This is a genomic window from Streptomyces sp. C36 (assembly GCF_040932295.1).
Taxonomy (GTDB): Bacteria; Actinomycetota; Actinomycetes; order Streptomycetales; family Streptomycetaceae; genus Streptomyces; species Streptomyces triculaminicus.
Genome location: NZ_JBFQGI010000013.1, coordinates 55,949 through 112,308, shown reverse-complemented (window position 1 = coordinate 112,308; position 56,360 = coordinate 55,949). Strand labels below are relative to the sequence as shown.

Below are 56,360 nucleotides of genomic sequence, written 5' to 3'. Positions count from 1 at the left end.
AACCACGACGATGTCCCAGCCCGGGGCCAGGTAGCCCTTGCCGCCGAACTCGCTGCCGCCGGCCCACGAGACGAAGGCCATGACCAGCAGGTAGGCCACCATCCAGGCGCCGGCCTGCAGGTGCGGCTTCAGCTCGGCCCACGGCTTGCGCAGCTCGTACCAGGCCCAGATCGGCAGGCCGATGGCCATGATGAAGATGACCTTGCCCGTGAGCGGCCAGCGCGCCCAGTACATGACCAGCGAGCCGAAGATCATCGCGATGGGGGCGATGACCGGCATGGCCTTGAGCTTGACCGGACGCTTCATGTCCGGGGCGATGCGGCGCAGCGACATCACGGCGACGGGGCCGGTGATGTACGAGATGACCGTGGCCACACCGACGATCTCGGCGATCGAGCCCCAGCCGCGGAAGACGGCCAGGAAGATGAAGGAGATCACCAGGTTGAGCAGCAGGGCCGGCTTCGGCACACCGGTCTTGGGGTCGACCTTGCCGAAGACCTTCGGCAGGTGGCCGTTCTCCTGGACACCGTTGATCATGCGCGAGGTGGTGGCCGCGTAGATCATGCCGGTGCCGGACGGGGAGATGAAGGCGTCCGCGTAGAGCAGCAGCGCCAGCCAGTTCAGGCCCCAGGTGATGGAGAGGTCCGCCAGCGGGGACTTGTAGGCCAGGGTGTTCCAGCCGCCGGAGAGGTCCGCGGCGGGGACGGCCATCAGGAAGGCGACCTGCAGCGCGATGTAGATGACCAGCGCGATCAGGATGGAGCCGACGACGGCCTTCGGCAGCGACTTGCCGGGGTTACGGGCCTCGGCGGCCATGTTCAGCGGCGACTGGAAGCCGTTGAAGGCCCAGACGATGCCCGCGACGGCGACGGCGCTGAAGACGGCGCTCCAGCCGTTGGGGGCGAAGCCTCCGTGGGCGGAGCCGACGTTGCTGGTGTCGAAGTGCGCGAAGATCAGCGCACCCGCGGTCAGCGCCGGCACCACGACCTTGAACACGGTGATCGCGTTGTTCGTCTTGGCGAACAGCGTGATCGCGAACCAGTTCAGGAAGAAGTAGAAGACCACCAGGACGCTGGCGGCCGCGAGGCCGGTGCCGGTGAGCTCCTTGCCGTCGAAGAGCTTGCCCGCCCAGTCGAACTTCCACGAGCTCATGTACTGGATGGACGCGGTGGCCTCGCCGGGAATGACGGAGACGATCGCGATCCAGTTGGCCCAGGCGGCCATGTAACCGGCCAGCGAGCCGTGCGAGAACTGCCCGTACCGCACCATGCCGCCCGCCTTGGGGAACATCGAGCCGAGCTCGGTGTACGTCAGGGCGATGGTCAGCGCCACGACGGCGCCGATGACCCAGGCAAAGATGGCGGCCGGTCCGGCGAGCACGGCGGCGCGTTCGGCACCGAACAGCCAGCCGGAGCCGATGATCGACCCGAGGCCGACGGCGGTCAGCGCCGTCGTGCCGAGGGTCCGGCGGTAATTGGAGGTCGAACCCTGTTCGGTACTCAAGCCCCGGATCTCCTTTGCTTCTACTCCCCCACGGACAGGACACAAACCGCGCCATCGTACGAGCGATTTGGCCTGCTTGATTCCGCCAAAGGGCCTTGACCTGGGACTATGTGAGTTTTACAACAGTAAAGAATGGCTCACCAAAGCAGGGGAAACCGGGGCAAGCACGACACTTCCTACCCGCTGGTACGAACCAGCGGGCGGAGTTACGACACTGACTCCGGAGTCAGTTCATACGCGGTTCACGCCTACTTCACCGGAAGGTGGTACGCGACCCGGAACCGCTCGGCGAGCATCACCACGTCGGCCGTCTCCACCGGACAGCCGCCCGCGAAGTACGTCCGCGAGACCACCAGCACGCAGTGGCCGGGGACACCGCCCAGCGCGAGGGTCTCCTCGGCGAGCCCCGGACGGGCCCCGACCTCCTCGGTCACGTTGTCCACGACGATGTCGATGGCGGCCATCCGCTCGACCACGCCCCGCCCCGCCAGCGGCCCCTCCTCCGGCAGCATCACGGGAGTGCGCCCGGTGAGCGCCAAGGGCTCCCAGGAGGTCGAGAGCATGCTGGGCTCGCCGCCGGAGCGGAACAGATAGTCGGTGCGCATCACCCGGTCCCCGGGCCCGATCCGCAGCCGACGGGCGAGGGACGTGTCGGCCACGCCCTGCTCGCTGCGGGACTCCCACGTGCCCTTGACGCGGTCGTCCGCCTGTTCCTGCCGGAACGGCGTGGACTCCCCGACCGCCCGGTAACCCGTACGCACCACGGAACGCGGCACGGGCTGCTCACGGACGTACGTACCCGACCCGGAGCGGCCCTCGACGAGCCCCTCCGCCATCAGGACCTTGCGTGCCTCCAGGGCGACGGTGTCGGAGACGCCGTACTGCTCCCGGATGCGCGCCTGGGAGGGAAGGCGGGTGTGCGGCGGCAGCTCACCCGCGACGATTTTCTGCCGGAGATCGCCGGCGACGCGAAGGTATGCGGGCTGATCACCGAAGGCCACGTCCACTCCCAAGGGGTTGACAGTCCGCAACAGCTTGGCAACCGTGGGTTGCGGTCCGCAACTCTAGGCCAAGGAATCACCGGATGTGGTGAATTGCAGCTCAGCGGTGTGTAGGTGAGATCCCGGGGCACATGCGCAGCGCACTCACCGGCGGCAATTCCGCAACTATGCGGGGATGCCCGGACAAGGGACGACAAGCGTGCACGAGAGATAGTGCCGGGAACGCCGAAGGGCCGCACTCCCCGAGTGCGGCCCTTCGCTGTGGTCGTCAGACGTTGAAGCGGAACTCCACCACGTCGCCGTCGGCCATCACGTACTCCTTGCCCTCCATGCGCGCCTTGCCGGCGGCGCGGGCCTCGGTGACGGAGCCGGCGGCGACCAGGTCGTCGAAGGAGATGACCTCGGCCTTGATGAAGCCCTTCTGGAAGTCGGTGTGGATCACACCGGCCGCCTCGGGGGCCGTGGCGCCCTTCTTGATCGTCCAGGCGCGGGTCTCCTTGGGACCGGCGGTGAGGTAGGTCTGCAGGCCCAGGGTGTCGAAGCCGACGCGGCCCAGGGTGGCGAGACCGGGCTCCTCCTGGCCCATGGACTGCAGCAGCTCCAGCGCCTCGTCGTCGTCCAGCTCGATCAGCTCGGACTCGATCTTGGCGTTGAGGAAGATGGCCTCGGCCGGGGCGACCAGCGCGCGCTGCTCGTTCTTGAAGTCCTCGTCGACCAGCTCGTCCTCGTCCACGTTGAAGACGTAGAGGAAGGGCTTGGTGGTGAGCAGGTGCAGCTCGTGCAGGAGGTCACCGCGCTCGGTGCCCTTGGTGATGCCCGCCGAGAACAGGGTCTGGCCGGACTCGAGGATGCCCTTGGCCTCCTCGACGGCGGCGAGGACGGCGACCTTCTCCTTCTGGAGGCGCGACTCCTTGGTCAGGCGCGGGACCGCCTTCTCCACCGACTGCAGGTCGGCCAGGATCAGCTCGGTGTTGATGGTCTCGATGTCGTCCTTCGGCGAGACCTTGCCGTCGACGTGGACGACGTTCTCGTCCTTGAACGCGCGGATGACCTGGCAGATCGCGTCGGACTCGCGGATGTTCGCCAGGAACTTGTTGCCCAGGCCCTCGCCCTCGGAGGCGCCGCGCACGATGCCGGCGATGTCGACGAAGTCGACCGTGGCGGGCAGGATCCGCTGCGAGCCGAAGATCTCCGCGAGCTTGGTCAGCCGGGCGTCCGGGACGCCGACGACGCCCACGTTGGGCTCGATCGTGGCGAAGGGGTAGTTGGCCGCCAGGACGTCGTTCTTGGTCAGGGCGTTGAACAGGGTCGACTTGCCGACATTCGGCAGACCGACGATTCCGATCGTGAGCGACACGTGGCGACTTCCCGTTTGTTCCCGTAGTGCGAGGGTTCCGCGCCCCGTGACGCGCCCGGTCATCCAGTCTACGGGTCCGCGTCGCACACGGTCCCCGCACGGAGGATTCCCCGAACACACGGCCAACGAGGTGCCTCCGGCGTGTCCAACGCGGGATTCCCCGTCCGACCCCACCTAGTTTGGTCGGGTGGAGCAACCCAGCACGCGCATCCCCCAGCGCAAGGCCCGGCGCGGGTCCCCCGTGCCCCGCCCCGCCGTTCCCGTAGGACAGAGCCAGGGCGCCGCCCCCGAGCGTCCCCGGCCCCGCCGACCGGCTTCCCCGCTGGTCCGGCGCCTTCCCTCGCCCCGGCTGACGGGGCTCGGCAGCGGACTGCTCACGGCGCTGGCCATGCTGGCCGTCGGCGCCCTGGACGCGGCTCTGCTGGGCGGCTCGCCCCGGGTCTACGGCGTGTTCTTCGTGATCGCCTGCGCGGCCTGCGCGCTGTGGGTGCGCCCCGCCGACCTGATGACCGCCCCCGTGAGCGCGCCGATCGCCTACGCGGTCGGGGCGGTGGCCCTCAGCGACGGCACGGGCGGCCTGGGCGGCCGGCTGATGAGCCTGGTCACCATGCTGTCGCTGAGCGCCGGCTGGCTCTACGCGGGCACGCTGCTGGCCGCGCTGATCGCGCTGGTCCGGCGGGTCGTGCTGGTCAGGCTGCGGAAGAGGGCGCGGAAGGAGCAGCGGAAGCGGCCATCGCGGCCCCCACGATCCCCGCGTTGTTCTCCAGCTGAGCGGGCACGACCTCGGCGTTGACGCCCTCGATCAGGGGCAGGAACTTCCCCGCCTTCCGGCTCACGCCGCCGCCGATCACGAACAGCTCGGGCGAGAAGAGCATCTCCACGTGTGCCAGGTAGCGACCCACCCGCTTGGCCCAACGGCTCCAGCTGAGGTCCTCGTCCTCCTTGGCCCGGGTGGAGGCGCGGGTCTCGGCGTCGTGCCCCTGCAGCTCCAGATGGCCCAGCTCGGTGTTGGGCACCAGCCGACCGTCGATGAAGACCGCGCTGCCGATGCCGGTGCCGAAGGTGAGCACGACGACGGTGCCGGTGCGTCCGCGCCCGGCGCCGTGGGTCATCTCGGCCAGCCCGGCCGCGTCCGCGTCGTTCAGCACGGTCACCGGCGTGCCGAGCTGCTCGCCGAGCAGCCCGGCGGCGTCCCGGCCGATCCAGCTCTTGTCGACGTTGGCGGCCGTGCGGGTCGTACCGCCGACCACCACGCCGGGGAACGTCACGCCGACCTGGCCGACGGGCCGGCCGAAGTGCCTGACCACCTGCCGGACGCAGTCGGCGACCGCGTCCGGGGTGGCCGGGTGCGGGGTGAGCACCTTGAAGCGCTCCTCCGCGATCTCGCCGCGCCCCAGGTCCACCGGAGCGCCCTTGATGCCCGATCCGCCGATGTCCACGCCGAATACGTCCATGCCCAGCAGCCTAGGCGCGGACGGGGCTGATCACCCTTCGGTGGCGGCCTTGGCCTCCGCGCGCAGGTCGCGGCGCAGCTCCTTGGGCAGCGAGAAGGTGATGCTCTCCTCGGCCGCACGGACGAGCTCGACGTCCGCGTAGCCCCGCTGGGCGAGCCACTCGAGCACGCCGTCGACGAGGATCTCCGGGACCGAGGCGCCCGAGGTCACACCGACGGTGGACACGCCCTCCAGCCAGGCCTCGTCGATCTCCTCGGCGTAGTCGACCAGGTACGAGGCGCGGGCGCCGGCGCCCAGGGCCACCTCGACCAGGCGCACCGAGTTGGAGGAGTTCTTCGAGCCCACCACGATGACCAGGTCGGCGTCGGCGCCCATCTGCTTCACGGCGGTCTGGCGGTTCTGCGTGGCGTAGCAGATGTCGTCGCTGGGCGGGGAGAGCAGGTTGGGGAAGCGGCCCTTGAGGGCGTCGACGGTCTCCATCGTCTCGTCCACCGACAGCGTGGTCTGCGACAGCCACACGACCTTGTTCTCGTCGCGGACCTCGACCTTGGCCACGTCCTCCGGGCCGTCGACGATGGTGATGTGGTCGGGGGCCTCGCCGCTGGTGCCGATGACCTCCTCGTGGCCCTCGTGACCGATGAGGAGGATGTCGTAGTCCTCGTTGGCGAAGCGGACGGCTTCCTTGTGCACCTTGGTCACCAGCGGGCACGTGGCGTCGATCGTCGCCAGCTTGCCCCGCCGGGCCTCCTCGTGGACCACCGGGGCGACGCCGTGGGCGGAGAACATGACGATGTTGCCCTCGGGCACCTCCTCCGTCCTGTCGACGAAGATCGCGCCCTTCTGCTCCAGCGTCTTGACCACGTACTTGTTGTGCACGATCTCGTGCCGTACGTAGACGGGGGCACCGTACTGCTCCAGCGCCTTCTCCACGGCGATCACGGCACGGTCCACGCCCGCGCAGTAGCCACGGGGGGCGGCGAGCAGAACCTTGCGGGCGGGGGTAGCAGTCATGCGGTCCATCGTAAGGGCCCGCGCGGACCGGCGTGGCCCCGCCGCCGCCGGGCCGGAGCGCCCGAATACTGACCCCATGGCCGCACCCTCCCCCGTCGCCGGCGACGGCGCGCTGCGCCGGACCCTCTCCTTCCGCGACCTGGTCGTCTACGGCCTGCTGTTCATCGCCCCCATGGCGCCGGTGGGCGTCTTCGGCACCCTCTCGGCGAAGGCGCACGGGGCGATCGCGCTGGTGTACCTCGTGGCGACGGCGGCCATGGCCTTCACGGCGTACTCCTACGCGCAGATGGTGCGCGTGGCCCCCCGGGCGGGCTCGGTCTACACGTACGCGCGCGTGGCCCTCGGCGAGGGGCCGGGCTTCATCGCGGGCTGGATGGCGATGCTGGACTACGCCCTCATCCCGGCGGTCGCCTACCTCTTCTCCGGCATCGCCCTGCACGCGCTGGTGCCGGCCGTGCCGCAGTGGGTGTGGACGGCGATCGCGGTGGTCGTGACGACCGGGCTGAACCTCTGGGGCGTACGGGCGGCGGCGCTGGCGGGCTTCCTGGTGCTGGCCATGGAGCTCGCGGTGCTGGCCGTCTTCGTGGTGTCGGCGGCCGTCGCGCTGGCCCAGGACGGCCCCCGCCGCGGCTGGCTGTCGCCGCTGATCGGGGAAGGGGGCTTCGCGCCCGGGGCGGTGCTGGGGGCGGTGTCGGTGGCGGTCCTGTCGTACCTGGGCTTCGACGCGATCGCGGCCTTCGCCGAGGAGTCGGCGGGCGGCTCGGGGAAGGTGGCGCGCGCGGTCGTCACCTGCCTGGCCGTGGCGGGCGTGCTCTTCGCCGTGCAGAGCTACCTCGCCGCTCTGCTGGCCCCGATGTCCCCCGCCGCGCTGGCGGCGCACCCGGCCGCGCAGGGGGCCGCGTTCTACGACACGGTCGACGCGGCGACCGGCCGGTGGCTGCACGACCTGGTGGCGGCGAGCAAGGCGATCGGCGCGGCCTTCGCCGCGCTGGCGGGTCAGGCCGCGGCGGGCCGTCTGCTGTTCGCGATGGCCCGCGACCGCCGGCTGCCGTCCCTGCTGGCGAAGGTCGACCGCGGCTCGGGCGTCCCCCGCCCCGCCGTGCTGAGCGCGGCCCTGGTGACCCTGATCGCGGCGGTGTGGGCGGCCCGCCGCGACGACGGCCTGGACCGCTTGGTGTCGGTGGTCGACATCGGCGCGCTCGTGGCCTTCGGCCTGCTGCACGCGTCGGTGATCGCGTGGTTCGGGGTACGGGGGCGCGGGGAGCGGGTGGGGCTCGTACGGCATGTGGTGGTGCCGCTGCTGGGCCTGGCGGTGGTGATCGCGGTGATCGCGGAGGCCTCCCCCGCGGCCCAGCAGATCGGCGGGGTGTGGCTGGTGGCCGGCCTGGGGGTACTGGCCGTCCAGCGCGTGACGGCACCGGGGGCGCCGTAAGGGGATGGTGTCATCGACGGCACTCGACTCACGGCGGGAGGGGCCGGGGCGGGATGGGGCGGGCCCTGGAAGGGGCGTCAGGGTTATTTGCGGCCCGAGTGCGGGGCACTCAAACCCGTGGACGGTTCCGGGCCGTAAATAATCCAGCACCGGAAGGGCCCGCCCCATCCCGCCCCGGCCCCGCACCACAGCGGACCCCCACCACAGCGCGCCCGCCACAGCGACCCCCACCACAGCGCACCCCGCCACATGTCACCCCACCCCGATACGCTCGACCGCATGGCCGCGACCACCTCTCCCGACGCCCCCCTCCCCGTCGGTCAGGTCTCCCGCCTCATCGGCGGCTGGATCGACCGCCTCGGCGCCGTCTGGGTCGAGGGTCAGATCACCCAGCTCTCCCGTCGCCCCGGTGCCGGCGTGGTGTTCCTGACGCTGCGCGACCCCTCTCATGACGTCTCCCTGTCCGTCACCTGCTACCGCGCCGTCTTCGACCGAGTCGCCGACGTCGTCTCCGAGGGCGCGCGCGTCGTCGTGCACGCCCGCCCCGAGTGGTACGCGCCGCGCGGCCAGCTCTCGCTCCGCGCCGCCGAGATCCGCCCCGTCGGCGTCGGCGAGCTCCTCGCGCGCCTGGAGCAGCTGAAGAAGTCGCTGGCCGCCGAGGGCGTGTTCGCCGCCGACCGCAAGCGCGCGCTGCCGTTCCTGCCGCAGCTCATCGGCCTGGTCTGCGGCCGCGCGTCCGCCGCCGAGCGCGACGTCCTGGAGAACGCCCGGCACCGCTGGCCCGCCGTCCGCTTCGAGGTGCGCAACGTCCCCGTGCAGGGCGTGCACGCGGTCCCGAGCGTCATCGAGGCGGTCAAGGAGCTCGAGGCCCACCCCGGCGTCGACGTGATCATCGTGGCGCGCGGCGGCGGCAGCGTGGAGGACCTGCTGCCGTTCTCCGACGAGCAGCTCGTGCGGACGGTGGCGGCCTGCCGTACGCCCGTGGTGTCGGCGATCGGCCACGAGCCGGACACCCCCCTGCTCGACCTGGTCGCCGACCTGCGCGCGTCCACGCCCACCGACGCGGCGAAGCGGGTCGTGCCGGACGTGGGCGAGGAGCTCACCCGCGTACAACACCTGCGCGAGCGCGCCCTGCGCTGCGTCACCGCCCACCTGGACCGCGAGGAGCGCGGCCTGGCGGCCGCGCGGGCGCGTCCGTGCATGGAGCGGCCCCAGCGGATGGTGGACGAGCGCGCGGAGCAGATCGACGCCCTCACCGACCGCTCCCGGCGCACCCTGGGCCACCTGCTGGACCGGGCGCACTCGGAGCTGACGCACACCCACGCGCGCGTGGTCGCCCTGTCCCCGGCGGCGACGCTGCGGCGGGGCTACGCGGTCCTGCAGCACGAGGACGGGCGGGTGGTCCGCGCGGCCGACGAGGTCGGGCCGGACGAGGAGCTGCGGGCGCGGGTCGCGGAGGGCGAGTTCGCGGTACGGCCCGTTGTCGCACCCCCCGCATAGGCTGTCCGGCATGGCGACGACATCGGACGGGAACGCGACGGCCGCGACGGCGACCGCGGACGCGCTGGGCTACGAGCAGGCGCGGGACGAGCTGATCGACGTGGTGCGGCGGCTGGAGGCCGGCGGCACGACGCTCGAGGAGTCGCTGGCCCTGTGGGAGCGCGGCGAGGAGCTGGCGAAGGTGTGCCGTCGCTGGCTGGACGGAGCCCGGGCCCGGCTGGACGCGGCGCTGGCGCAGGAAGAGCGGGAAGAGCGGGAAGACGCCGCATCCGGCGCCTCCGCGACCGACGAATGATCAGGCACTAAACCGTGGGCCGACGTGACGTGCGCCACTCCGCCGCCCATTTAGTTGAAATTTCACATACCGCTTCCTATGGTGGTGTCATGACTCTCGCCCTTGACTCCGCAGCCCAGGACCTCCTCTTCCGCGAGGCCCACACCGCCAACACCTTCTCCGAGGAGCCCGTCACCGACGAGCAGGTCCAGGCGATCTACGACCTGATCAAGCTCGCGCCGACCGCCTTCAACCAGTCGCCGCTGCGCATCGTCCTGGTCCGCTCCGCCGAGGCCCGCGAGCGCCTGGCGCCGCTGATGGCCGAGGGTAACCGCGCCAAGACGGCCTCCGCCCCGCTCGTCGCGATCCTCGCCGCGGACAACGAGTTCCACGAGGAGCTGCCGGCCCTGATGCCGCACTTCCCGCAGGCCAAGGACCTCTTCTTCAGCGAGCGCCCGGTCCGCGAGCAGTCCGCCGCCGCCAACGCCGCCCTGCAGGCCGGCTACTTCATCCTCGGCGTCCGCGCCGCCGGCCTGGCCGCCGGCCCGATGACCGGCTTCGACTTCGCGGGCGTGCAGAAGGAGTTCCTCGACGACGACCACACCCCGCTGATGATCGTCAACATCGGCAAGCCGGGCGAGGACGCCTTCCGCCCGCGCTCGCCGCGCCTGTCCTTCGAGCAGGCCGTCACCACCGTCTGACGGCGGCGGAACAGGCCGTGGAGCAGCCGAAAAAGCGGCTTCACGCATGACGAGAGCCCGGGCCGAGGCCCGGGCTCTCGTCGTTCCGGCATTGATGAGCGGTGTTCATGACGGACGGCCGTCACCGGCATCCATGAACGCCGCTCATGGCCGGGTGTCCGGATCTCATGGCCGGGTGTCTAGTTCTTGGGGCCCTTGGCGGCCTTGAGCGCCCCGGCCATCTCCCCGAGCCGCTCGTACGAGGCGGTCCCGGTGACGACCGTGGTGACGCCCTTCTCCTCGCGCACCAGCGCGTTGTACTTCGGCCCCTGGTAGCGCTGCCACTCGGCGCCGCCGACGCGCTGGGTCTTCCCCGTCTTCTCCGCGCGCTGACTCACGTCGTCGACGAAGGCGCGGGCCGGGCCGTCGCTCTGCTCGACGGCCACGTACTCGGTCTGCGGGTCGAGGAAGCCCAGGTGCCAGACCGAGCCCAGCTCGCCCTTCGGCCGGTACGACACCGACGTCGCCCGCCAGTCGTCGCCCAGGCCCTCCGGGGCGGCCACGGCGTACGGCGCGGCGCGCCGGGCCGTGTCGAGCTCCACCCGGTAGCCGACCGTGGGGACGGGATCGCCGTCCTGGTCGTGCGGGATGAAGACATAGCTGATGCCCGCGACCGGGATCACCACCGCCATCGCGAGCAGCATGTTCCGGATCGTCTGAGCCTTCGGGTTCCTACCTGCCACGCCCCCTATGGTCCCCCATGCCGTTCTTGATCTTGACAGCGACCTTTACGCCGCTCATGCGTGGGGCGCCCTGCTCACTCTCGCAATGAACCGATAAAGTCATCAGCACCCTCACCCTCCTGGCCCACCCGGGGAAGGAGGGGCCCCACGGCCGTTGCCGTACAGAAAGGTGCGCCCCGATGAGCGATCATCACTTGCCGTCCCAGCTCGTAGTCAGCCCGGAGGCGCCCGACCGCAACCTGGCGCTGGAGCTCGTCCGCGTCACCGAGGCGGGTGCGATGGCCTCGGGCCGCTGGGTGGGCCGTGGCGACAAGAACGGCGCGGACGGCGCGGCCGTGCGGGCCATGCGCGCACTGATCCACACCGTGTCGATGAACGGTGTCGTCGTGATCGGCGAGGGCGAGAAGGACAACGCCCCGATGCTCTACAACGGCGAGCGCGTGGGCGACGGGACCGGCGCGGAGTGCGACGTCGCCGTGGACCCGGTGGACGGCACGACGCTGACCGCCAAGGGCATGGCCAACGCCGTCTCCGTGATGGCCGTCGCCGAGCGCGGCACCATGTTCGACCCGTCCGCGGTCTTCTACATGGACAAGCTGGTGACCGGCCCCGAGGCCGCCGACTTCGTCGACATCGACGCCCCGGTCGCGGTCAACATCCGCCGCATCGCCAAGGCGAAGCGTTCCTCCGTCGAGGACGTCACGGTCGTCGTCCTGGACCGCCCCCGCCACGACGGTCTGGTCAAGGACATCCGCGAGGCGGGCGCCCGCATCAAGTTCATCTCCGACGGCGACGTGGCCGGCGCGATCATGGCGGCCCGCGAGGGCACCGGCGTGGACCTCCTGCTGGGCGTCGGCGGCACGCCCGAGGGCATCATCGCGGCCTGCGCGATGAAGTGCCTGGGCGGCACCATCCAGGCCAAGCTGTGGCCGAAGGACGACGAGGAGCGCGAGCGCGCCCTCGCCGCCGGCCACGACCTGGACCGCGTCCTGCACACCGAGGACCTGGTCAGCGGCGAGAACGTCTTCTTCGTCGCCACCGGCATCACCGACGGCGAGCTGCTGCGCGGCGTGCGCTACCGCGCCGAGACGGCGACCACGCAGTCGCTCGTCATGCGCTCCAAGTCGGGCACGATCCGCCTGATCGACTCCGAGCACCGGCTGTCGAAGCTGCGCGCCTACAGCTCGGTCGACTTCGAGCGCCCCAGCTGATCCGGGCACCCCGACAGGGCACGCCGGGGAACGGAGCGCTCAACGGGCCGGGCCCCGCCGTCAGACGGCGGGGCCCGGCCCGATGTGTCCCCTGCGCGGGCGTTCAGCCCGCCGCGGCGATGCGTGTGGACCGCTGCAGCTCCGCCTCGCGCCGCCGGCGGCGGGCGAGCACGACGCGGCGCTCGGCCGCCGTCAGGCCGCCCCACACGCCGTAGGGCTCCGGCTGCAGCAGGGCGTGCTCGCGGCACTCGACCATGACGGGGCAACGGGCGCAGACGCGTTTGGCGGCCTCTTCCCGGGAAAGACGGGCGGCGGTTGGCTCCTTTGATGGTGCGAAGAACAGCCCGGCTTCATCCCGGCGGCACACCGCCTCCGAATGCCAGGGGCCGGCCTGTTCCCGAGCGGAAATCCGCTGGGACGGTACGGCGGCTTCCTGCAGGGGCTGATGCGGTAGCAGCACGGTCTACTCCTGACGACGGCTTTGCTGGGCCGATTTGAGTCACCTTTGCCCGCCTCGGCGCGCACGGCCATTCGCACCCGCAGCCGTACGAGAGACGATGCACCAAGCTTTACCCGCTGTGCGCGAGCTTATTCACACCGTTGCCATGACCGGAATGCCCTCGGTTACCGCGCGGCGACGGTCAGTTGGCCGCCCGGAGGTTCTTCAGCCGCCTGCCCTTGCGGGGCTTCGCCTCCGCACCGCCGAAAACGGCGAAGCCCGTGACCACGACGGCCGGGGCGTCCGGGTCCGGGGCCTCGCCGGTCCGTACGTCGAAGGCGCCGAAGACGCCGGATCCGGCGCCCCGGAGGGAGACGTTCTCCGGCACCCTGATCTCGACTCCGCCGAAGACGGCCCAGACATTGAGGACGATCTCCCGCTGCTCGAAGAACGCCTCGGTCAGGTCGATCTCCACGCCGCCGAACAGGGCCAGCACATTCGTGCGCGGCGCCGGGCGCCAGCGGCCGCGGCGGGTGGCGCCGCCGAACACGGCGACGACGTTCTCGCTCGCCATCGGCGCGGGGCGCACGGAAGCACCGTACGGGCGCGTGGAGGCGGTCGCGGCGGCGGTTTCCGCGGCGGGGCGGTGCCCGCCGGGCAGGTCGCGCACCAGCGGCTCCAGCTGGCCGAGCGTCCTGGCCTCGTAGACCGCGTCGATCCGCTCGGCGTGCTCCTCGGCCGTCAGCCGGCCCTCGGCGAGGGCGTCGCGCAGGATCCCGGCCGTCCGGTCGCGGTCGGCGTCGGAGGCGCGCAGTGATGAGTGGTCCACGAAGGGCAGCGTAGCGAAACGCGATAGATCGCGATAGCCCGTGCGGGAGGCGGGCGTCGAGTGAGTCTTACCTCACCTCCTGCGCCCCCCGACAGGGTTCTACGCTGTTTCAGTGCTGTCGAAGATGCCGGCACACAGCCGTCTGCCGAGTGAGGAATGGCCTCCGATGTCCGCTACCCCCCGCCCGACCCACCCTGCGTTCGCCTACACCGACCTGCTGCCCACGGGCGAGGACACCACGGAGTACCGCCTGATCACCTCCGAGGGTGTCTCCACCTTCGAGGCCGACGGCCGTACCTTCCTCAAGGTCGAGCCCGAGGCGCTGCGCAAGCTGGCCGCCGAGGCGATGCACGACATCTCGCACTACCTGCGCCCGGACCACCTCGCCCAGCTGCGCAGGATCCTCGACGACCCCGAGGCCTCCCCGAACGACCGCTTCGTCGCCCTCGACCTGCTGAAGAACGCCAACATCGCGGCGGCCGGCGTGCTGCCGATGTGCCAGGACACCGGCACGGCGATCGTCATGGGCAAGCGCGGGCAGAACGTGCTCACCGAGGGCGAGGACGCCAAGGCCCTCTCGCACGGCATCTTCGACGCCTACACCCAGCTCAACCTGCGGTACTCGCAGATGGCCCCGCTGACGATGTGGGACGAGAAGAACACCGGCTCCAACCTGCCCGCGCAGATCGAGCTCTACGCGACCGACGGCGGCGCGTACAAGTTCCTCTTCATGGCCAAGGGCGGCGGCTCGGCCAACAAGTCCTTCCTCTACCAGGAGACCAAGGCGGTCCTCAACGAGGCCTCCATGATGAAGTTCCTGGAGGAGAAGATCCGTTCGCTGGGCACCGCCGCGTGCCCGCCGTACCACCTGGCGATCGTCGTCGGCGGCACGTCCGCGGAGTTCGCGCTCAAGACCGCGAAGTACGCCTCCGCGCACTACCTCGACGAGCTGCCCACCGAGGGCTCCCCCACCGGTCACGGCTTCCGTGACAAGGAGCTGGAGGAGAAGGTCTTCGAGCTGACGCAGAAGATCGGCATCGGCGCCCAGTTCGGCGGCAAGTACTTCTGCCACGACGTCCGTGTGGTCCGGCTGCCGCGCCACGGTGCCTCGCTGCCCGTCGCCATCGCCGTCTCCTGCTCGGCCGACCGCCAGGCCGTCGCGAAGATCACCGCCGAGGGCGTCTTCCTCGAGCAGCTGGAGAAGGACCCGGCGCGCTTCCTGCCGGAGACCACCGACGAGCACCTGGAGTCGGACGGCGACGTCGTCAGGATCGACCTCAACCGTCCGATGGACGAGGTCCTCGCCGAGCTGACCAAGTACCCGGTCAAGACCCGGCTCTCGCTGACCGGCCCGCTGGTCGTCGCCCGTGACATCGCCCACGCGAAGATCAAGGAGCGGCTGGACGCGGGCGAGGAGATGCCGCAGTACCTCAAGGACCACCCGGTCTACTACGCCGGCCCGGCCAAGACCCCCGAGGGCTACGCCTCCGGCTCGTTCGGCCCGACGACGGCCGGCCGCATGGACTCCTACGTCGAGCAGTTCCAGGCCGCGGGCGGCTCCAAGGTCATGCTGGCCAAGGGCAACCGCAGCAAGCAGGTCACCGACGCCTGCGGCACGCACGGCGGCTTCTACCTCGGCTCGATCGGCGGCCCGGCCGCCCGCCTGGCCCAGGACTGCATCAAGAAGGTCGAGGTCCTCGAGTACGAGGAGCTCGGCATGGAGGCCGTCTGGAAGATCGAGGTCGAGGACTTCCCGGCGTTCATCGTCGTCGACGACAAGGGCAACGACTTCTTCGTCGACCCGTCCCCGGCGCCGACCTTCACGTCCATCCCCGTCCGCAAGTGACCCGCGCTCCTGTGGGCCCCGCACCGGGGCCCACAGGAGGACCGGCTACGCGAAGCGCTGCGACGCCGAGCCGTCGCACTTCTGCAGCCGCACCGGCTCCTTCGCCCCCGCCAGCGTCAGGCACAGGTCCTGCGCCGCCGACGGGCGGAACGTCGAGCCGGACTTCGTGAACCGCTGGTTGGCGCCCCCGTGGCAGTTCCACAGCGCCACGGCCGCGCCCGCCGCGTACTTCCCGCCCGGCACGTCCACGCATCGGTCGTGCGTCAGCGCGGAGTGCAGCGAGCCGTTCCCCGCGTCGTACCACCAGTCCTGGTTGCGGCTCCCCGAGCACGGCCAGCCGCCGACCTGGGTGCCGTTGGCGCTGGCGGCCCCGTACGCGTCCACGCAGGTGCCCGTCGCCGCGCTCTTCAGCGGCTTGTACGCGTCGTCCCAGGCGCCCTTGTGCAGCACGGGCTTCCCGGTGCTCGCCGGGTCGGCGCAGCCCGCCTCCTGGTAGCCGGAGAGGTAGATCTGCGTCAGGCAGGACGCGAAGGCGCCGTGGCCCCGGAAGTTGGGGTGGAAGGACTGCCGTACGGAGTTCTCGTTCGGCGGGAAGGGGTTGGTCACGTCGACGTAGAGGCCGCGGGCCCAGGTGTCCTCCATGCAGACCTCGTGGCCGTGGAAGAGCCGGGAGTTGTCGAGGTAGACGGCGCCGGTGTCCCGGGCGGCCTTGCGCATCCCGCGCTCGAAGGCGGGGACGGCCTGGTTGCGGCCCCACGCGGAGTCGGAGGTGTGGCCGACGCAGCCGTCGAGGAGCTTGCCGCGGTAGCCGGGGTTGTCCTCGAAGTCGGGGCCGATGGGGCTGGGGTAGCCCATGACGACGAGCTTGTAGTCGCCGCTCGCGTACCCGGCGTCCGTCATCACCTTGCGCAGGTCCCGTACGGTCTGCTCGACCTTGGGCACCAGGCCGTCGACGCGGGACTGCCAGGCGGGGGCGTACTTCGGCTCGCAGGGGCCCTGGAGGGTGAGGTAGCGGGTGACGCAGTCGGTCATCACGGGGCCGAACTGCAGGTCGTCGTTGGCGCCCGCGACGAGCAGCACCATCTTCACGCGGGTGGCGCGGGCCTTGACGGCCAGGGCGTCGCTCTGCACGAGCTCGTCGGCGTACTGCTTGCTGCCGCCGATGCGGATGTTGGCGGTGGACGCGCCGGAGCAGGCGACGTTGTAGGTGACGTCGGCGCCTATGGCGGTGCGGTGGACGGCGGCGTCGGGCGAGCGGTGGCACCAGTTGTCGGGGCCGTTCGTGCCCGGTTCGTAGGTGCCGACGCCCTCGCCGGAGATCTCGCTGTCGCCGAGGGAGACGAGGGAGGTCTTGCGTTCCTGTAAGGGGCGCTCGGCGGCGTCGCCGTAGAGCCGCACGGCCTCTGCGGCGCGGAGCTTCTCCAGCTCGGGCGGCAGGGGGGTGGACGCGGTGGCGGCGGCGCGGGGCTGTGCGGCCGCGCCGGGAGCGGTGACGGTCAGTCCGCCGAACGCGGCGGCGAGTGCCGCCAGCGCGGCGAGGGAACATCGCAGGGTGGGTCTGCGTGTCATGAAGCCTCCCCGAGTTCTGTTGTTACCAGCGGTATTTACTAGTCGGTTGTGGCTTTGGGAACAGGATGGACAAGACAAACCTTGTGTTTGTCAGGAGGTAAGTGACCATGACCGACAGCGAGCAGTACCGGCTCGAGCACGACTCGATGGGCGAGGTGCGCGTCCCCGCGCACGCCAAGTGGCGGGCACAGACCCAGCGGGCCGTCGAGAACTTCCCCGTCAGCGGGCAGCGCCTGGAGCGGGCGCACATCGCCGCGCTGGGCCGGATCAAGGCGGCGGCGGCGAAGGTGAACGCCGAACTGGGCGTGCTCGACAAGGACGTGGCCGAGGCCATCGCGGACGCGGCGGCCGAGGTCGTCGAGGGCCGCTGGGACGAGCACTTCCCCGTCGACGTCTTCCAGACCGGCTCCGGCACGTCCTCGAACATGAACGCGAACGAGGTCATCGCCACCCTCGCCGGCGAGCGGCTCGGCAGACCGGTCCACCCCAACGACCACGTGAACGCCAGCCAGTCGTCCAACGACGTCTTCCCGTCCTCCATCCACATCGCCGCCACGGCCGCCGTCACCGCCGACCTCGTCCCGGCGCTCGAGCACCTGGCGGCCTCGCTGGAGCGCAAGGCGGAGGAGTTCGCCGAGGTCGTCAAGTCCGGCCGGACGCACCTGATGGACGCGACGCCGGTGACGCTCGGTCAGGAGTTCGGCGGGTACGCCGCCCAGATCCGGTACGGCGCCGAGCGGCTGCGCTCCTCCCTGCCGCGGCTCGCCGAACTCCCCCTGGGCGGCACGGCCGTGGGCACCGGCATCAACACCCCGCCGGGCTTCTCCGGCGCCGTCATCGCCGAGGTCGCCCGCACCACCGGCCTGCCGCTGACCGAGGCCCGCGACCACTTCGAGGCGCAGGGCGCGCGCGACGGCCTGGTGGAGACCAGCGGCCAGCTGCGCACCATCGCCGTCGGGCTCACCAAGATCGCCAACGATCTGCGCTGGATGGCCTCCGGCCCGCGCACCGGCCTCGCCGAGATCAACCTGCCCGACCTCCAGCCCGGCTCCTCGATCATGCCGGGGAAGGTCAACCCGGTCGTCTGCGAGGCCGTCCTGATGGTGGCCGCCCAGGTCACCGGCAACGACGCCACCGTCGCCACCGCCGGCGCCGCCGGGAACTTCGAGCTCAACGTGATGCTCCCGGTCATGGCGAAGAACCTCCTGGAGTCCATCCGGCTGCTGGCCGCCGCCTCCCGCCTGCTGGCCGACCGCACGGTCGACGGCATCACCGCCAACGTGGAGCGGGCCCGCGAGTACGCCGAGTCCTCCCCGTCGGTCGTCACGCCGCTGAACCGCTACATCGGCTACGAGGAGGCCGCGAAGGTGGCCAAGAAGTCCCTCGCCGAGCGCAGGACCATCCGCGAGGTCGTCCTGGAGGCCGGCTACGTGGAGCGCGGCCTGCTCACCCTGGAGCAGCTCGACGAGGCCCTCGACGTGCTGCGCATGACCCGTCCCTGAGGCGTGCCCGGACAGGTACGGGCCTTTGGCCCGTACCTTTGCGGTACACATCACGGCGGACTTCCCCGCGCATCGGTGCCCCGGGCACCTAAGATCTCCGCATGACAGCGGACACGACGGGGACGACGGGCGGGGCGGGCACCGCCCACTGGGCGCCGGGGGACCACATCCTCTGGCGCTACCGCGGCAACACCAGACCCGGCGCCGAGGGCCGCATCCACATCTGCCGTCCCGTCACCGTCGTCGAGGACACCGACGAACTGCTCGCCGTCTGGATGGCCCCCGGCACCGACTGCGTCAAGCCGGTCCTCGCCGACGGCACCCCCGTCCACCGCGAGCCGCTGGCCACCCGCTACACCAAGCCGCGCGCCACGTCCGTCACCCGCTGGTTCGGGCCCGGGGTGCTCAAGCTCGCCCGGCCCGGCGACCCCTGGTCGGTCTGGCTGTTCTGGGACCTCGACTGGAGCTTCCGGAACTGGTACGTGAATCTCGAGGAACCGCTCGCGCGCTGGGCCGGCGGCGTCGACTCCGAGGACCACTTCCTGGACATCGCCGTCTACCCCGACCGCAGTTGGGAGTGGAAGGACGAGGACGAGTTCGCGCAGGCGCAGCGCGTCGGCCTGATGCCCGCCGACCGGGCCGAGCGGGTACGGGCCGCGGGACGCGCGGCGGTCGAGCTGATCGAGGCCTGGGACGCGCCGTTCACGGCGGGCTGGGAGGGGTGGCGGCCGGACCCGGGGTGGACGGTTCCCGAGCTGCCGGGCGACTGGGGCCGCACTCCCACGCGCATCGGGGCGTGAATCGGAGCGGGAAACGCTTGCCGAATCCCCGCGAGGCAACCGTAGGATCGGCCTCCGCGATACTCGCGAGACGGCACGGCACTGCAGGATGAAGGAAAGTCACGGTCACAGGAGGGGCGAAGCCGTGAGCGGTCAGGACCGGCGGGACTACGACGGCTACGCCCGGTTAGGGCTGGACCGCAATGGACAGGCCGAGGCGTTCGACGCCATCGGCGACCGCTACGACGAGGCCTTCCCGCACAAGGAGGGCCAGCTCGCGGCCGGCGCCTGGCTGGCCGCCGCCCTGCCGCCGGGCTCCCGGATCCTCGACGTCGGCTGCGGCACGGGTCTGCCGACGGCCCGTCAGCTGACCGCCGCGGGCCACGAGGTGACCGGTGTCGACCTCTCCCCCGGCATGCTCGACCTGGCCCGCGTCAACGTGCCGGACGCCGCCTTCCACCGCGGCGACCTCGCCGATCTGCGCGACGGGCACCTGGGCACCTTCGATGGCATCGCCGCGTTCTTCGCGCTGCTGATGCTGCCGCGCCCGGAGATCCCGTACGCCCTTCGCATGCTGCACGACCTGCTCAGACCCGGGGGCCTGATGGCGCTCTCGATGGTCGAGGCGGATGTCGACGACTACGCGATCCCGTTCCTGGGCAACACGATCCGGGTATCGGGATACCTGCGGGAAGAACTGCGCCAGGTCGTGCGCGACGCGGGATTCGACATCGCCGGGGAGAGCTCGCCGGCGTACGCCCCGGCGAGTACGGACGTACCACCCGAGATCCAGCTCTTTCTCAACCTGCGCCGCGTCTGACCCACGTGTGTCCCGCCCCCGGGCGGGCGCACGGCCCCGACGGATGGAACCCCACGCGTGACGGAGCACTCCAACTCCCACGGAAGACACCCCTTGCCCCTGCCGGGCCAGGGACACCGTGAGCCCGGTGACGCCGCGGCCGCCGACCGGCGCCGCGAGGCCGTCGCCGCCCCCGCCGCCCGGCACGCCGACGGCGAAGCCCACGCCTCCGCCGACACCGGCACCGAGGGCAGCCGCGACGGCCACCACGAGCCGGAGCGGCGGGCGCGCGCGAGCGCCGGGGCGCACGCCTCCGCCGAGCACCCGGACGCCACCGGGCCCGCCTCCCACGAGGACCGCACGGGCCGTCCGGGCGGTGTGCCGTCCCCCGCCGGCCCACCGGACGGCGGCGGCACCGGCCCCGCCGACGCGGCCCGTACGCCCGCCGGAGGCCCCGGCGGCGGCGAGCGGCTGCGGTTCGTGGGCGCGGCCACGCGGCGCATCGCGCGCGGGATCGACCTGGACGAGATCGTGCTGGGCCTGTGCCGGGCCACGGTGCCGACGTTCGCCGACGCGATCCTGGTCTACCTGCGCGACCCGCTGCCCGTCGGCGACGAGCGGCCCGTGGGCCCGGTGGTGCTGCGGCTGCGCCGCACCGACCGGCTGCCGGAGTACGTACGCGACGATGCCGACGCCCCGCCGGAGCGGCTGCCCGACCCCGGCCCGGAGCTGGCGGAGGCGGCGGCCGAGCGCTGCGAGGTGCGCATAGGCGGGCCGCTCGCGGAGGTGCTGCGGGGGGTCAGGCCCGTGTTCGGGGACTCCTCGGCCGCGCGGGCGGCACTCCCCGAACTGCTGGGCGAGGGCCGGCACGTACCGCTGTGCCAGCGCACGATCCTGGCGCCGCTGCGCGGCCGCCGGCGGGTGATCGGGGCCGCGGTCTTCATCCGCCGCATGGACCGGCCCGCCTTCGAGGGCGACGACCTGCTGGTCGCCGCGCAGCTGGCGACCCACACCGCGCTGGGCGTGGACAAGGCCGTGCTCTACGGCCGCGAGGTCTACATCGCGGACGAGCTGCAGCGCACCATGCTGCCCGACTCGCTGCCCCAGCCGACCGGCGTGCGGCTGGCCAGCCGCTACCTCCCGGCGGCCGAGACGGCCCGGGTGGGCGGCGACTGGTACGACGCGATCCCGCTGCCCGGCAACCGGGTGGCGCTGGTGGTCGGCGACGTCATGGGCCACTCCATGACCTCCGCCGCGATCATGGGCCAGCTGCGCACCACCGCGCAGACCCTGGCGGGCCTGGACCTGCCTCCGCAGGAGGTGCTGCACCACCTCGACGAGCAGGCGCAGCGGCTGGGCAGCGACCGCATGGCCACCTGCCTGTACGCGGTGTACGACCCGGTCGCCCACCGCATCGTGATCGCCAACGCCGGCCATCCCCCGCCCGTCCTGCTGCACCGCGGCGGCCGGGCGGAGGTGCTGAGGGTGCCGCCGGGCGCGCCGATCGGCGTGGGCGGGGTGGACTTCGAGGCCGTGGAGCTGGACGCGCCCGCCGGGGCGACGCTGCTGCTCTACACCGACGGCCTGGTGGAGTCCCGGATACGCGACGTGTGGACCGGCATAGAGCAGCTGCGCGAGCGGCTGATCGACACCGCCCGGCTGACCGGCCCCAACCCGCCGCCGCTGGAACCGCTGTGCGACGAGGTGCTGGGGATGCTCGGCCCGGGCGACCGGGACGACGACATCGCGCTGCTGGCGGCCCGTTTCGAGGGGATCGCGCCGAGCGACGTCGCCTACTGGTTCCTCGACCCGCGCCCGCAGACGGCCCGTCAGGCCCGCCGGCTGGCCCGCCGGGCGCTGACGCGCTGGGGCCTGGAGGATCTGTCGGACTCGGTGGAGCTGCTGGTCAGCGAGGTGATCACCAATGCGGTGCGGTACGCCGAGCGGCCGATCACGCTGCGTCTGCTGCGCACGGACGTGCTGCGCTGCGAGGTCGGCGACGACGTCCCGCAGCTGCCCCGGCTGCGCCAGGCGCGGCCCTCGGACGAGGGCGGCCGGGGCCTGTACCTGGTCAACAAGCTCGCGCGGCGGTGGGGGGCGACCCGGCTGAGCACCGGGAAGGTGGTCTGGTTCGAGCTGCCGCTGCCCTCGCAGGGGCGCTGAGGCGGCCGGGTTGGACCGTACGGGGTGAAGTTCTGGACAGTGTCCAGGGCGCTGTTGCCGACACGCTGTCGGCAGGGGTTCACTGGCTCGGGTGGAGGGCGCGGCAGCGGCCCGTCCTCGCCCTTTCCCCGTTCCGGGAGGCATCCGATGACCGACTCGGCGCAGAGCACCCCGTACACCACGAACAACGCCGGCATCCCGGTGGAGAGCGACGAGCACTCGCTCACCATCGGCGACACCGGCCCCATCCTGCTCCAGGATCACTATCTGATCGAGAAGATGGCCCAGTTCAACCGCGAACGGGTCCCCGAGCGGGTGGTGCACGCCAAGGGCGGCGGCGCCTACGGCACCTTCCAGGTGACCAACGACGTCAGCCAGTTCACCAAGGCGGACCTCTTCCAGCCCGGCAGGCGCACGGAGATGCTGGCGCGCTTCTCCACCGTGGCCGGCGAGCAGGGGTCGCCGGACACCTGGCGCGACCCGCGCGGGTTCGCTCTGAAGTTCTACACCGCGCACGGGAACTACGACCTCGTCGGGAACAACACCCCGGTCTTCTTCGTCCGCGACCCGCAGAAGTTCCAGGACTTCATCCGCAGCCAGAAGCGCCATCCGCGCACGGGGCTGCGCAACAACGACATGCAGTGGGACTTCTGGACGCTCTCCCCGGAGTCCGCGCACATGGTCACCTGGCTGATGGGCGACCGGGGCGTGCCGAGGACCTGGCGCCACATGAACGGCTACAGCTCGCACACGTTCATGTGGGTCAACGGCGGGGGCGAGAGGTTCTGGGTCAAGTACCACGTCAAGACCGACCAGGGCATCGAGTTCCTCACCCAGGCGGAGGCCGACGAGCTGGCGGGGCACGACGCCGACAAGCACCGGCGCGACCTGTTCGAGGCCATCGAGGGCGGCGACGCCCCCTCGTGGACCATGTACGTGCAGGTCATGCCGTTCGAGGACGCGGCGGACTACCGCTTCAACCCCTTCGACCTGACCAAGGTGTGGCCGCACGGCGACTACCCGCTGATCGAGGTCGGGCGGATGACGCTCGACAGGAACCCGGAAGACTTCTTCGTCCACATCGAGCAGGCTGCCTTCGAACCGTCCAACCTGGTCCCGGGCATCGGCCCGTCCCCCGACAAGATGCTGCTGGGCCGGCTGTTCTCCTACCCCGACACCCATCGCTACCGCATCGGCCCGAACTACGCCCAGCTCCCGCCCAACCGTCCGCACTCCCCCGTGAACTCGTACGCCAAGGACGGCCCCATGCGCTACGAGCCGGCGGACACGGCCCGCCCGTACGCGCCCAACTCCTACGGCGGCCCGGCGGCCGACACCGGCCGCTTCGGCGAGATCGCGGGCTGGGCGGCGTCGGGCGAGATGGTGCGCGAGGCCTACCGCCTGCACCGCGAGGACGACGACTGGGGCCAGGCGGGCACCATGGTGCGCCAGGTCCTCGACGAGGCCGCGCGCGAGCGGCTGGTGTCCAACGTGGCCGGCCATCTGCGGGACGGCGTGAGCCGGCCCGTGCTGGACCGGGCGCTGCAGTACTGGCGCAACATCGACAAGAACGTGGGCGACCGCATCGCCACCAGGATCAACGGCCGCTGAGCGGCCCCGGAACGCGGACCGGCCGCCGTCCCCTCGCGGGGGACGGCGGCCGGTTCGGCGTCGTACGGGGCTACTGCGGCGGGACCTGGGTCTCCCGGCCGCCGTTGGGCCGCGTGCCGTCGGTCGAGCCGCCCGTGGGGACCGTGGGATTGCTCGGGATCGGCGGCGTGGGCTTGTTCGTCGGCTTGTTCGTCGGCTTGTTCGAGGGCTTGTCCGACGCGGACCTCGACGGCGTCGAGGACGGCGACTGCGTGCTCTTCGACGGCGTCGACGAGGGGCTCGGCGAGGCCGGGGCGGACGGCGTGCCCGAGGCGGTGGGCGCCGGGCCCTGCACCGCGGTGAAGCCGCTGTCGGTCTCGATGTCGAACTTGGTCTCGTCGTCGCCGTCGCCGTAGACGGAGGAGGTGTACGCGGCCCAGATCTGGGCCGGGTACTTGCCGCCGTTGACGCGGCCGCCGCCGCCGGTGCCCTGGATGGTCACCTGCGTGCCGCCCTGGCCCTCACCGAACATGGCCACGGTGGTGACCAGGCCCGGGGTGTAACCGGCGAACCAGGCCGACTTGTTGTCGTCGGAGGTACCGGTCTTGCCGGCCACCTGGTAGGCGGGGTTGGAGACGACGCTGGCCGTACCGTCGTCGACGACACCGGTCATGACGGAGGTCAGGCCGTCGGCGGTGTTGCGCTCGACGACGCGGTCGCCGATGGCTCCCGGGAGCTTGAAGTCCTGGCCGCGCAGCGTCGCCGACTTCACGATGCTCGGGGTGACCTTCTTGCCGTGGTTGTCCAGCGTCGCGTAGACGCCGGCCATCTCCATCGGGCTGGCGCCCATGGAGCCCAGCGCCATGGCCGGGGTCTCGTCGAAGTCGCTCTTCATGCCCAGGTCGACGGCGGTCTTCTTGACCTTGCCCATGCCGACGTCGACGACCATCTGCGCGAAGACCGAGTTGATCGAGTCGTTCATCGCCTTCTGGACCGTCACCGGGCCGTAGCTGACGTCGTCCTCGTTCGGCGGGGCGTAGGGGATGGTGCTGCCCTGGACCGGACGGCGGGTGGTGCCGTCGTAGATCGCGGAGGAGTTGATCGGCTGCCGGTCCTGGGTCTTGGAGTTGTTCTCCAGGGCCGAGGCCAGGATCAGCGGCTTGAACGTCGACGCGGGCTGGTAGTCCGCGCGGGTGGCGTTGCTGATCTGGTGGGTGGCGAAGTCCGCGCCGCCGTAGAGGGCGACGATCTTGCCGGTCTTCGGGTCCACCGAGACGGCGCCGGCCTGGACGTGCTTGTCGACCTCACGCGCCTTGGTGTCGAGGTCGTCGAGCAGCTTGTCCTTGACCGCCTTCTCCAGGGCCGCCTGCTTCTTGGAGTCGATGCTCAGCGTGACGGTCCAGCCGCCGGCCGCGAAGATCTGCTCGGCGTCCTTGGCGCTGCGGCCGTCGCCCTCCTGCATCAGGTCGCGGATGATCTCCTTCTTCGCGGCCTCGATGAGGTAGCCGTTCTGGCCCTTCAGGCCGGCGGCGGCCTTGGGCTTGCCCGGCTCCTTGAACTGCATGCCCTGGCGCTTGCCGGCGTCGAGCCAGTTCTGCTCGACCATCTTGTCCAGGACGTAGTTCCAGCGCTTCTTGGCGTTGGTCTTGCCGGCCTCGGTGGAGGCGGGGCCGAAGTCGTACTGGCTCGGGGCCTGCAGGAGGGCGGCCAGGTAGGCGCCTTCCTCGAGGCTGAGCTTGTCGACGTCCTTGTTGTAGTACGCCCGCGCCGCGGCCTGGATGCCGTAGGCGCCCCGGCCGTAGTAGCTGGTGTTGAGGTAGCCCTCGAGGATCTCGTCCTTGGACTTCTCGTCCTGGACCTTCAGCGAGATGATCAGTTCCTTCACCTTGCGGGTGACGGTCTGACTCTGGTCCAGGTAGTAGTTCTTGACGTACTGCTGGGTGATCGTCGAACCACCCTGCTTGCCACGGCCGATGACCGTGTTGAAGATGCCGCGGGCGGTGCCCTTCAGGTCGACGCCCGGGTCGGTGTAGAAGTTCTTGTTCTCCGCGGCGACGACGGCGCGCCGGACGACCTCCGGCACCTTGACCAGCGGCACCTCCTCGCGGTTGACCTCGCCGATGCGGGCGATGGTCTTGCCGTCGCTCGACTTGTAGACGTTGCTCTGCAGCTTGGCCGCCGAGTTGCCCTTCGGCACGTCCACGGAGAGGTACAGCGCGTAGAACGCGCCCATCCCCAGGGCGATCACGGCTATGAAGTAGGCCAGCAGCTTCTTCCAGGTGAAGAACCGGCGTATGCCCTTCTTCTTGGGCTTGTTGCCACCCCTTGCGGGGCCACTGCCCTCGTTCTGCGCCTGTCGCGCTTTGGCTCGGCCCATCTCTCCCGTAGCTCCAGTCCGTCCGCCCCCAACCCAGCTCACGAAGCTAACACCGCAACTGCCATCAAACGCCCATCGATCACGGCAATAACGGACGTGACATACAGCACCCCGGTCGGCGGGAACCGGGCGCGGAGTAGTGCGGGGAAACCGTACAGGGCGATAATGTGCTATCACTTTGATAGACAGCCGAGAACGTGCGGAGGACCACCGCGCGCCGAGCGAAACGGGGGGACACCATGTCCACGAACAGCACCGAGCACCCGCCCACCACGTCCGCGCCACGCGTGCGGGAACTGCCCGCCAACGACATCGGCGGCGGCCTCGCCCTGCTGCTGGGCCTGGTGGGACTGCTCGTCGGCGCGGGCCTGGTGGCGACGGGCATCGCGACCGGCTCGCACGTCGAGGGCGGCGTGACGGCCGCGCTCGTCGCCGCCGGGATCCTCGTCGGCCTCGCCGCGATCATCGCCATGGGCGGGCTGAACACCATCGCCCCCGGCCAGGCCAAGGTCGTCCAGCTCTTCGGGCGCTACCGCGGCACGATCCGCAACGAGGGCCTGCGCTGGGTGAACCCCTTCACCAGCCGCGAGGACATCTCCACCCGGGTCCGGAACCACGAGACGCCCGTCATGAAGGTCAACGACGCCTACGGCAACCCCATCGAGCTGGCCGCGGTCGTCGTCTGGAAGGTCGAGGACACCGCACAGGCGATGTTCGCGGTGGAGGACTTCCAGGAGTTCGTCTCCACCCAGACCGAGGCGGCCGTGCGCCACATCGCCATCGAGTACCCCTATGACGCCCACGACGACGACGCGCTCTCGCTGCGCGGCAACGCCGAGGAGATCACCGAGAAGCTCGCCCTCGAGCTCCACGCCCGCGTCGAGGCGGCCGGCGTGCGCATCATCGAGTCGCGCTTCACCCACCTGGCCTACGCCCCCGAGATCGCCTCGGCCATGCTCCAGCGCCAGCAGGCCGGAGCGGTGGTCGCCGCGCGCAAACTGATCGTCGAGGGCGCCGTGGGCATGGTCGAGCAGGCCCTGGAGCGCATCAACGAGCAGGGCATCGTCGAGCTGGACGAGGAACGGAAGGCGGCCATGGTGAGCAATCTGATGGTGGTGCTGTGCGGTGACCGGGCCGCTCAGCCGGTGCTGAACACCGGCTCCCTCTACCAGTGACGGACGACGCCCGCCGCGGTGGACGGCCGCAGCAGCGCAAGCAGGTGCTGCTGCGGCTCGACCCGCTGGTCCACGACGCGCTGACCCGCTGGGCGAACGACGAGCTGCGCAGCGCCAACGCGCAGATCGAGTTCCTGCTGCGCAAGGCCCTGACCGACGCCGGACGGATGCCCAGGGAGGCGGCCGCCATGCGCCGCCGGGGCCGGCCGTCGAAGGCGGAGCACGAGAGGGAAGCGGACGGAGGACCGGGGGCCTCGTAGATCCGAAGCGGTCCGATCGACTGTGCACCGCGTCTATACATACTGTGTATACACGCGGTGTACAGTGCTGCCCATGTCAATCGGACACACGCTGCTCGGCCTGCTCGAGGCCGGCCCCCGGCACGGCTACGACCTCAAGCGCGCCTTCGACGAACGCTTCGGCCAGGACCGCCCCCTGCACTACGGGCAGGTCTACTCCACGATGTCCCGACTGCTGAAGAACGGCCTCGTCGAGGTCGAGGGCATCGAGCAGGGCGGCGGCCCCGACCGCAAGCGGTACGCCATCACCGACGCCGGCGTCACGGACGTCGAGCACTGGCTCGCACAGCCCGAGAAGCCCGAGCCCTACCTCCAGTCCACGCTCTACACCAAGACCGTCCTCGCCCTGCTGACCGGCCGGGACGCGGCCCGGCTGCTGGACGCGCAGCGCGCCGAGCACCTGCGGCTGATGCGCGCCCTCACCGAGCGCAAGCGCGCCGGCGACCTCGCCGACCAGCTCATCTGCGACCACGCCCTCTTCCACCTCGAGGCCGACCTGCGGTGGCTGGAGCTGACCGCCGCCCGCCTGGGGCAGCTGGCGAAGTCGGTGGGCGCGTGACCCCCGCCGGCTCCCTCCTCGCGGGCACCGGCCTGCGCAAGGCCTACGGGCCGACCACCGCCCTGGACGGCGCCGAGTTCTCCGTCCACCCCGGCGAGATCGTGGCCCTCATGGGCCCCTCCGGCTCCGGCAAGTCGACGCTGCTGCACTGCCTGGCCGGCATCGTGCGCCCCGACGCGGGCTTCGTCGGCTACGACGGGCAGGACCTGACCGGCATGTCCGACGCCGAGCGCAGCGCGCTGCGCCGCACCGACTTCGGCTTCGTGTTCCAGTTCGGGCAGCTCGTACCGGAGCTGACCTGCGTGGAGAACGTCGCGCTGCCGCTGCGGCTGTCCGGCGTCCGCCGCCGGGCGGCCGAGGGCCGTGCCCTCGAGTGGCTGGAGCGGCTGGAGGTGGAGGACGTACGCGCCCGGCGCCCCGGGGAGATCTCCGGCGGCCAGCAGCAGCGCGTCGCGGTCGCCCGCGCGCTGGTGACCCGCCCCCGGGTGATCTTCGCCGACGAGCCGACGGGCGCGCTGGACTCGCTCAACGGCGAGCTGGTGATGGGTCTGCTGTCGGACGCCGCGCGCAAGGCCCACGCGGCCGTCGTCCTGGTCACCCACGACGTGCGCGTCGCCGCCTACTCCGACCGCGAGGTCGTGGTGCGCGACGGGCGGGCGACCGACATGGCGGGTGCGATATGACCGGCCCGCGCGCCTGGGCGCGCGATCTGGCCATGGGCGCCCGCTTCGCCGTCACCGGCGGCCGCGAGGGCTGGCTGCGCACGGCGCTGACAGCGGTGGGCGTCGGCATCGGGGTGGCGTTATTGCTGGTCATGACGTCGGTGCCGGAGGCGCTCGAGGCCCGCGAGAAGCGCGCCTCGGCGCGCGAGCCCCTCAGCGTCGGCACACCCATGGCGGCCGGCCCCACGACGCTGCTGTTCCAGACGGCCGACACCGTGTACCGCGGCCGGGACATCGGGGGCGCCCTGCTCCAGCCCGAAGGCCCGCGGGCCCCGAAGCCGCCCGGCGTGGCGGAGCTTCCCCGCCCCGGCGAGATGGTGGTCTCCCCCGCCCTGGGCCGCCTCCTGCGCTCCGCCGACGCCGAGCTGCTGAAGGAGCGGCTCCCGTACCGCGTCACCGGAACCATCGGCGACCAGGGGCTCATCGGCCCCGACGAACTGGTCTACTACGCGGGCGGCGACCACCTCGTCGCGAGCGGTCCAGGGACGGCCCCGCCGTACGGTGCGGCGCGGGTCGACGACTTCGACAGGCCGGCTCGGCCCCACCCGATGCGGCCCGAACTGAAGGTGCTCGTCGGCATGGCCTGCGCCGTGCTGCTGATGCCGGTCGCCGTCCTGATCGGCACGGCCGTGCGCTTCGGCGGCGAGCGGCGCGACCGCAGGCTCGCCGCGCTCCGGCTGGTGGGCGCGGACAGCCGCATGACGCGGCGGGTCGCGGCCGGTGAGGCCCTGAGCGGGTCGCTGCTGGGCCTGGTCGTGGGAGCCGGACTCTTCCTCGTGGCACGGCAGTTCGCTCCCTCGGTCAGCTTCTACAGCGTCGGCGTGTTCCCCTCCGACGTGGTGCCGAGCGTCATGGCCGCCGTGAGCATCGCGGTCGCGGTTCCGGTCGGGGCCGTCCTCGTGTCGTGGTTCGCGCTGCGCGGTGTGGCCATCGAGCCGCTCGGCGTGGTCCGTGAAACGGCCCGCGGGCCACGCCGGTTGTGGTGGCGGCTCCTGCTGCCCGCGGTGGGGCTGGCACTGCTGATCCCGCCGGACGGCAAGGCGCCCGGCCTGTACGGGGGTTGGCTCACCGGCTACCAGGCCGCGGCGGGCGCGGTGCTGCTGATGGCCGGCGTTACGGCCCTGCTGCCCTGGCTGGTGGGCGCGTTCGTCGCGCGCCTGCGCGGCGGCCCGCCGTCCTGGCAACTGGCGGTCCGTCGCCTGCAGTTGGACAGCGGCCCGGCGTCCCGGGCGGTCAGCGGAATCCTCGTCGCCGTGGCGGGGGCGATCTCCCTCCAGATGCTGCTGGCCGGAACCTGGCTCTTCCTTCCGGTCTTCAAGGACGACGGCCATGGACCGGTGGTGACCGCCGGCCGGTACCTCCCCTCCGGAGGCGACGCCCGGGCCCTCACCGAGACGTTCCGGGCGACCAAGGGCGTACGGCAGGCCGTCGGCCACATCACGTTCGAGGCCTCCCGGAACACCAGCGGCGGCGTCGTGTCGGTCGCCGTCGCCGACTGCGCCACTCTGCGCGAGCTCGCCGAGCTGGACTCCTGCACGGACGGCGACGTCTTCACCGGCCCGTACGCCCGGCCCGGCATGGAGCTGTACCTGCCGAGCCAGGGCCGGGAGAAGCGGCGGTGGACCGTTCCGGCCTCGGCGGTCACGGACACGCGACCGCGCGAGGACTCCCTCGGCCGGGGCGGCGTCAGCGGCGTGCTGGCCACTCCCGGCGCCCTCGACACCCGGGGCCTGCCGGACGTCTCGGCCGTCGTGAGGATGTGCCTCGACCCATCCTCCCCCTGGGCGCTCGAGTACGTCCGCAACACCGCGGCCCGGGTCGATCCCGCCATCGACGTCTTCGACACGGGCTTCAGGCCCAAGGAGGAGGACACCGACTACTGGACCCTGCTGCGCGCCCTGCCGGCCGGCGCGGCGCTGACCCTCGCCCTGATCGCCGTGAGCCTGATGCTGGCCACCCACGAGCAGCTGCGGGAGCGCAAGCGCGCGCTGGCCACGCTGTCCGCCTTCGGCACCCGCACCTCCACGGTGGCGCTGTCGGTGATCTGGCAGACGGCGATCCCGGTGGTCCTGGGCATGGCGCTCGCCGTGGCGAGCGGCGTGGCCCTGGGGTGGACGATGCTCAAGCTGGTGTCGCGGCCGGTGAAGGACTGGTTCGCCTTCCTGCCCGTCGCGGGCTGGGGGCTGGGCGTCATCGCCCTGATCACGGCGGCCGCGCTGCCGACGCTGTGGCGGCTGACCCGTCCGGACGGACTGCGCGCGGAGTAGCCGCACGGCGGTGAGCCGTACGCCGGTAAGGGGCGCCCCGCAATGGAGGGCGCCCCTTACCTACCACCCCACCCGCGTCACTTCTCCACGATCCGCACCGGCAGCCGCGCCAGCTCGACGCGCAGCGCGGCCGCGAACTCCTCGAACTCGCCCTGGCGCGCCGCCCCGCTGCGCATCGCCAGCGCGACGCGCCGCGAGGGCGCCGGTTCGGCGAAGTCACCGGTGGCGAGCCGGTCGCTGCGGTCGGTCTCGACGCGCAGGGCCGTGCGCGGCAGCAGGGTGACGCCCAGGCCGCCGCCGACGAGCTGCACCAGCGTGGAGAGCCCGGCGGCGCTCGTCGTCATCGCCGCGCCCTCGGCGCGCCCGGCCTCGCGGCAGATGTCGAGGGCCTGGTCGCGCAGGCAGTGCCCCTCGTCGAGGAGCAGCAGGTCCAGCTCGCGCAGCGCCTCGCGCGGGATGTCACCGCGTCCGGCCAGCCAGTGGTCGCAGGGGGTGACGAGCACGAAGTCCTCGTCGAAGAGCGGGATTTCGGCGACGCCGGGGGCGCCCAGCGGCACGGCGAGCAGCAGCAGGTCGAGGCGGCCGTGGGTGAGGCCGTCCAGCAGCGAGGAGGTCTGCTCCTCGTGGACCTGCAGGTCGAGGGCCGGGTAGGCGTCCTGGACCAGGCGCAGGACCGTGGGCAGCAGGTAGGGCGCCACGGTCGGGATGACGCCGAGCCGCAGCACTCCGGTGAAGGGCGCGCGGGCCGCGTCGGCCTCCTCCATGAAGTCGCTCACGGCGTCCAGGACCGTGCAGGCGCGCGCGGCGAGCCGCTCCCCCGCGGGCGAGAGCAGCACCTTTCTCGTCGTACGCTCGAGGAGCTGGATGCCGAGGGACTCCTCGAGCGCCGCGACGGCGCTCGAGAGCGCCGGCTGGCTCATGCCGATGGCCGTGGCCGCGTCGCGGAAGTGCAGGTGCTCGGCCACGGCGACGAAGGCGCGCAGCTGGCTGAGACTGGGCTGGCGGGGCCGCGCCGGCGGGACCTTTCCCGCCCCGGGCCGGCCCACCGCGGCCCGCTCCGGTCCCGGTTCCGGCTGCCCCTGGGCTATGGACGACGTCACTGATAACCACCTCCGATCAACGCCACCCAGTCTACCTATTTCCGCTATCAATGCCTCGTGTGGCACTGTGGTGGACGTCCAACCCACAGGAAACCTTGTGAACAGGGGTTTCCTAGTTGCAAGGAGATCGCGTGCTCACTGTCGGTGACCAGTTCCCCCAGTACGACCTGACCGCCTGCGTGGACCTCGACGCGGACAAGGCCTTCAAGCAGATCGACAACAAGTCCTACGAGGGCAAGTGGCGCGTCGTCTTCTTCTGGCCCAAGGACTTCACCTTCGTCTGTCCGACCGAGATCGCCGCGTTCGGTCAGCTGAACGACGAGTTCGCCGACCGTGACGCCCAGATCCTCGGCGTCTCCGGCGACTCCGAGTTCGTCCACCACGCCTGGCGCAAGGACCACAAGGACCTGCGCGACCTGCCCTTCCCGATGCTGGCCGACGCCAAGCACGAGCTGATGCAGGCTTGCGGCGTCGAGGGCGAGGACGGCTACGCCCAGCGCGCCGTCTTCATCGTGGACCCGAACAACGAGATCCAGTTCGCCATGGTGACCGCCGGCTCCGTCGGCCGTAACCCCAAGGAGGTCCTGCGGGTCCTCGACGCCCTGCAGACGGACGAGCTGTGCCCCTGCAACTGGACCAAGGGCGAGGAGACCCTCGACGCGGTCAAGCTCCTCGCGGGCGAGTGAGCTGATTCCCCATGGCCCTCGATGAGCTGAAGTCCGCCATACCGGACTACGCCAAGGACCTGAAGCTGAACCTCGGCTCGGTCATCGGCAACTCCAACCTGCCGCAGCAGCAGCTGTGGGGCACCGTCCTCTCCTGCGCGATCGCGACCCGCTCGCCGATCGTGCTGCGCGAGCTGGAGCCGGAGGCCAAGGCCAACCTGTCGCCCGAGGCGTACACGGCCGCCAAGGCCGCCGCCGCCATCATGGCGATGAACAACGTCTACTACCGCACCCGGCACCTGCTGTCGGACCCGGAGTACGGCAACCTGCGCGCGGGCCTGCGGATGAACGTCATCGGCAACCCGGGCGTGGAGAAGGTCGACTTCGAGCTGTGGTCCCTGGCCGTCTCCGCCATCAACGGCTGCGGCATGTGCCTCGACTCTCACGAGCAGGTGCTGCGCAAGGCCGGTGTGGACCGCGAGACGATCCAGGAGGCGTTCAAGATCGCCTCCGTCCTGCAGGCCGTCGGCGCCACCCTGGACGCCGAGGCCGTGCTGAACGGCTGATCCGCCTCGTACGACGCGACGGGCCCCGACCTCTTCCGAGGTCGGGGCCCGTCGCGTCGTCATGCGCCGTTCGTCATGCCGGAGGGGACGGCGGCGGACCCTTCACGGCCGCGGTCTCGCCGGGCGAGACCTCGAGCACCGCCCGGGTCGCCTGGTCCTTGGCGTACGCGCGGAGGTAGCCGACCACCGTGTTGGTCACCGCCACCAGCGGGACCGCGACCACCGCGCCGCCGATGCCGGCGATCATCGAGCCGGCGGCGACGGAGAGGACGACGGCCAGCGGGTGGACGCGCACGGCGCGGCCGAGGATGAAGGGCTGCAGGACATGCCCCTCGATCTGCTGCACCGCCAGCACCACCAGCAGCACCATCATCGCCGTGAAGACGTCCCGGGTGACCAGCGCCACGACGACCGCCAGGGCGCCGGAGACGACCGCTCCCACGAGCGGGATGAAGGCGAAGAGGAAGATGAACACGGCCAGCGGCACGTACATCGGCACCTCGAGGAAGAACAGCCCTATGCCGATGAAGATCGCGTCGATGAGGGCCACTATCACCGTGCCGCGCACATAGGCCGTCAGCGTCGCCCACGCGCGCGGGCCCGCGCCCGCCACGCCCTCGCGGGCGCCGGTCGGCACCAGCTTGAGCAGCCACTGCCAGATCTTCGGGCCGTCGTAGAGCAGGAAGAGCGTCGAGAACATCGCGAGCAGGATGCCCGTCAGCACCTCGATGATGACCTGGACGCCCTCTATGCCGGCGGTGGTGATGTCCTTGGTGTTGGTGCCGATCGCCTCGCTGAGCTTGTCGGCGATGTTGTTGATCTGGCTCTCGGTGACATGGAAGGGGCTGTTGAGCAGCCAGCGCTTGAGCTCGGAGATGCCGTGCTGGACCTGCCGGGACAGGTCGTCGAGGTTCTCGGTCACCTGCCACACCACGAACCAGCCGACCAGCCCCATGACGACGAAGCCGGAGATGAAGGTCATGGCGGTGGCCAGGCCGCGCGGCACGCCGCGCCGCCGGAGCAGGGCCACGGTCGGCTGCAGCAGCGCGGTGATCAGCAGGCCAGCCACGAAGGCCAGCACGACCAGGCGTACGGCGCTGATGACGCGCATCAGCACCCACAACGTTCCGGCCAGCACGAGCAGCCGCCAGCTCACCTCGGCCGCGACCCGCACGCCCCACGGGACGGCGGCGACCGGGTCCTGACGTGCCGCCACGGCGGGCGCGTAGGCGGGCGGCGGCGGGACGTGCTCGGGCTCGGCCGCCGGCTGCGTGGCCGGATCGGGTGCGTGGACGGAGGACGGCGTGGGTACGGGCTCGGGTGCGGGCGTGGGACCGGGCGCGGGCCCGGCGGCGGCCTTGTGGGCGTCGAGCCGCTCGGCGAGCCGTATCAGCCCCGACCCCAGGCCACCCACCCATCGTGGCAATCTGGACATTTCTCTTCCTCTACCCCCACTCCCCCGTGGCCATCCGTGCTGACGTTACCTGCCCCCGGACACACCGAAGCCCCCGGCCGCTGCGGGCCGGGGGCTTCGGTGGAAAAGTGCCGGTCAGGCGGTGGTGGCTAGTACCACTGGTTGGCCTGCCAGAACGACCAGGCGCCACAGGGGCTGCCGTAGCGCTCGTTCATGTAGCTCAGGCCCCACTTGATCTGCGTGGCCGGGTTGGTGCGCCAGTCGGCACCGGCCGAGGCCATCTTGGTGCCGGGCAGCGCCTGGACCAGGCCGTACGCACCCGACGAGGAGTTCGTCGCGGTGTAGTCCCAGGTGCTCTCGTTGTTCACGATGTTGCTGAAGCACTGGAACTGGTCCGAGGGGACCATCTGCCGGGCCATGGCCTGGACCTCGGAGACGGAGTACGAGCCCTTGACCGCGAAGTCCGAGGCGTCACGCGTGGCGGAACGACTGCTGACCTCGTCGTCCTTCTCGCGCTCCTTGGCCTTCTCCTCGGCCTCCTTCTTCTTGGAGGCCTCCTCCGCGGCTTCCTTCTTCGCGGTGGCGTCCTCGGCGGCCTGCTTGCGCGCGGACTCCTCGGCGTCCTTCTTCGCCGCGGTGTCCGCGGCGTCGGCCTGCGTGTCCGCCTGCTGCGTGAGGGAAGCGGTCTGCACCTGGACGTTATGTCCAGCGGGGATGTCCGCGAGGATCGTCGCGTCGGCGGCGGTGGCCTCGACCCGGTCGGTCGTGCCCTGCTCATGGCCTGCGGCGACGCCGACAACGGCGCCTACGGTGGTGACCGCGGTGGCAGAAGCCACGGCGAATCCCCGGACCGAAATCCGGCTCACACGATTTCCTTCCAGCATCGCCCGCATAGGTGACCTTGCGGACGCAATCGTGCCCCTGACGCTGACCTCCGCTAGGACGGTCACCGGAATCGGGACCGTCTGGTCACTGGAGGCACTGACCCGGTGGGGCCTCCCGGAGGAGGTCCGCGAAATGCTCGGGCGGCGTACGGCGACGCTGTTCAGTTATGGGTTCCGCATCGCCCCCGGAGGGGCCCAAGTGCCGTACGCGGGGCCTGACAGGACCCAGACTCTGCCCGAACGGCGCACTCCGAGGCAATTCTTGGTCACGTGGGAAAGCTCACACCCCGTTTACTCCTGCGCTTTCCCGGAAACTGCGGCACGGCATGACAGCGCGCGGCTAAGCTCCTCGGCCCGCCGCGCGCCACGCAGTTATGGATGCCCTCAGATCCGGCCGTCCTCCAGCATTTCGGTCACCATCGCCGCGATCGGCGAACGCTCGGAACGCGTGAGCGTGACATGGGAGAAGAGGGGATGCCCCTTCAGCTTCTCCACCACGGCCACCACGCCGTCGTACCGCCCGACGCGCAGATTGTCCCGCTGTGCCACGTCATGGGTGAGTACCACACGCGAGTTGGCGCCGATGCGCGAGAGCACGGTGAGCAGGACGTTGCGTTCGAGCGACTGCGCCTCGTCCACGATCACGAACGCGTCGTGCAGCGAACGGCCCCGGATATGGGTGAGCGGCAGCACCTCCAGCATCCCGCGCCCCACCACCTCCTCGATGACCTCGGCGGTCGTCACGGCCGACAGCGTGTCGAAGACCGCCTGGGCCCACGGGCTCATCTTCTCCGCCTCACTGCCCGGCAGATAGCCCAACTCCTGCCCGCCGACCGCGTACAGCGGACGGAAGACCATCACCTTGCGGTGCTGGCGCCGCTCCAGCACGGCCTCCAGCCCGGCGCACAGCGCCAGCGCCGACTTGCCCGTTCCGGCCCGGCCGCCCATCGAGACGATCCCGATCTCCGGGTCGAGCAGCAGGTCCAGCGCCACGCGCTGCTCCGCGCTGCGACCGTGGATACCGAACGCCTCCCGGTCGCCGCGCACCAGCCGCACCGAACCGTCGGCCGTCACCCTGCCCAGCGCCTTGCCGCGCTCGGACAGCAGCACCAGGCCCGTGTGCACGGGCAGTTCGGCGGCCTCGGGCACATACGCGCGCTCGGCGGCGAAGAGCTCGTCGACCTGCTCGGCGGTGACGGTCAGCTCCGCCATCCCCGTCCAGCCGGAGTCGGTGATCGCCAGCTCGGCGCGGTACTCCTCGGCCAGCAGCCCGACGGACGACGCCTTGATGCGCAGCGGCAGGTCCTTGGAGACGACGGTGACGTCGTACCCCTCGGCCTGGAGGTTGCGGGCGACCGCGAGGATGCGTGAGTCGTTGTCGCCGAGGCGGTATCCGGCGGGCAGTATGCCCGGATCCGTGTGATTGAGCTCGACCCTGAGCGTGCCGCCGAGCTCGCCGATGGGGATCGGCGAATCCAGCCGGCCGTGCTGCACCCGGTAGTCGTCCAGCAGGCGCAGGGCCTTGCGGGCGAAGTAGCCGAGCTCCGGGTGATGCCTTTTGGCCTCCAACTCCGTGACCACCACGACGGGGAGCACGACCTCGTGCTCGTCGAAGCGGGACATGGCTCCTGGATCGGCCAGCAGGACGCTGGTGTCGAGGACATAGGTGCGCCGGTCGCCATCACGGCGCTTCTTGCTGGTCACCACGGGTGGACGAACCCCCTCGTGCAGAGGTAAGGGCGCGCCGTCGTCAGAAACGGGGCGCGGGGAACGGGCCGGGTCCGTGCCCTTCCAGGGTGGCCGGTCGTCCGGCCCGCCGTGTCCGCCGTGCGGCCTGTCGGGGCCGCTCGGTGCGCACGGTCGTCGTCCTGGTGCAAAGGGCCTCCCGGGCGGACGGCCCCATGCCGCCCGCTGGCAGATCGACGGTCGCGGTGCCGACCGTCGGCCTGCAGGGGATATTCCCGCTGGACCGCTTGACCATGCAACGGCATATGCGACGAGCAGGTGAACGATTGATCCGCCGTCACTCGTACTGGCGTTCAGCCCACTGGGGGGCCACCGCCTGATGCCGCGCTACCACCCGGTGCGTGGCCATCGCCTGATGGATGGCCACCGCCCGCGAACCGTCAGTTCCCGTAGCGCCGGTGCCGCGCCGCGTAGTCACGCAACGCGCGCAAGAAGTCGACCTTGCGGAACGCGGGCCAGAAGACCTCGCAGAAGTAGTACTCGGAGTGCGCGCTCTGCCAGAGCATGAAGCCGGACAGCCGCTGCTCGCCGCTGGTGCGGATGATGAGGTCGGGGTCGGGCTGGCCGCGGGTGTAGAGGTGCTTGGTGATGTGGTCGATGTCGACCTTCTCGGCCAGCTCCTCGAAGGAGTCGCCGTGGTCCGCCGCCTCCAGCACCAGGGAACGGACGGCGTCGACGATCTCCTGACGGCCGCCGTAGCCGACGGCGACGTTGACGAGTATCCCGTCGACGCCCAGCGTGTCCTGCTCGGCTTCCTTCAGGACGGTCTGGGTGCGGGCCGGCAGCAGGTCGAGGGTGCCCACGTGGTGCACGCGCCAGCGGCCGTCGGCGGCCAGGCCGCGCACCGTGTTCTCGATGATGTTCAGCAGCGGGCCCAGCTGGTCGGCCGGCCGGTCGAGGTTGTCCGTCGACAGCATCCAGAGGGTGACGACCTCGACGTCGGTCTCGGCGCACCACCCGAGCAGCTCGGAGATCTTGTCGGCCCCCGCCTGGTGGCCCTGCTCCAGGGTCCGGCCGTCGGCCCGGGCCCAGCGGCGGTTGCCGTCGAGGATGACGCCGATGTGCTTGGGCACCTGGGCGTGGTCGAGGCGGCCTTCCACCCGGCGTGCGTAAAGCCTGTACACCAGGTCGCGCAACTTCACTCTTCCTGCCCCTCCATGCCACGGCGGTCGCCCCCGAAGGCGCCACACTACTGCCAGCGTGTCGCGAGAACGCAACTCGGCCCGTCACAGGACCGTGATAGTCAGATGCACATGACCGATCCCTCGCTCTACCGCGCGGCCGAGACGCGCTACGACTCCATGGAGTACCGGCGTACGGGCCGCAGCGGGCTCAAGCTGCCGGCCATCTCCCTGGGACTGTGGCACAACTTCGGCGACGACCGCACCCTCGGCTCGCAGCGGGCCATCCTGCGCCGGGCCTTCGACCTGGGCGTCACCCACTTCGATCTGGCCAACAACTACGGCCCGCCGCCCGGGTCCGCCGAGGAGAACTTCGGCAAGCTCTTCGCCCAGGATTTCCGGCCCTACCGTGACGAAATCATCGTTTCCACCAAGGCCGGCTATCTGATGCACCCCGGCCCGTACGGCGAGTGGGGCTCGCGCAAGTACCTGCTGTCCTCGCTCGACGCCTCACTGCGCCGTATGGGCGTCGACTACGTCGACATCTTCTACTCGCACCGCTTCGACCCGCACACGCCGCTCGAGGAGACGATGGGCGCCCTCGCGTCCGCCGTCCGGCAGGGCAAGGCGCTGTACGCGGGCGTGTCGTCGTACAACGCGCAGCAGACGCGGGAGGCCGCGCGGCTGCTGCGGGAGATGGGCGTGCCCGCGCTGATCCACCAGCCCTCCTACTCCATGATCAACCGCTGGACGGAGGACGACGCGCTGCTGGACACCCTGGAGGACGAGGGCATGGGCTGCATCTCCTTCGCGCCGCTGGCCCAGGGGATGCTCACGGACAAGTACCTGCACGGCATCCCCGAGGGCTCGCGGGCGGCGCAGGGCAAGTCGCTGGACCCGGCGCTGCTGAGCGAGGAGGTCGTGGGCCGGCTGCGCGGGCTGAACGAGATCGCCGCCAACCGGGGCCAGTCGCTGGCCCAGCTCGCGCTGTCCTGGGTGCTGCGGGACGAGCGGATGACCTCCGCGCTGATCGGCGCCTCCAGCGTGGCGCAGCTCGAGGCGAACGTCGGCGCGCTCGGCGCGGCGCCGCTCACCAAGGAGGAGCTGGCCGAAATCGATGCCCTCGCCGTGAGCACGGAGGGCGTCAACATCTGGGCTCGGCGCGGGGATTCCTAGACGGGTTCACGGTCGGCCGGCTGCGCCCGTACGGGAGGGTGGCCGGCCCCGAACCAAGATCACCTCCCGCGCCTCACACGATCCGACACGGACAGTGACAGCGGGGAAAGAAAAACGGGCCGGTCCGTGGGGGGGATACGGACCGGCCCGAGGGGGGGTTTCCACCATAACCGTTCTGCGGCCGCGATTCACGCACCGGCGGGGGTGACAGTGCGTGGCGTGCTGACTTGTGACCTTCTAATTGATCTTGAACGGGGCTGCGGGCAAGGGGCCTTCGGGGATCGCGGAACCCGGCGATACCGGGCCCGAGGGAGAGAACCGGCCATGTGGCGCACGGCCTGTACGGGGGCCGGGGAACCTCGCCGGAAGGTCGTGCGAAGTCGTCATCGGCCCGGCGGCATTCCCGGCCTCGCGGATGTCACACGTGCGAGCGCGGCCGATTTCGTGCACGAATCGTGACCATCCGCCGGGGCCCGTCGCGCGCGGCGGGCGAGGTCGGGGATCAGGGTCGCCGCCCCGACGGCGGCCAGGACGGCCCCGAGCCACAGCGGCGCCCGGAGCCCGAAGACGCCGATCGCCAGCCCGCCGCCCCAGGAACCGATCACGACGCCGAACGTGATGAAGGAGGCATGCACCGTGTTGACCAGCGGCCGGGCATTGGCGGCCCGCTGGACGCGGGTGGCCATGGCCGGGTTCATGGTCACGCCGACCAGGCCTATGCCCATCATGAACATCACCGCCGGGGCCTTCAGGTGCGCCAGCAGGGCGAACCCGCTCAGGAACGACAGGTTGAGCAGCAGACCGCACAGCAGTACGGGCACGGCGTACCGGTCCGCGAGCCGGCCGACGACGTGGTTGCCGGCCACGGTGGCCGCTCCGTAGGCGATGAGCAGGACGGGCACGGCGCCGCCGCCGAAGCCGGTGACCTCGGTGAGGATCGGGTTGAAGTAGCTGAACGCGCAGAACGTCGCGCCGATGATGAAGGTGCTGGTGGAGAGCGCCAGCCACAGCCGGCGGCTCCTGAACGCCGTCATCTCCTCACGCAGGCTCCCGCCGCCGTCGGCGTGTCCCACCGCCGGCACACCGGCGGCCGTGCACAGCGCGGCGACGACGGTCAGGACGGCGATGGCCCAGAACGCGGCGCGCCAGCCGAAGGCCGCCCCGACCAGGGTGGAGAGCGGGAGCCCGAGCAGCGTGCCCAGCATCAGCCCGTTCAGCACGACGGCCATCGCGCGTCCACGCACCTCGGGGCGGGTCAGCTGGGCGGTCAGGGAGATGGCAACGCCGAAGAAGGCCTGCGAGGCGACGCCCGTGATGACGCGCGCCACCAGCATGAGCGCGTAGCCGGCCGCCGTGGCGGCCAGCACATTGCCCACCAGGAAGATCACGAACAGCGTCATCAGGGCCGGCTTGGGGCGCAGCCGGAGCACGGCCACGGTCAGGAAGGGCCCGCCGAAGGCCATGGCCATGGCGAAGGCGGTGATCAGGTAGCCGATCTGCGGCACGGTGACGCCGAGCCCGCCGGCCATCTGCGGCATCAGCCCGGCGACGACGAACTCGCTGGTCACCATGGCGAAGATGCCGAGGGCCAGCACATAGACAGCGCGTGGCATGGGAGGTCCTCCGTTTTGGATTGATCAGTTCAAAATCAGGGCATGGGCATGCGAGGGCACGCGGGGCGCCGCACGGGCGAGCGGGCGAGCGGGCGGAGAGACGGACGGGCAGACGTAGAGACGGGCAGACGTACAGAAGGCAGAAGGAAGGGTTCAGAGGGAGGGAAGGATCAGATCGCGTCGAGCGCCGTACGGGCGATGGCGCGCAGCGCGGCCGCGTCGGCCCCGGCGCGGGCCGCGACCCGGATTCCGCTGACGGTCGCCATCACGAAGTGCGCGAGCGCCCGGGCGTCCCGGTCGGCGGCGATGTCGCCGTCCCGCCGCCCGGACTCGAACACCGCGGTCAGCGCCTCGAGCCTGCGCGCGTAGTCGCGCTCCAGCTCACGCGCCACCTCCGCGTCGCGCGCTGCGAGCTCCACGGCGGTGTTGACGTACAGACACCCCCGGCCGTCGCCGTACCCCGTGGTCTCCTCGGCCACGACGCGGCTCAGCAGGGCTTCGACCCTCGCCCGGGCGGGCCGGTCCTCCTCGAGCAGCCCGGACAGTTCGTCCGTCCGCCGCGCCATATAGCGGTCGAGGGCGCGGCGGAAGAGCTCGTGCTTGCTGTGAAAGGTGTTGTAGATGCTGCTCCGGCCCAGGCCGGTGGCCTCGCACAGGTCCTGGGTCGAGGTCGCCTCGTACCCGGCGGTCCAGAACGCCTCCATCGCGGCGTCGACCGCCCGCTCCTCGTCGAACTTCCTCGGCCTGGCCATGCCCCGACGGTACCAGGTTTTTGGATCATTCGGTCCAATATTTCAGCCGGCGCCACGGGCGCCCGCCAGCAGCCCCGCCCACGCCCCTACGATCATGAACGGCCCCAGGGGCAGCGCGTCGCCGCGCCCCGCACGGCGGGCCAGCAGCAGGCCCATGCCGTAGAGGGATCCCAGCAGCAGTCCGGCGAAGGCCCCCAGGAACAGCACCCCCCACCCGTACCAGCCCAGGGCGCAGCCCAGCCCGGCGGCGAGCTTCACGTCGCCGAAGCCCATGCCGCCCGGGTGCAGCAGGAACAGGGTGAAATAGCCGGCCGCCAGCGCCAGTCCGCCCAGCAGGGCCCGCGGCCAGGACCCCGCCGCGCCGGGTATCAGCGCGGCGGCGCCCAGCAGCGCGGCCGTGCCGAGCGCCAGCGGCACGGTCAGCACGTCCGGGAGCCGCCGCACCGACCAGTCCACGCCGGCCAGCACCACCGTCACCGGCGCCGCGAGCAGCCACACCGCCAGCTCCGGCCGCGACCCGACGGCCGCCGCGAGCGCCGCGCACACCAGGGCCGTCACCCCCGCCGGCCACGTCGCCCCGGGACCGTACCTCCCCCCGCACGCTCCGCACCGCGCCCGCCCCGCCCACCCGGCGACGGCGTGCCCGCACGGCCCGGCCGAGCGCCACTCCTCCTCCGGCTCCACGGCCAGCCGGAACCGCGCCCGGGGCGCCAGGGCCCCGGCCACAGCGCCGTACACGGCGGCGGCGACGATCAACAACGCGTCCATGCCCCGAGGTTACGCACGATCGCCGCATCTCCGCCGGGCCTGTGGATAACCTGTCCGCATGACCCGCCGGCAGGACGGATACGCCCAACTCCGCATCTCCGCAACCGGCATGACCGTCCCGCTCGAGATCGCCGCCTCCTTCCGCGCCCGCTCCCGCGGCCTCCTCGGTCGCGACGCCATCGAGGGCGCGCTGCTCCTCACCCCCGCGAGCGGCGTCCACACCTGGCGCATGCGCTTCGCCATCGATGTGGCCTATCTGGACCGGGACTTGACCGTACTGTCCGTACGCACCATGCGTCCCGGCCGTCTCGGGGCGCCCCGCCTCAGGGCGCGGCACGTACTGGAATCGTCCGCCGGAGCGATGGCGCGATGGGGGCTGTGCGCCGGCGCGCGCGTCGAGGTCCTTTCACGCGGGGAGCATGACGGGGCACATGACAGGGCGCATGAAGAGACGCATGACGGGGATCATTTCCAGGACCTCTGACGCAAGGCCTCCATAAACGGAATGCACAGGATTCTCCTCGCCATTGAAAATACGGTGAGATTATCAAATGTCTTTCAAGTTCGGAGATTTATACGGTATCGATAAAACCACGACGGACTTAACCTGAGCTGCACAGGCCCAGCGCTGAGCCTCTGAATTCTCCACCCCTATGGGAGAAGGACGATGAGCGAAGACAACAACGGCAGCATCTGCGCGGAGGGCCTCGCGGCCCGCGATCCGGCGGTGCGCGACGCCCCCAGGTCCGAGCCGGCGGTCGTGTCCGCCGACGAGGTGGTCGAGAACGACGAGGCCGGCGGTGCGCGTCACCGGCCCGGGCGGGTGGCGGCATCCGGCGAGCGCCGGCTGCACTCCGGCCCCGGCGACCGGCTCGAACCGAACGCGGGCTGAGGGGCGGGAAAAGCGATGCTGCGACTGTGCAACAACTACTCCACCCTCACCGCGACCGCATTCATCATGCGGGACCTGAATTGTCCCGACAGGTGGCTGAAGTTCGGCTGGTTCAACCTTCAGCCGGGCGAATGCCGGGACATCTACAGCGGCTGCGCGTCGGCGGTGAACCGCTTCTGGTACTTCCACTCGGAGGCGATCGACGGATCGTTCTGGGCCGGGCAGTTCGAGTACTGCGTGCAGGACCCGGCATTCCAGTGGTGCCTCAACAGGTGTGACCCGGGCGGCTATATCGCCGGCTTCCGCGAGCTCGACGTGAACAGCTTCTGCAACTTCACGCTCACGCTCACGGCGTGATCGCACCCCGCCCCGCGCCCCCGGCCCGGCGCCGCCCACGCCCGGGCCGCCCAGGGGACGCGGGGCTTCCGCACCACCCCGCCGCGCCCGGGTCTACCCGTCGCGGCGGCGGCCCGCCAGGGTCCAGGCGCCGAGGCCCAGCAGCAGAACCGATCCGGTGCCGATGCCGGCGTAGCCGATGATCCGGAGCCGTCCGTTGCGGGGCGCGCCGCCCGCCGCGGCCACGAGTTCGCCGCCGACGGCGCCCCCGCCGCGTCCGACGCCCTCCTCATGACCGGCCTTCCGCGCGCCCGCCACCTCGACCTTGAGCGTGACGGGCACGCCGCCGCCCCGTGCGCCTCCGTGAACCTTGGGGCTGAGGCTGACCTGCAGGTAGTACCAGCCGGCGAAGCGCATGCCGCGGGCGGCCTCGCCGCCGGTGCCGGCGTCGCCGTACGCGGCCGGGGGCGTGGCGAGCGAGACCGTCGCGGGTTTGCCCTGGTAGCCGCCGGTGCGGTTCATCACGTAGCCGCGGGCGGAGTTGCTGAGTCCCAGCCGTACCCCGCGCACCACGTAGGGGCCCGCGTCCGGCTTCAGGCCGAACTCGGCGTCCGTGAAGAGCTGTTCGCCCGCGTCGACCGATATCCGGTAGAAGCGCGTCTCGCCCGGCCGGAGCTCGTCCTTCCATACGCCCGACCGCAGCTCGGCGGCGTCGTTGAAGCCCGTACCGCCCGTGACGCCCTCCCCCTCCCCCTGCGGCGGGCCGGACGGCGCCCGGGAGCTCCAGCCGCCGGGGGCGGGCGGGGCGTCGGCCTCGTGCTTCCGCGGCACCTCGGCCACGTACTTCAGTTCGACCGGTACGGCCGCGTCGTCGCCGCCCGTCGCGTCCCCGCGCTGGACGACGAAGCGGTACGTACCGGCGCTCGCGCACGGCCCGCCCGCCCGTACGACGCGTTCCGCGTAGTCGGCCACGGGGTAGGCCCCGCCGGCCGACAGGAACGATCTGTTCCGCCCGCTGCCGCACGGGGTGCCGTCCGGGGCCTGCAACGCCACCTCGATCCCGTCCCGCAGCCCCATCGAGGCGCCGGGCCTCGGGACGGCGACGGCGGACACGAACGCGCTGGACCGCTCGTCCAGCTCGACGCCGTAGTACTTCTTCTCACCGGGCCGGATGCTGTCCGTGTACGTCCTCGCGCCCGCCTTCAGTACGGGCCCGTCGTCGCTGCCGCCCGATCCCGTCACGGCCGTCGCCCCGGAGGCCATCCGGTACGCCGGCGGCCCGTCGGCCGCCACCGCCGCCGTGCCGCTCGCCGCCGTCAGCGCGCCGAGTGCGACCGCCGCCCCGACGAACCGCCCGCCCCTCATCTCCCGCCTCCCTCAGCACTCCCCCGCCGACGCTTTGGTCCAGGCCCATCCTGCCGTGACGAACGGCGAGTTCGCGACAGATCGCCCAGGCTCGGCCGACGCGTGGCCCGCCGTCGGGCGGCGAGGGCGGCCAGGGTGGCGGCGGTGGCGGCGGTGCCCGCGCTGTCCCCTCCGGCCGAGGGTCAGGGCCGGTCCGGGCCTCCGCGCGGGAAGCTCACCTCGACGCGGCGGTTCTTGCGGCGGCCGTCCTCCGTGCCGTTGTCGGCGATGGGGTACTGCTCGCCGTAGCCGCGGATCTCGTAGCGCGTCGAGGACGAGCCGAGGTGCTCGGCGAGCTGTCGCTGGACGGCGTTGGCGCGCTCCTTGGACAGGGAGATGCCGTGGTCGGCCGAGCCGAGGTCGTCGGTGAAGCCGAAGATCCGCAGGGTGGTGGCACGCTGCTTGCGGGCCTCGTCGGCGATGGCACGGATGCGGGCGTTGGCCGTGTCGCCCAGCCGGGCGCTGTCCTTGTCGAAGAGGACCTCCGCCTGCAGGGCGAAGGTGACGTCGGCGTTGGTGTCCGCGCGGCGCTCCTCGCCGTCGCCCGTCTCGACGACGGACTTGATGTCCAGGACGCGTCCGGGCGCGAGCTTCGCGCCCGCGCGCAGCCTGAGGCCGGGCGCGGTCGCGTCGACCCTCACCGGGGGCGTCGTCCGGGCGGAGCCGGCGGGACCGCCGCCGGGGCCGCCGTCGGCGTGGGCGGGGACGACGGCCGCGAGGGCCGCCGCCGCGGCGAGAACCGTGCCGCACAGGGACCGGTGGGTCGGCCACATGACGCGCTCACCCGGAGATCGGGATGCGGACGGACGGCATGGTCGGCAGCTGGAAGTCCACCGCCTTGACGTCGTCGGGCGGGGCGGGGAACTGGGCGAAGATGGTCCGGCTCTCGCCGGGGCGGATATTGACCAGGCCCGTGGTGCACAGGCATTCCCCGTCGGTGTCGCGCAGGACGAGGTAGCGCTTCTTTCCCGCCTGGTCGATGAGGGAGGCTCCGGACACCGAGGACTGGGACTTCATTTCCGTCTCCTTCGACCGCCAGGTCAGCGAGGTGTAGGGCTTGGCGCCCCGGTTCGCCACGGTTCCGTTGACGGTCACGAAGCCGCCTTTCTCACGCGCGGCGGAATGGAGGAGGACCGTGATTCCGTCCGGGCCCCTGATCTCGCCGATCGTCGCCGTCGGCCGCGGGCCGGGACTGTTCGTGGCGGTGCCGTGCGAGGCGGCGGAGTTTCTCGCGGAATTCACGTCGGTTCTCTTCTCCCCGTCGTCGTCCTCGCCCCCGCAGCCCGCCAGGGCGAGGGATATGACGACCACGAGCGCCGTTCCTGCCATCCGAGAGGTCATGGGTGCGTTGTCCGTTCGTTCGTCCGTCCGGGAAATGGCCGACAGCCGGTCGGCCGGGGCGAAGGCCTCCAAAGGGAAGGCCTCCGAGGCGAAGGCCTCCAAGGCGAAAGCCGACGGCTCGGTCGGTCACTCGGTCAGTCGTACGGTGAAGAGGTCCGCCGCCGTCACCACGGCCTCCGGTCGCCGGGGGTCGACGACCACGATCTCGTCGTCGCAGCTCAGGGTGCGGCCGTCCGCGGCGCGGGGCACGCAGCGCGGGGCGACGACCGCCTCGGCCGTGGCCGTGGCGTGCCGGTCCTCGGTGCCGGGCACCACCGAGGCGCCCACCGTCCGCGCGGAGGTGACGCTCACGTGGAACGAGCCGGGCGCGTCACCCTCCTCGCAGGTGATCGCCGGCTGTGCGCCGTTCGCCTCGGCGTACGCGGTCGCCGCGCGGCAGGCCCGGTCGCGGTCGGCGCCGCGCCCGGCGAGCCAGCCGGCCCAGTCGCCGCCCGTGCCCGCGGCCGCCGCCAGGAAGCCCGTGCGCAGCTGTTCCCGGAAGTCCTGGGCGGCCGCCAGCGCGGCGGCGTCGGCGGCGGTCTGCGTCGCGTTCTTGGCCGCCCCGGCCCGTCCGACGACGAAGAAGGCCAGGGCGAGGAAGAGCAGTGCCGCGACCGCGGTGATGTAGAGCGGGAACGCCTGTCCGGCGTCCCGGCTCAACCGGTGATCCGCTGGATCTGGTTGGTGATGGCGGTGGCGATCATCGTGCCGAAGTCCGTCGTCGTCAGGACGAGGATGATCGCCACGACCACCGCGATGATGCCGAGGTATTCGACCGAGGTCTGCCCCCGGTCGTCCGCGCGGAATTCCCCGGACACTCGCCGTGCCCGAAAGCGCTTTCGCATGATGTTCCCCTCCATGGGTGGTGCGCTGCCGACCCTTTTCCCTTCCCTCACAGGGCAGTTGGGACACCACACGCCTCACCCCCAGTTCCCCGAAGACTGTCCCACAGCCCATTGCACCCGCGAAGCGTCTTCACGTACTTCGCTCAACTCGCCCCCGGCCGTCACCCCCACTTCGGTCCCCGCTTCGGTCTCCCGCTTCGGTCCCCCCGCCTCAGTCCCCGGTGATCGAGCCGAAATCCATGCCGGACCCCAGGAGGAATCCGGCGATCAGCAGGATCATCGTTCCCGGGACCATGAACGTCGTGATGACCATCGTGGCCTTCGGCACCGCCCGGGCCGCCCGGCGGCGGGCCAGCTGGGCGTCGGTGCGGCGCATGTCGGTGGCGATCTCGATGAGCGTGTCGACGATCGGCGTGCCCAGCTCCTCGCCCTGCTGCAGCGCCGTGACGAACTGGGCGACCTGCTCGGAGTCGTTGCGCCTGCGCAGCTCGTCGAAGGCCTGGCGTCGGCTGACGCCCATGTCCATCTGCCGCAGGGTGATGCGCAGTTCGTCCGCCCACGGCCCCTCGTACCGCTCGGAGACCCGGTCGAGCGCCTGCCGGAAGCCCAGGCCGGCGCTCACCACCACCGCGAGCACGTCGAGGAAGTCCGGCAGCGTCCGTTCGATGGCGTCCCGCCGCTCGCGCACGGCGGCCCAGATGCCGACCTCGATCCAGAACAGCCCGAAGCCGACGAGCAGCAGCGCGAGCACGCCCTGCCCCTTCAGGAGCATCACCAGCGCCCCGCCGAAGCCGAGCAGGCCGTAGACCGCGCGCCGGGCGGCGTACCGGTCGACGGTCAGGCCGCCCGGGTTGCCCGCCCGGTCGATCCTGCGCCGCACCTTCGCCACCCGCTTCTCACCCATCATCCGCAGCACCAGGGGCGCGTAGCGCATGCCGAGCCGGTCCACGGCCGAGCCGACGGCCGTCGTCCGCGTCGAGCCGACCTCCAGGGCCACCGCGAGGTCCGGCGGCAGCCTGGCCTCGCCGCGGCACAGCAGGACGCCGTAGCAGATGCCCACCGTCGACGCCCCGGCCAGCAGCGCCAGTACGAAGCCCACGTTCCCCACCCCTCACACGTCCCGACACGTCCCGCACGCTCAACAGGTGTCCACACATCAGCCGCGACACATCGGCCGTCACACGTCGATCTTCGACATCCGGCGGATCAGGAAGAACCCCAGCGCGTACATCCCGAAGGCCGCCACCACCGCCAGCCGGCCCGGCCAGCCGGCCGTCATCCGCTCGATCGATCCGGGCGCGATGCGGTCCATCAGCAGCAACGTCCCGACGCCCATCGCCGGCACGACGTAGGCCGTCACCGTCACCTGCGACAGCTGGGTGCGCACCTCGCGCCGGGTCTCCTTGCGCTCCTCCAGGGTCGAGGTGAGGTTGCGCAGCGAGCTGACGACGGTGCCGCCGGCCCGGTGGGAGAGCACCAGCGTGGTGACCAGCACGACCAGTTCGCGCGAGGGCAGGCGGCGGCCCAGCTCGCCGAGGGCCTCGTCGATGGAGTGGCCCACCGCCAGCTGGTCGGCGACCTTGGCGAGCTCCTCGCCCGCCGGGGCCTCCATCTCCTCGGCCGCCATGCCCAGGGCCGTGCGCAGGGCCAGCCCGGCCTGGGTGGCGTTGGCCAGGATGCGCGAGAGCTCCGGCAGCTGGTTGATGAACCTCTCGATGCGCTTGCGCCGCTGCCAGGCCAGGAGGGAGTGCGCCGCCCAGACGGCCACCAGGCCCGCCAGCGGCCCGAAGAACGGCGCCAGCGCCGTCGCCGCCACCAGCCACAGCCCCGCCGCCGCGCCCGCCGTGCCCATCGCGAACTCGCCCACCGTGACGTCCAGGCCCGTCGACGCGATCCGCAGCTCCAGCCGTCGGCCGGCGGGCGTGGCGCGCAGCCGCCGGTCGGTCCGCGCGAAGTAGCGCGTCCGCCCGGCGGGCGGCAGGGGCGGGGCGTCGGAGAGGCGGTCGACCAGCGCCTGGTGGCGGTCGCGCCCGGTGGCGTACGTCCGTACGCCCGCGACGGCCAGCACCCCGCACAGCAGGGTGGCGCCGACGGTCAGCAGTGCCAGGTGGTCCATGTGCGGCTACCTCTGTCCGGTGTGGCGGGTGTGGAGTTCGCCGGGGAGCGCCGCGACGCCGTAGGCGGCCGGTACGGATTCGTTGGCCAGGCGCAGCCGCTCGGCGGCGCGTCCGGGAAGCGGGAAGTGGGTGAAGGCGCCGCGCACGACGCGGTCGGCGCCCATCGGCGCGGCGTCGAAGCGGGAGACGGTGGCGAGCCGGTACCCCTCGTCGCGACCTTCGCCGTACGCGTCCGGGGACAGCAGGGCGATCTCCGCGACGCGCCGGGTGCCGTCGGCGTGCCGGGCGAGCTGGACCAGGCAGTCGACGGCGCTGTCGATCTGGTCGCGCAGCGCCTCGTAGGGGATGCGGACCTCCGACATCGACGCCAGCGTCCGCAGCCGCAGCAGCGCGTCCTCGGCGCTGTTGGCGTGCACGGTCGCCAGCGAGCCGTCGTGGCCCGTGGACATGGCCTGCAGCATGTCCAGGGTCTCGCCGCCGCGCACCTCGCCGACGATGATGCGGTCGGGGCGCATGCGCAGGGAGTTGCGGACCAGGTCGCGAATGGTGATGCGGCCCTTGCCCTCGACGTTGGGGGGCCGCGACTCCAGGCGGATGACGTGCGACTGCTGCAGCTGCAGCTCGGCCGCGTCCTCGACGGTGATGATGCGCTCCCCGTCGGGGATCAGCCCGGACAGGGCGTTGAGCAGCGTCGTCTTGCCCGCGCCCGTCGGCCCCGAGACCACCACGTTGAACTTCGCCCGCACCAGCGCCCCGAGCAGCATCAGCATGTGCTCGTCCAGCGTCCCCATGCCGATCAGCTCGCGCAGGGTGTACGCGCGGGGGAAGCGCCGGATCGTCAGGGTCGCGCCGTTCAGGGCGAGCGGCGGAATGATCACGTTGACGCGCTCTCCGCTCGGCAGGCGGGCGTCCACCATCGGATTCGACTCGTCCACGCGGCGGTTGACGGTGGAGACGATGCGCTCGATGGTCTGCATCAGCTGCTCGTGGGAGGCGAAGCGCACGGGCACCGGCTCCACCCGGCCGGCCCGTTCGACGAAGATCTGGTCCGGGCCGTTGACCATGATCTCGGTGACGGACGGGTCCTCGAGCAGCGGTTCGAGCACCCCCAGGCCCAGCGCCTCGTCGACCACCCGGCGGATGAGGCTGTCGCGCTCGGCGGTCGAGAGCACCGGCCCCTCGCGGCTGATGATGTGGCCGAGCACCCGCTCGAGGCGGCCGCGGCGCTCGCCGGCGGCCAGCGCCGACATCTCGGCGAGGTCGATCTCCTCCAGCAGCTTCGCCCGGTAGACCGGCACCAGGTGCCCGGGCTCGCGGCCGTCGGGCCGCGCCTCGGGGGCGACGATGCGGTCGCGCAGGCTCATCGAGCGGCCCCCACCGGCTCCGCCGGGCAGGGCATGGTGGCGCGCCGGGTCACCGCGAACCCGGTGCCGGGAAGGAGCGGGGGGACGTCCACGGTCACGGTGGCGGTGACCTCGCCGGCTCCGCCGCCGCACCGCGGCGCGTCGACCGCCGCGCGGGACGCCACCCAGCCGGTCATGGCCGCCCCGCCGGCCCCGGCGGGGGTCGCTCCGGGCACGTCGAGCGTGGCGGTACGGGCCGCCGCGCGGGCGCCCGTACCCGCCTGCTGCGCGGCGAACGCGGCGAGGCCGAGGTGGACCGCCGCGAGGCCGACCAGGAGCAGCAGCGGAAGGAACCCGAGGAACTCCACCGAGGCCGAGCCACCGTCCGCGCGCCGCTTCCCGGTGCCGCGCCCGGTCCCCGGCCCTTGGCCGTACGAGGTGCCCTGCCCTTCGCCGTACGAGGTGCCCTGTCCTTCGCCGTACGAGCTGCCCGGCCCTTCGCCGCGCCCGGCGCCCGGCCCTTCGCCGCGCCCGTCGCCGTCCCGCGCGGCGTCCGCGGCCGCGCGCGGCGGCCCGCACCGGGCCGTCACGGGCCCGCGGGGCCGGGCCGGACGCGTCGCCGCCGTCGCCACCCCTCAGTCCTCCCGCGCCACGCCGGCCGTACTCTCCACCGGCCACGGCCAGTCGACCGACCCGGGGAACAGCACGGGCACCCGCAGGCGCACGCTCGCCCGGTACACCGACCCGTCCGGCCCGCAGCGCGGCTCGCCGCGCCAGGCGCCCGGCAGGTCCGAGCGGGCGGCCGCCGCGCAGTCGCGGCCCACCGCGCCCGCCCGCGCGGCCTTGTCGGCGGCGTGGCCGGCCAGCGAGAAGGAGTAGCCGACCAGGACGCACTGCCAGACGACCGCCAGCGCCACCAGGATCAGCGGCAGGATGCCCGCGAACTCCACCGCCATCTGGCCCCGGTCGCCGCCCCCGCGCCGACGGAAGCGGATCGTCGGCAGGAGCGAGCCGCTGGGTACGGGCGCCAGCTGGTCCGGGCCCGTACCGCCGCCGCCCCCTATGGCCCGGCGGCGTCCGGCGTGGGCGCCGGGCGCCCCACCGCGCAGGGCCCGGCCGCCGGCCGCCGGAGCGGCCAGGCCCAGTTCGCCGGCCAGCGCCCACAGCGCCTGCCGGACGCCGGAGCGGGCGTCCAGGTCCTGCATCCGGCCGGAGTCCACGGCGCTCTGCAGCTCCTTGTAGCCGGCCGGGACCGTGGTCCGGGCGGCCCGGGTGCCCGTGGTGCGGGCGACGAGCGCCGGCTGGATCTCGGCGTTACGGGTGTGGCGGTTGACCACGGTCGTCGTCTCCTCGGCCTTGCGGATCTGCAGCCGCTCCCACATCCGGACCATGCGCTTGGCCGCCCGTACGGACACCACGTCCGGCGTCGTGACCAGTAACGCCACGTCCGCCGTCTCGATCACCGCGGCGCCGGCGGCCGTGATCTGTGTGCCGCAGTCGACGACCACGACCTCGTACCGGCCACGCAGGGCGGCGGTGATCTGCCGGGAGGCGAGGTCGCCGACCTCCTCGCCGCGCTCGCCCTCCGCCGGGGCCAGCAGCAGCCCGAGGCCGGTGGGGTGCGGGAAGACGGCGTCCCGCAGCACGCGCGGCGAGATGTCGCTGATGCCCGCCAGGTCGGCCACCGACCGCCGGAACTGCACGTCCAGGTAGGAGGCGACGTCACCGGACTGCAGGTCGAGGTCGGCCAGGGCGACGCTGCGCCCGGCGGCGCGGGCGGCGAGGGCGAGCTGCACGGCGGTGACGGTCGTACCGACCCCGCCCTTGGCGCCGACGACCGCGACGAGCCGGCCGCCCGCCCCGCCGCCGCCCACCGCCGGGCCGTCGTCCGTGGCGCCCAGGTGGCGGCGGACGCCCGTGGCCCACTGCGCGGCGGCCTGGACGCGGGCGGCCAGTTCCTCGTACGACGGTGGCAGCGCGGCCAGGCCGCGCGCGCCGCAGTCCATGGCGGCGGCGTACAGCGCGGGGCCGGCCTCGGCGCTGAGCAGGATGACGCCGGTGGCGGGGAAGCGCAGGGCGATGTCCCGGATCAGCTCGAGGGCGGGGACGGGCCCGAGGCGCTCGTGGACGAGGACGACCTCGGGCAGTTCGTCGACCGAGGCGGCCGCCAGCACGGCGAGCGTGTCCAGCAGGCGGGTCGAGTCGCCGACGGCCCGCAGGGGCTCGGCGCCGGGGAGTCTGCCGAGCAGCCCGCCGACGGCGCGGGCGGCGTCCGGGTCGCCGACGGCCGGGAGGATTCTGATCGTCACCGTGGGCCTGCCTCCATCCACAACAACCGCTGGGCCATTCCGTTGGGCTCCTCCGGGGATCCGCCGCTGCCGGCGTACGGGCTACTTGTCGCCGTCGAGGGTGTACGTGCGGTCGCTCCCGGCCACGCTCTCCTCGCCGCCGGGGGCGACGAGGGCGAGCCGGACGCGGGAGGCGAACGACTCGGCGTACGCCACGCGTTGGGCGTCCTTGGTGCCCAGCGCGAAGGTGATCGGCACGGCCTCGCCGGCCTGCCGGGTGGTGGTGGCGCCGCCGCCGCGGCTGTCGCCGTCCCGCTTGAGGGGGGTGAGCCGGCCGACGTCGATGACCCGGGCGCCGCTGACGATCACCTTGGAGACGGGCTTCGCGCCCTGCTCCTTGGCGTCGAAGGTGGCGTAGATGTTGACCTTCGAACCCGGCAGGATCTTGCCGGCGACCCCGGTCGCCGCGTCGATCATGATGGCGATCTCCTGCTGGCCGGGGGCGAGCGCCGGACGGGCGACGATCATGTCCTTCTGCAGCAGGGATCCCTTGCGCAGCGGGGTGACGGCGATCTTGCCGCGCACGGCGGCGAGGTCGGTGACGGCGGTGGAGGGGAGCCAGCGCCTGGGCATGGAGATCCTCTCGAACTCGTCGGTCTCCAGGTCCCGGTAGGCGGGGATGTCGGCCTTCAGCCGGTAGGCGGTGACCTCGGGGCCGACCTTGGACTCGGCGTCCTCGATGACCGAGAACACTCCGGCGAACGCACCGAGGGCACAGAGGACCGACAGGAGCAGCAGGACGATCCCACGGCGCTGACGTGAATTCATGGGACGACGAACCTCGTTCGGGGCCTCGTTCGGGGGCTATGGCGGATGTTCGGCACGTTCGGTGTTGTTCGGGGCGTTCGGGGTGTTTCGGCAGGTGGGGCCTGCGGGGCGTGCCGCCGGTTCAGCGGCCGGCCGGGGCCCGCTCGGGGGCGCCGGGCGGTCCGATGGCGCGGTCGCCCGCGCCGCGCGGCACGGGCGCGGCGCAGAACCCGCAGCGGTCACCGATGAGTTCGAGGCCGCACCAGTGGCACTCCTCCCGGCGCACGGAGGCGACGAGCTGGTAGAGCACGGAGGGGTCGGGAATGGCGGCGGCGAACTCGACGGCCCGCGACGTGCCCCACCAGCGTCTGGACTCGGCGGGCAGCGGAAGGATCTCCTGGACGCCCTGCACCCGCCAGTGCGGGGCGACGGCGTCGGTGACCCAGTCCTCGGTCGCGCGGGGTCTGGAGCGGGCGACGGTCATGCGGGTGGCGAAGCCGGGCCCGGCGGGCAGCTCGCCGGCGCCGACCCGGACGACCTGCGGCGCCGGGTTGACCACGACGCCGAAGCGGGCGCCCGGCAGGAGCGAGGCGACGTGCGCGCCGAGCCCCACGTCGACCCGGTCGAGCCGGGCGACGGACGCCAGCTGGGCGCCGGCGTAGATGTAGTGGGCGAGCAGCCGGGCGGCGCAGGCGAGCACGCCGGGGGTGAGGTCGGAGACGGACAACTGCCGTAACTGGCGGGCCAGTACGCCCACCGACAGCGGCGGCAGGGCCACGGGCAGGAGGGCGACGCGGTCGCTCTCCAGGACCGAGCGCACGGCGTGCAGCCGATGGACGTACGCCACGGCGAGCGAGTCGGGGTAGAGCACCACGAGATGGCCGCACCGCTCGAGCAGGTCGCCGGCCTGGGCGACGGCGTCCTCCAGCGGCTGGACCTCGGGCGGCTGGAGCACCGCGGCGGTGGGAACGGGCCCCCCGGGCGGTGGCAGCACCAGGTCGGAGCTGGTGACCGCTATCGCAATCGGCACGTCGGCTTCCCCGTTCACTCCGGCCGCGGGGGCTCCGGCGGCCGCAGATCGATACTGCCCTGTGCTGGCGCCTCCGCACTTTATCCACGAATGGAGCGGCTGAGAACCGTACTTCGGTCTTTGCCCCACGAGCCGGTGGCGGTGCCCGGTGGCCCTTGACGGGGGCGCGCGCCGCGGAGAGTTCAAGCAGGCGGGGAAGGATCCGGCCATCCGGGGTCCACGCGCGCGTGCCCGTCGCACGCGCGCGTACCCATGACTGGGCGCGTGCGCACGCTCCGGCCGCCGGGCGGGCACGGGGACGGCCCGCCCGGCGACCGGGGCGCAGGGTTCAGTTCAGCGGAGGGTTCGGCTCAGCGGAGGGTTCAGCCGAGCGGGGCCTCCTCCTCCGTCGGCCGCGGCAGCTCGCAGCCCGGCAGGTCCAGGTCGAGCTTGTTGCCGGCGGCGAAGCACTTGGCGATGCCGTAGGTCTGCTGGGCGTAGTTGATGCCCTTGCGGACCGTGACCTGGCCGTTCTCGTCCACCTCGCACGGGTTGTTCATCGTGCAGCGCTCGCCGCTCTCGTTGCCCGTGTTGTTGACGGCGACGACCTTTCCGGTGTTCGCGTCCACGACGGGCGAACCGGAGGTGCCGCCTATGGTGTTGCAGGACGGGGTGTAGCGGAGCGAGTCCTTCCAGGTCCAGTCGCCCTCGCGGAGCTCGTGGACGAAGCCGTCGGCGTTGCAGGAGTAGATCCGCTTCCAGTAGCCGGAGACCACCTTGATGGCCGTCCCGGCCGTCGGGTGGTCGGCCGACAGGCTGAGCGCGTTGATGCCGTACTGCTGCTTGATCCTGGCGTACGTTGTGTTCAGCTCGTACAGGGAGATGTCCGTGTCGGTCATCGTGGCGTACGAGACCTTGGTCGCGCGCAGCGTGGCAACCTTGCCCGCGGTCGAGTTGAGCAGACTGAACGTGCGGCTGGAGGGCTGGTCCGTGATGACCTCGCCGGCGCCGGGCATGCCGGTCTCGAGGCAGTGGCCGTTGCTGAGCACCAGC

At 71.8% G+C, this 56,360-nt stretch carries 54 protein-coding genes (2 of these 54 running past the window's edge); 23 read left to right on the top strand and 31 right to left on the bottom strand.

What is annotated here, in order from left to right:
* The 3 genes from AB4K12_RS30245 to ychF all read right to left on the bottom strand — a co-directional run.
* Window positions 1–1,503, bottom strand: the 5' portion of a protein-coding gene (locus AB4K12_RS30245; protein ID WP_368437896.1) for an APC family permease. Its footprint begins 141 nt before the window's first position; the window shows 1,503 of its 1,644 coding nt (coding positions 1–1,503); its start codon is at window positions 1,501–1,503; the stop codon falls past the left edge of the window.
* 248 nt (window positions 1,504–1,751) lie between these two features.
* A complete protein-coding gene (locus AB4K12_RS30240; protein WP_368437894.1) occupies window positions 1,752–2,504 on the bottom strand; it encodes a GntR family transcriptional regulator in 753 nt (250 codons plus the stop codon).
* Between the two features lie 268 nt (window positions 2,505–2,772).
* Complete coding sequence (gene ychF, locus AB4K12_RS30235; RefSeq protein WP_368437893.1) at window positions 2,773–3,861, bottom strand: redox-regulated ATPase YchF; 1,089 nt, start codon at window positions 3,859–3,861, stop codon at window positions 2,773–2,775.
* 187 nt (window positions 3,862–4,048) lie between these two features.
* On the opposite strand from ychF, the gene AB4K12_RS30230 reads away from it, so the two are divergent.
* A complete protein-coding gene (locus tag AB4K12_RS30230) occupies window positions 4,049–4,654 on the top strand; it encodes a DUF6542 domain-containing protein (RefSeq protein ID WP_368437892.1) in 606 nt (201 codons plus the stop codon).
* On the opposite strand, the gene ppgK is transcribed toward AB4K12_RS30230, so the two are convergent.
* Together ppgK and AB4K12_RS30220 are read right to left on the bottom strand one after the other, a co-directional pair.
* Window positions 4,551–5,315, bottom strand: coding sequence for a polyphosphate--glucose phosphotransferase (gene ppgK, locus AB4K12_RS30225; protein ID WP_368437890.1), 765 nt, complete (start codon window positions 5,313–5,315; stop codon window positions 4,551–4,553). The two genes, AB4K12_RS30230 and ppgK, sit on opposite strands and share 104 nt — an antisense overlap.
* 30 nt (window positions 5,316–5,345) lie before the next feature.
* On the bottom strand, window positions 5,346–6,335 hold the full coding sequence (locus tag AB4K12_RS30220; protein WP_368437889.1) for a 4-hydroxy-3-methylbut-2-enyl diphosphate reductase: 990 nt from the start codon (window positions 6,333–6,335) through the stop codon (window positions 5,346–5,348).
* Between the two features lie 67 nt (window positions 6,336–6,402).
* Between AB4K12_RS30220 and AB4K12_RS30215 the strand changes: the two genes are divergently transcribed.
* The 4 genes from AB4K12_RS30215 (at window position 6,403) to AB4K12_RS30200 (ending at window position 10,233) form a co-directional block, all read left to right on the top strand.
* Window positions 6,403–7,758, top strand: coding sequence for an APC family permease (locus AB4K12_RS30215; protein ID WP_368437887.1), 1,356 nt, complete (start codon window positions 6,403–6,405; stop codon window positions 7,756–7,758).
* Window positions 7,759–8,037: 279 nt separating this feature from the next.
* Window positions 8,038–9,258: an exodeoxyribonuclease VII large subunit gene (gene xseA, locus AB4K12_RS30210; RefSeq protein WP_368437886.1), complete on the top strand. Its 1,221-nt coding sequence runs from the start codon at window positions 8,038–8,040 to the stop codon at window positions 9,256–9,258.
* A gap of 10 nt (window positions 9,259–9,268) precedes the next feature.
* Window positions 9,269–9,553: an exodeoxyribonuclease VII small subunit gene (locus AB4K12_RS30205; protein ID WP_368437884.1), complete on the top strand. Its 285-nt coding sequence runs from the start codon at window positions 9,269–9,271 to the stop codon at window positions 9,551–9,553.
* A gap of 89 nt (window positions 9,554–9,642) precedes the next feature.
* Complete coding sequence (locus AB4K12_RS30200) at window positions 9,643–10,233, top strand: malonic semialdehyde reductase (protein ID WP_368437882.1); 591 nt, start codon at window positions 9,643–9,645, stop codon at window positions 10,231–10,233.
* 179 nt (window positions 10,234–10,412) lie between these two features.
* Here the strand turns inward: AB4K12_RS30200 and AB4K12_RS30195 are convergent, their stop codons facing one another.
* Window positions 10,413–10,955, bottom strand: a complete 543-nt coding sequence (locus AB4K12_RS30195) for a DUF4245 domain-containing protein (RefSeq protein WP_368437880.1) — start codon at window positions 10,953–10,955, stop codon at window positions 10,413–10,415.
* Between the two features lie 179 nt (window positions 10,956–11,134).
* Between AB4K12_RS30195 and glpX the strand changes: the two genes are divergently transcribed.
* The gene (gene glpX / locus AB4K12_RS30190; RefSeq protein WP_086575296.1) at window positions 11,135–12,166 is read left to right on the top strand and encodes a class II fructose-bisphosphatase; all 1,032 of its coding nucleotides are present in this window, start codon (window positions 11,135–11,137) and stop codon (window positions 12,164–12,166) included.
* A gap of 103 nt (window positions 12,167–12,269) precedes the next feature.
* Here glpX and AB4K12_RS30185 read toward each other — a convergent pair whose 3' ends face one another.
* Window positions 12,270–12,626 carry a WhiB family transcriptional regulator gene (locus AB4K12_RS30185; protein WP_207247897.1) on the bottom strand — a complete coding sequence of 119 codons (357 nt, stop codon included), beginning with the start codon at window positions 12,624–12,626 and terminating at the stop codon, window positions 12,270–12,272.
* Between the two features lie 181 nt (window positions 12,627–12,807).
* On the bottom strand, window positions 12,808–13,434 hold the full coding sequence (locus AB4K12_RS30180; protein WP_368437879.1) for a DUF1707 domain-containing protein: 627 nt from the start codon (window positions 13,432–13,434) through the stop codon (window positions 12,808–12,810).
* 166 nt (window positions 13,435–13,600) lie between these two features.
* Between AB4K12_RS30180 and AB4K12_RS30175 the strand changes: the two genes are divergently transcribed.
* Window positions 13,601–15,280, top strand: coding sequence for a fumarate hydratase (locus AB4K12_RS30175; protein ID WP_368437877.1), 1,680 nt, complete (start codon window positions 13,601–13,603; stop codon window positions 15,278–15,280).
* A 45-nt stretch (window positions 15,281–15,325) separates the two neighbouring features.
* On the opposite strand, the gene AB4K12_RS30170 is transcribed toward AB4K12_RS30175, so the two are convergent.
* Window positions 15,326–16,849: a ricin-type beta-trefoil lectin domain protein gene (locus AB4K12_RS30170; protein ID WP_368437876.1), complete on the bottom strand. Its 1,524-nt coding sequence runs from the start codon at window positions 16,847–16,849 to the stop codon at window positions 15,326–15,328.
* A gap of 107 nt (window positions 16,850–16,956) precedes the next feature.
* Here AB4K12_RS30170 and AB4K12_RS30165 point away from each other — a divergent pair, with 107 nt between their 5' ends.
* From AB4K12_RS30165 to AB4K12_RS30145, 5 genes are all read left to right on the top strand, one after another.
* Window positions 16,957–18,351 (top strand): class II fumarate hydratase, encoded by a 1,395-nt coding sequence (locus AB4K12_RS30165; RefSeq protein WP_368437875.1) that lies wholly within the window; start codon window positions 16,957–16,959, stop codon window positions 18,349–18,351.
* 101 nt (window positions 18,352–18,452) lie between these two features.
* Window positions 18,453–19,151: a DUF402 domain-containing protein gene (locus AB4K12_RS30160; RefSeq protein WP_368437874.1), complete on the top strand. Its 699-nt coding sequence runs from the start codon at window positions 18,453–18,455 to the stop codon at window positions 19,149–19,151.
* 124 nt (window positions 19,152–19,275) lie between these two features.
* Entirely contained in the window at window positions 19,276–19,950 is a 675-nt protein-coding gene (locus AB4K12_RS30155; RefSeq protein WP_368437873.1) for a class I SAM-dependent methyltransferase, read from the top strand.
* A gap of 57 nt (window positions 19,951–20,007) precedes the next feature.
* The gene (locus AB4K12_RS30150) at window positions 20,008–22,092 is read left to right on the top strand and encodes a SpoIIE family protein phosphatase (protein ID WP_368437871.1); all 2,085 of its coding nucleotides are present in this window, start codon (window positions 20,008–20,010) and stop codon (window positions 22,090–22,092) included.
* A gap of 147 nt (window positions 22,093–22,239) precedes the next feature.
* Window positions 22,240–23,703, top strand: a complete 1,464-nt coding sequence (locus AB4K12_RS30145; RefSeq protein ID WP_368437870.1) for a catalase — start codon at window positions 22,240–22,242, stop codon at window positions 23,701–23,703.
* 70 nt (window positions 23,704–23,773) lie between these two features.
* Here AB4K12_RS30145 and AB4K12_RS30140 read toward each other — a convergent pair whose 3' ends face one another.
* Window positions 23,774–26,059: a transglycosylase domain-containing protein gene (locus AB4K12_RS30140; RefSeq protein WP_368437869.1), complete on the bottom strand. Its 2,286-nt coding sequence runs from the start codon at window positions 26,057–26,059 to the stop codon at window positions 23,774–23,776.
* Between the two features lie 239 nt (window positions 26,060–26,298).
* On the opposite strand from AB4K12_RS30140, the gene AB4K12_RS30135 reads away from it, so the two are divergent.
* The 5 genes from AB4K12_RS30135 to AB4K12_RS30115 all read left to right on the top strand — a co-directional run bounded on the left by AB4K12_RS30135 (window position 26,299) and on the right by AB4K12_RS30115 (window position 31,081).
* Window positions 26,299–27,234, top strand: a complete 936-nt coding sequence (locus AB4K12_RS30135; RefSeq protein WP_368437868.1) for an SPFH domain-containing protein — start codon at window positions 26,299–26,301, stop codon at window positions 27,232–27,234.
* Entirely contained in the window at window positions 27,231–27,494 is a 264-nt protein-coding gene (locus AB4K12_RS30130; protein WP_368437867.1) for a hypothetical protein, read from the top strand. The genes AB4K12_RS30135 and AB4K12_RS30130 overlap by 4 nt, the downstream gene beginning before the upstream one ends.
* Before the next feature lie 73 nt (window positions 27,495–27,567).
* On the top strand, window positions 27,568–28,092 hold the full coding sequence (locus AB4K12_RS30125) for a PadR family transcriptional regulator (RefSeq protein WP_362251960.1): 525 nt from the start codon (window positions 27,568–27,570) through the stop codon (window positions 28,090–28,092).
* A complete protein-coding gene (locus AB4K12_RS30120; protein WP_368437866.1) occupies window positions 28,089–28,775 on the top strand; it encodes an ABC transporter ATP-binding protein in 687 nt (228 codons plus the stop codon). Before AB4K12_RS30125 ends, AB4K12_RS30120 begins: the two co-directional genes overlap by 4 nt.
* Window positions 28,772–31,081 (top strand): FtsX-like permease family protein, encoded by a 2,310-nt coding sequence (locus AB4K12_RS30115; protein ID WP_368437865.1) that lies wholly within the window; start codon window positions 28,772–28,774, stop codon window positions 31,079–31,081. Before AB4K12_RS30120 ends, AB4K12_RS30115 begins: the two co-directional genes overlap by 4 nt.
* Window positions 31,082–31,158: 77 nt before the next feature.
* Here AB4K12_RS30115 and AB4K12_RS30110 read toward each other — a convergent pair whose 3' ends face one another.
* Window positions 31,159–32,127: a hydrogen peroxide-inducible genes activator gene (locus AB4K12_RS30110; RefSeq protein ID WP_368437921.1), complete on the bottom strand. Its 969-nt coding sequence runs from the start codon at window positions 32,125–32,127 to the stop codon at window positions 31,159–31,161.
* Between the two features lie 185 nt (window positions 32,128–32,312).
* On the opposite strand from AB4K12_RS30110, the gene AB4K12_RS30105 reads away from it, so the two are divergent.
* Window positions 32,313–32,867: a peroxiredoxin gene (locus tag AB4K12_RS30105; protein ID WP_086570852.1), complete on the top strand. Its 555-nt coding sequence runs from the start codon at window positions 32,313–32,315 to the stop codon at window positions 32,865–32,867.
* An 11-nt stretch (window positions 32,868–32,878) separates the two neighbouring features.
* Window positions 32,879–33,412 (top strand): alkyl hydroperoxide reductase, encoded by a 534-nt coding sequence (locus AB4K12_RS30100; RefSeq protein ID WP_086570854.1) that lies wholly within the window; start codon window positions 32,879–32,881, stop codon window positions 33,410–33,412.
* 73 nt (window positions 33,413–33,485) lie between these two features.
* Here the strand turns inward: AB4K12_RS30100 and AB4K12_RS30095 are convergent, their stop codons facing one another.
* The 4 genes from AB4K12_RS30095 to AB4K12_RS30080 form a co-directional block, all read right to left on the bottom strand.
* Window positions 33,486–34,847: an AI-2E family transporter gene (locus AB4K12_RS30095; protein ID WP_368437864.1), complete on the bottom strand. Its 1,362-nt coding sequence runs from the start codon at window positions 34,845–34,847 to the stop codon at window positions 33,486–33,488.
* Between the two features lie 128 nt (window positions 34,848–34,975).
* Window positions 34,976–35,710 carry a transglycosylase SLT domain-containing protein gene (locus tag AB4K12_RS30090; protein ID WP_368437863.1) on the bottom strand — a complete coding sequence of 245 codons (735 nt, stop codon included), beginning with the start codon at window positions 35,708–35,710 and terminating at the stop codon, window positions 34,976–34,978.
* Window positions 35,711–36,094: 384 nt separating this feature from the next.
* Entirely contained in the window at window positions 36,095–37,417 is a 1,323-nt protein-coding gene (locus AB4K12_RS30085) for a PhoH family protein (RefSeq protein WP_368437862.1), read from the bottom strand.
* Between the two features lie 419 nt (window positions 37,418–37,836).
* The gene (locus AB4K12_RS30080) at window positions 37,837–38,598 is read right to left on the bottom strand and encodes an isoprenyl transferase (protein ID WP_086570861.1); all 762 of its coding nucleotides are present in this window, start codon (window positions 38,596–38,598) and stop codon (window positions 37,837–37,839) included.
* A 111-nt stretch (window positions 38,599–38,709) separates the two neighbouring features.
* Here AB4K12_RS30080 and mgrA point away from each other — a divergent pair, with 111 nt between their 5' ends.
* Window positions 38,710–39,753 (top strand): L-glyceraldehyde 3-phosphate reductase, encoded by a 1,044-nt coding sequence (gene mgrA, locus AB4K12_RS30075; RefSeq protein ID WP_368437861.1) that lies wholly within the window; start codon window positions 38,710–38,712, stop codon window positions 39,751–39,753.
* A 383-nt stretch (window positions 39,754–40,136) separates the two neighbouring features.
* On the opposite strand, the gene AB4K12_RS30070 is transcribed toward mgrA, so the two are convergent.
* The 3 genes from AB4K12_RS30070 to AB4K12_RS30060 form a co-directional block, all read right to left on the bottom strand.
* Window positions 40,137–41,366, bottom strand: a complete 1,230-nt coding sequence (locus tag AB4K12_RS30070; protein WP_368437860.1) for an MFS transporter — start codon at window positions 41,364–41,366, stop codon at window positions 40,137–40,139.
* 170 nt (window positions 41,367–41,536) lie between these two features.
* Window positions 41,537–42,118, bottom strand: coding sequence for a TetR/AcrR family transcriptional regulator (locus tag AB4K12_RS30065; RefSeq protein WP_368437859.1), 582 nt, complete (start codon window positions 42,116–42,118; stop codon window positions 41,537–41,539).
* A 42-nt stretch (window positions 42,119–42,160) separates the two neighbouring features.
* The gene (locus AB4K12_RS30060; protein WP_368437857.1) at window positions 42,161–42,886 is read right to left on the bottom strand and encodes a prepilin peptidase; all 726 of its coding nucleotides are present in this window, start codon (window positions 42,884–42,886) and stop codon (window positions 42,161–42,163) included.
* A gap of 58 nt (window positions 42,887–42,944) precedes the next feature.
* Here AB4K12_RS30060 and AB4K12_RS30055 point away from each other — a divergent pair, with 58 nt between their 5' ends.
* The 3 genes from AB4K12_RS30055 to AB4K12_RS30045 all read left to right on the top strand — a co-directional run bounded on the left by AB4K12_RS30055 (window position 42,945) and on the right by AB4K12_RS30045 (window position 44,135).
* A complete protein-coding gene (locus AB4K12_RS30055; RefSeq protein ID WP_368437856.1) occupies window positions 42,945–43,370 on the top strand; it encodes a DUF192 domain-containing protein in 426 nt (141 codons plus the stop codon).
* Between the two features lie 183 nt (window positions 43,371–43,553).
* Entirely contained in the window at window positions 43,554–43,778 is a 225-nt protein-coding gene (locus AB4K12_RS30050) for a hypothetical protein (protein ID WP_368437855.1), read from the top strand.
* 15 nt (window positions 43,779–43,793) lie between these two features.
* Window positions 43,794–44,135, top strand: a complete 342-nt coding sequence (locus AB4K12_RS30045) for a DUF1036 domain-containing protein (RefSeq protein WP_368437853.1) — start codon at window positions 43,794–43,796, stop codon at window positions 44,133–44,135.
* Window positions 44,136–44,228: 93 nt separating this feature from the next.
* Here the strand turns inward: AB4K12_RS30045 and AB4K12_RS30040 are convergent, their stop codons facing one another.
* The 13 genes from AB4K12_RS30040 to AB4K12_RS29980 form a co-directional block, all read right to left on the bottom strand.
* Entirely contained in the window at window positions 44,229–45,479 is a 1,251-nt protein-coding gene (locus AB4K12_RS30040; RefSeq protein WP_368437851.1) for a hypothetical protein, read from the bottom strand.
* A 182-nt stretch (window positions 45,480–45,661) separates the two neighbouring features.
* Complete coding sequence (locus tag AB4K12_RS30035) at window positions 45,662–46,291, bottom strand: OmpA family protein (RefSeq protein WP_368437850.1); 630 nt, start codon at window positions 46,289–46,291, stop codon at window positions 45,662–45,664.
* Window positions 46,292–46,298: 7 nt separating this feature from the next.
* Window positions 46,299–46,859 (bottom strand): hypothetical protein, encoded by a 561-nt coding sequence (locus AB4K12_RS30030; RefSeq protein WP_368437848.1) that lies wholly within the window; start codon window positions 46,857–46,859, stop codon window positions 46,299–46,301.
* A 126-nt stretch (window positions 46,860–46,985) separates the two neighbouring features.
* Window positions 46,986–47,558, bottom strand: coding sequence for a pilus assembly protein TadG-related protein (locus tag AB4K12_RS30025; RefSeq protein ID WP_368437846.1), 573 nt, complete (start codon window positions 47,556–47,558; stop codon window positions 46,986–46,988).
* Complete coding sequence (locus AB4K12_RS30020) at window positions 47,555–47,743, bottom strand: Flp family type IVb pilin (RefSeq protein ID WP_368437844.1); 189 nt, start codon at window positions 47,741–47,743, stop codon at window positions 47,555–47,557. Before AB4K12_RS30020 ends, AB4K12_RS30025 begins: the two co-directional genes overlap by 4 nt.
* 211 nt (window positions 47,744–47,954) lie before the next feature.
* The gene (locus tag AB4K12_RS30015) at window positions 47,955–48,842 is read right to left on the bottom strand and encodes a DUF5936 domain-containing protein (RefSeq protein ID WP_368437842.1); all 888 of its coding nucleotides are present in this window, start codon (window positions 48,840–48,842) and stop codon (window positions 47,955–47,957) included.
* 78 nt (window positions 48,843–48,920) lie between these two features.
* Complete coding sequence (locus AB4K12_RS30010; protein WP_368437841.1) at window positions 48,921–49,859, bottom strand: type II secretion system F family protein; 939 nt, start codon at window positions 49,857–49,859, stop codon at window positions 48,921–48,923.
* A 6-nt stretch (window positions 49,860–49,865) separates the two neighbouring features.
* On the bottom strand, window positions 49,866–51,224 hold the full coding sequence (locus tag AB4K12_RS30005; RefSeq protein ID WP_368437839.1) for a CpaF family protein: 1,359 nt from the start codon (window positions 51,222–51,224) through the stop codon (window positions 49,866–49,868).
* Window positions 51,221–51,835, bottom strand: a complete 615-nt coding sequence (locus AB4K12_RS30000; RefSeq protein ID WP_368437837.1) for a TadE/TadG family type IV pilus assembly protein — start codon at window positions 51,833–51,835, stop codon at window positions 51,221–51,223. The genes AB4K12_RS30005 and AB4K12_RS30000 overlap by 4 nt, the downstream gene beginning before the upstream one ends.
* A gap of 3 nt (window positions 51,836–51,838) precedes the next feature.
* Entirely contained in the window at window positions 51,839–53,512 is a 1,674-nt protein-coding gene (locus tag AB4K12_RS29995; protein WP_368437835.1) for a CpaE family protein, read from the bottom strand.
* 81 nt (window positions 53,513–53,593) lie between these two features.
* Complete coding sequence (gene cpaB, locus AB4K12_RS29990) at window positions 53,594–54,319, bottom strand: Flp pilus assembly protein CpaB (RefSeq protein WP_368437834.1); 726 nt, start codon at window positions 54,317–54,319, stop codon at window positions 53,594–53,596.
* Between the two features lie 121 nt (window positions 54,320–54,440).
* Complete coding sequence (locus tag AB4K12_RS29985) at window positions 54,441–55,328, bottom strand: hypothetical protein (RefSeq protein ID WP_368437833.1); 888 nt, start codon at window positions 55,326–55,328, stop codon at window positions 54,441–54,443.
* 362 nt (window positions 55,329–55,690) lie between these two features.
* Window positions 55,691–56,360, bottom strand: the 3' portion of a protein-coding gene (locus AB4K12_RS29980) for a serine protease (protein WP_368437832.1). Its footprint extends 284 nt past the window's final position; the window shows 670 of its 954 coding nt (coding positions 285–954); its start codon lies beyond the right edge, outside the window; it ends in the stop codon at window positions 55,691–55,693.

Bases quoted from the DNA above. Each gene is read 5' to 3' on its own strand.
- AB4K12_RS30055 (WP_368437856.1), top strand. From the start codon at position 42,945: ATGACCCGCCGGCAGGACGGATACGCCCAACTCCGCATCTCCGCAACC.
- AB4K12_RS30065 (WP_368437859.1), bottom strand. From the start codon at position 42,118: ATGGCCAGGCCGAGGAAGTTCGACGAGGAGCGGGCGGTCGACGCCGCG.
- AB4K12_RS30090 (WP_368437863.1), bottom strand. From the start codon at position 35,710: ATGCTGGAAGGAAATCGTGTGAGCCGGATTTCGGTCCGGGGATTCGCC.
- AB4K12_RS30170 (WP_368437876.1), bottom strand. From the start codon at position 16,849: ATGACACGCAGACCCACCCTGCGATGTTCCCTCGCCGCGCTGGCGGCA.
- glpX (WP_086575296.1), top strand. From the start codon at position 11,135: ATGAGCGATCATCACTTGCCGTCCCAGCTCGTAGTCAGCCCGGAGGCG.
- AB4K12_RS30070 (WP_368437860.1), bottom strand. From the start codon at position 41,366: ATGCCACGCGCTGTCTATGTGCTGGCCCTCGGCATCTTCGCCATGGTG.
- ppgK (WP_368437890.1), bottom strand. From the start codon at position 5,315: ATGGACGTATTCGGCGTGGACATCGGCGGATCGGGCATCAAGGGCGCT.
- AB4K12_RS30115 (WP_368437865.1), top strand. From the start codon at position 28,772: ATGACCGGCCCGCGCGCCTGGGCGCGCGATCTGGCCATGGGCGCCCGC.
- AB4K12_RS30160 (WP_368437874.1), top strand. From the start codon at position 18,453: ATGACAGCGGACACGACGGGGACGACGGGCGGGGCGGGCACCGCCCAC.
- mgrA (WP_368437861.1), top strand. From the start codon at position 38,710: ATGACCGATCCCTCGCTCTACCGCGCGGCCGAGACGCGCTACGACTCC.
- AB4K12_RS30140 (WP_368437869.1), bottom strand. From the start codon at position 26,059: ATGGGCCGAGCCAAAGCGCGACAGGCGCAGAACGAGGGCAGTGGCCCC.
- AB4K12_RS30050 (WP_368437855.1), top strand. From the start codon at position 43,554: ATGAGCGAAGACAACAACGGCAGCATCTGCGCGGAGGGCCTCGCGGCC.
- AB4K12_RS30035 (WP_368437850.1), bottom strand. From the start codon at position 46,291: ATGTGGCCGACCCACCGGTCCCTGTGCGGCACGGTTCTCGCCGCGGCG.
- AB4K12_RS30005 (WP_368437839.1), bottom strand. From the start codon at position 51,224: ATGAGCCTGCGCGACCGCATCGTCGCCCCCGAGGCGCGGCCCGACGGC.
- AB4K12_RS30200 (WP_368437882.1), top strand. From the start codon at position 9,643: ATGACTCTCGCCCTTGACTCCGCAGCCCAGGACCTCCTCTTCCGCGAG.
- AB4K12_RS30045 (WP_368437853.1), top strand. From the start codon at position 43,794: ATGCTGCGACTGTGCAACAACTACTCCACCCTCACCGCGACCGCATTC.
- AB4K12_RS30030 (WP_368437848.1), bottom strand. From the start codon at position 46,859: ATGACCTCTCGGATGGCAGGAACGGCGCTCGTGGTCGTCATATCCCTC.
- AB4K12_RS30040 (WP_368437851.1), bottom strand. From the start codon at position 45,479: ATGAGGGGCGGGCGGTTCGTCGGGGCGGCGGTCGCACTCGGCGCGCTG.
- AB4K12_RS30135 (WP_368437868.1), top strand. From the start codon at position 26,299: ATGTCCACGAACAGCACCGAGCACCCGCCCACCACGTCCGCGCCACGC.
- AB4K12_RS30010 (WP_368437841.1), bottom strand. From the start codon at position 49,859: ATGGACCACCTGGCACTGCTGACCGTCGGCGCCACCCTGCTGTGCGGG.
- AB4K12_RS30060 (WP_368437857.1), bottom strand. From the start codon at position 42,886: ATGGACGCGTTGTTGATCGTCGCCGCCGCCGTGTACGGCGCTGTGGCC.
- AB4K12_RS30205 (WP_368437884.1), top strand. From the start codon at position 9,269: ATGGCGACGACATCGGACGGGAACGCGACGGCCGCGACGGCGACCGCG.
- AB4K12_RS30175 (WP_368437877.1), top strand. From the start codon at position 13,601: ATGTCCGCTACCCCCCGCCCGACCCACCCTGCGTTCGCCTACACCGAC.
- cpaB (WP_368437834.1), bottom strand. From the start codon at position 54,319: ATGAATTCACGTCAGCGCCGTGGGATCGTCCTGCTGCTCCTGTCGGTC.
- AB4K12_RS30165 (WP_368437875.1), top strand. From the start codon at position 16,957: ATGACCGACAGCGAGCAGTACCGGCTCGAGCACGACTCGATGGGCGAG.
- AB4K12_RS30125 (WP_362251960.1), top strand. From the start codon at position 27,568: ATGTCAATCGGACACACGCTGCTCGGCCTGCTCGAGGCCGGCCCCCGG.
- AB4K12_RS30145 (WP_368437870.1), top strand. From the start codon at position 22,240: ATGACCGACTCGGCGCAGAGCACCCCGTACACCACGAACAACGCCGGC.
- xseA (WP_368437886.1), top strand. From the start codon at position 8,038: ATGGCCGCGACCACCTCTCCCGACGCCCCCCTCCCCGTCGGTCAGGTC.
- AB4K12_RS30020 (WP_368437844.1), bottom strand. From the start codon at position 47,743: ATGCGAAAGCGCTTTCGGGCACGGCGAGTGTCCGGGGAATTCCGCGCG.
- AB4K12_RS30100 (WP_086570854.1), top strand. From the start codon at position 32,879: ATGGCCCTCGATGAGCTGAAGTCCGCCATACCGGACTACGCCAAGGAC.
- AB4K12_RS30095 (WP_368437864.1), bottom strand. From the start codon at position 34,847: ATGTCCAGATTGCCACGATGGGTGGGTGGCCTGGGGTCGGGGCTGATA.
- AB4K12_RS30220 (WP_368437889.1), bottom strand. From the start codon at position 6,335: ATGGACCGCATGACTGCTACCCCCGCCCGCAAGGTTCTGCTCGCCGCC.
- AB4K12_RS30215 (WP_368437887.1), top strand. From the start codon at position 6,403: ATGGCCGCACCCTCCCCCGTCGCCGGCGACGGCGCGCTGCGCCGGACC.